Source organism: Leucobacter sp. WKLB1, assembly GCF_059696215.1.
The window spans coordinates 1,826,936-1,884,241 of record NZ_AP046115.1 but is presented as its reverse complement, the minus strand read 5'-3'; the positions used below and the strand labels follow the sequence as shown (position 1 = coordinate 1,884,241).

Here is a 57,306-nt window from a genome sequence, read left to right as displayed (position 1 = left end):
GCTGCGATCCGCGGCGTCTCGGAGTCCGAGATCCGTGGCCTGCGTCACGGGCTCGGCCTCCGCCCCGTCTTCAAGACGGTCGACACCTGCGCGGGCGAGTTCCCGGCGCTCACGCCTTACCACTACTCGTCGTACGACTTCGAGACCGAGGTCGCGCCGAGCGACCGCAAGAAGGTCGTCATTCTCGGCTCCGGCCCGAACCGCATCGGCCAGGGCGTCGAGTTCGACTACTCTTGCGTGCACGCGTCGTTCGCGCTGTCGGACGCGGGCTACGAGACGATCATGATCAACTGCAACCCCGAGACGGTGTCGACGGACTACGACACGTCGGATCGCCTGTACTTCGAGCCGCTGACGCTCGAGGACGTACTCGAGGTCATCCACGCCGAGCAGGCGTCGGGCGAACTGCTGGGCGTCGTCGTGCAGCTCGGCGGGCAGACGGCCCTCGGGCTCGCGCAGCCGCTGAAGGATGCCGGGATCCCGATTCTGGGCACCACGCCCGAGGCGATCGACCTGGCCGAGGAGCGCGGAGCATTCTCGCGCATCCTGGAGCGCGCGGGCCTGCTCGCGCCGCGCAACGGCACGGCGATCGACGAAGAGGGTGCGATTCGCATCGCCGAAGAGATCGGCTACCCCGTGCTCGTGCGCCCGTCGTTCGTGCTCGGCGGCCGCGGCATGGAGATCGTCTACGACACCGAGTCGCTGCACGGCTACTTCGGTCGCATCGAGGGCCACGCTCTCGTGGGCCCCGGCCACCCGCTGCTCGTCGACCGCTTCCTCGATGACGCGATCGAGATCGATGTCGATGCGCTCTACGATGGCGAGCAGCTGTACGTCGGCGGCGTGATGGAGCACATCGAGGAGGCCGGTGTGCACTCGGGCGACTCGAGCTGCACCCTGCCGCCCGTCACGCTCGGCCACGACCAGATCGCCCAGGTGCGCGAGGCCACGCTCGGCATCGCCGAGGGCATCGGGGTGCGCGGGCTGCTCAACGTGCAGTTCGCGATTGGCCAGGGCGTGCTCTATGTGCTCGAGGCCAACCCGCGCGCGTCGCGCACGGTGCCGTTCGTGTCGAAGGCGCTCGGGATTCCGCTCGCCAAGGCCGCCTCGCGCATCATGGCGGGCGAGAGCATCGCCGAGCTCATCGCCGCGGGCCTGCTGCCCGAGCGCGACGGCTCACGCGCCCCGATCGACGCACCGATCGCGGTGAAGGAGGCCGTGCTGCCGTTCAAGCGCTTCCGCACGAACGAGGGCCTCGTGGTCGACTCGCTGCTCGGGCCCGAGATGCGCTCCACCGGCGAGGTCATGGGCATGGACCGCGACTTCCCGACCGCGTTCGCGAAGAGCCAGTCGGCCGCCGGCAGCGAGCTGCCGCAGAGCGGAACCGTGTTCCTGTCGGTTGCGGATCGCGACAAGCGCTCCATCGTGCTCCCCGCGCTGCGGTTGCAGGAGCTCGGCTACCGCATTCTCGCGACGCAGGGCACCCAGGTGGTGCTCGGCCGCAACGGCATCGATTCCGAGGTCGTGCGCAAGCACAGTGCCGGCGCCGACGGCGACACGATCGTCGACCTGATCAACCGAGGCGAGATCGACATGATCATCAATACGCCGTCGGGCAGCTCGGCGCGTGCCGATGGCTACGAGATCCGCGCCGCAGCCGTGGCCGCGGACAAGCCGATCTTCACGACGGTGTCTGAGCTGTCGGCCGCGGTCGGGGCGATCTCGGCCCAGCGCGTCGGGTTCGACGTGAAGTCGCTGCAGGAGTACCAGGCCGACCGTGACGCGGCACTCGTCCGCTGATGACGTCGACGACATTCGGTGACCGGCTCGCGGCGGAGTTCGCTGCGGGCCGGCACCTGTGCGCCGGCATCGACCCGCATGGGCCGTTGCTCAACGCCTGGGGCGTGTCGGATGATGCGGCGGGAGCCGAGCGCATGGGGCGCGACGTGGTCGCTGCCGCTGCCGGGGTCGCGGCCTGTGTGAAACCGCAGATCGCGTTCTTCGAGCGTTTCGGTTCGGCGGGTTTTGCGGCGCTCGAGCGGGTGTTCGCCGATGCGCGCGACGCCGGCGTGCTGGTCGTCGCCGATGTGAAGCGTGGCGATATCGGGTCGAGTTTCGGTGCGTACGCCGACACCTGGTTGGCGCCGGGATCTCCGCTCGAGGCCGACGCCATGACGGTGGTCGCGTATCAGGGCTTCGGCACACTCGAGGGCGCGCTTCGTCACGTGACCGCGCACGGCAAGGGTCTGTTCGTGCTCGCAGCGACCTCGAACCCTGAGGCGGTCGACGTGCAGCGTGCGCGCCGCGCCGACGGCCGTACGGTCGCTGCGGCGATGGTGGCCGATGCGGAGGCCTGGAACGCCGAACACTCGGTGTCTGGCGCAGCTTTGATCGGCTCCGTCGGCGTCGTGCTCGGAGCGACGCTGGACCTCTCGGGTTTCGAGATCGAGACCGCTGAGCGGCCAGCTGGGCCGGCGCTGCCGGTGCTGGCTCCGGGGTTCGGACACCAGGGTGCGCGTATCGAGGAGGCGGCAGAAATTTTCGGCGGTATCGGGCACGCGCTGCTCGCGAACGAGTCCCGAAGCATTCTGCAGGGCGGCCCAGACGGGCTCCGTGACCGCATCCTGGAGCGCGCTGGGGCGATCCGCTTCGCGTTGAGCGGCGAAGCGGCCTAGGCTGTAACCCGACTACGCAACGAATGCGCACAGGGATATCAGGGGAGTGGACTGTTGACGACGAGTGAACGGACGATGCCGGAGGTGGATCGCGTTGCGGCCAATCGAGCCGCCATCGCGGCACGCCAGGCCCGTGCCGAGTTGAAGCGCCGTCTCCGCTCCGGCGAGGTGTCCCCGTTCCGCGTGATGGAGCAGTCGCGTGTGCCGGGCACCCCGGCTTCGTCCCTGCGCATTACCGATTTCCTCCTCTCGTTTCCGGCGATCGGGGCGGTGAAAGCGGAGCGCGTGCGCGACGATCTCGGTATCTCCGAGCGCAAGCGTCTCGGCGGTCTCGGCAAGCTGCAGCGCGACCGCCTCGAGTCGTTCGTGCGGGATCGCACCGGCACCGTTCGCGTCGGCCCTCGTCCGCCGCTGACGGTGTTGGCCGGTCCGACGGCTGTCGGCAAGGGCACGGTCGCGACGTATATCCGCGAGCACTTCCCAGAAGTGAAGCTCTCGGTCTCGGCGACGACCCGCGCCCCGCGACCCGGTGAGGAGCACGGCCGCCACTACTACTTCGTCGACGATGAAGGTTTCGACCGGATGCTCGCTGCGGATGACCTCCTGGAGTGGGCGACGGTGCACAACCGGTCCCGGTACGGCACTCCGCGTCGCCCGGTCGTCGAGGCTGCAGAGCGCGGCGAGCTGATGCTCCTCGAGATCGATTTGCAGGGTGCGCGTCAAGTGCGCGCGAGTATGCCGGAAGCCCGCCTGGTGTTCCTTGCTCCGCCGAGCTGGGACGAGCTGGTTGATCGTCTGGTCGGTCGCGGCACCGAGGACGAGGAAGAGCGTGCACGTCGTTTGGAAACGGCGAAGGTCGAACTCGCGGCGGCCGATGAGTTCGACGAGATCATCGTGAACGACGAGGTGCCGCGCGCTGCAGCGCGGCTCGTGGAACTGATGCGCGGGGACGAGGGCGACCGGTAACGGCGCCCCTGCGGCCAGCCGCAGTGTCACCGCGACCACCACCCGCTAGGGTGATGGTGTGCATTCGAGCCTGATCATCGCCGCCTCGCACGTCGCGAGCATCGGTCTCGCCGACGCGATGGCTGAGGTGACGACGCTCGACCCCAAGCAGTTCTTGGGTATTCCGCTCGCGCTGGTGGGGGCGGCGCTGCTCGCGTTCGGCGCGCAGTATCAGTCGCGCGGACTCAACAAGGTCGAGCGTATCACCGGAGAGAGTGCCGGCTCGGGACTCTCGTTCCGCCATGTCGCAAACCTGCTGCGTCGCCCCTCGTGGGTCGTCGGCACGCTGTTCCTGGGGCTCGCGGTGGTGTTCCAGATCGGATCGCTGTCGTTGTCGCCGTTGATCATTGTGCAGCCGATCGGCGTCGTGGGGCTCGTGATCACATCGATCCTGAACTCTCGCGTCAGCGGCGTGCAACTGGGCAAGCGCGTGCGGTGGTCGATCGGCCTCGCCGTGCTTGGCATCGTGGTCTTCGTCTCCATCGCGGCGTTCACGGCCTCCGATCAGACCGTGACCGATACGAAATTGATCGAGATTCTGATCACGTTCGGCGTCGTCTTCGCACTGATTCTCGCGCTCTTCATCGGGTTCCGTCATCGCAGTGTCGCATTGATCTACATCGTCGGTGCCGGCGTGCTCTACGGCTTCGTCGCCACCTTTGCGAAGGCCGTCATCGGTCGGCTGCAGCAGGGGGAGTTTGAGTGGCTCACCTGGGTCTGCGTCGCGGCGCTGCTCGCGGGCGCACTCATGGGCATGGTCTTCGTGCAGAACGCCTATTCCTCCGGTCCGCCAGATCTCGTGGTCGCGGGGCTGACCGTGATCGACCCCATCATTGCCGTGTTGATCGGCATCGTCGTGCTCGATGAGGCGGCGGGCGCCCCCGCCTGGGCCAGTGTCGCCTTCGTCGTCTCGGGCGCGGTTGCGGTCATCGGAGTCGTCGGCCTCGCGAAGTTCCATCCGCAAAGCGGCGCGTCCGCGCTCGAGACGGACGAAAGCAATTCTACGAACGCGTAATGTCGCGAATGCGTCCGTGTTCGAGGCGCAACCGGCGCTTCGCTCGCTTCGCGACCGCCGAGTCATGGGTGACCGCGATGATCGTGAGTCCCTCGGCGTTCAGCTGCTCAAGCAAGCCGAGAACTTCGTCGCGCATCGACTCGTCGAGATTTCCCGTGGGCTCGTCGGCGAGCAGCACGTGCGGTTGCGCGACCAGCGCGCGAGCAATCGCAACCCGCTGCTGTTGACCTCCCGAAAGTTCCATCGGCCGGTGCTCGCCGCGCTCGGCGAGGCCGACTCTCGCGAGGGCGGCGCCAACGCGCGCAGCGCGGTCTGCGGTTGAGATGCCCCGACCCTCGAGCGCGGTGTCTACATTCTCGCTTGCGGTCAACGTGGGAAGCAGATTGAACGACTGGAAGACGAATCCGATGCGTTCTTTGCGCACTCTCGTGAGCTCAGCATCCGAGAGATGCGAGAGGTCGGTGCCATCCAGGGTGATCGTGCCGGAGGTGGGGCGATCCAGCGCCCCCAAGAGCTGGAGCAGCGTCGACTTGCCGCCGCCGGTCGGGCCCTGAATGGTGGCGAACTCGCCGGTGGCGATGTCGAGGTCGAGACCGCTCACGGGGGTGATTCGCTGACCTTTCTTCTCGTACTGCCGGGTGATGCCCGAAAGCCGGTAGATGGGGGCGCGATTCGAATCCGGTGATGCGGACACGGCTGTCTCCGTGGTGGTGAGTGACATGGTGCTCCTCAGATGTGCAAGTGGTGTGGTCGGTGGGTCACGCTACGGCGCGGAGCGCCTCGACGGGGCTGAGTCGGGCTGCGCGCCACGACGCGAAGGCGCCGGCGAGCAAGCCGCCGAGCAGACTCAGGCCGAGCGCAGCGAGCACGACCCAGAGGGTGACCGGCGCGTGCAGCACGATGTCCGCCGTGTTCGAAGCGGTCTCGCCGAACCCGCCTCCTCCGCCACCGAAGCCGCCCATGGCGCCGGCGGCATCGCCGCTCGAGGCGCTCCCCGCTGCGTCGGATCCGGGCATGCCGCCGCCTTGCATGCCACCACCCTGCATGCCGCCTCCGGTGCCGGGGCCACCGGTCGAGCCCGACCCCGTCGTTGCCGCCTGCAGCGTGGGGGAGATCAGGTTGATGACGCCGATCGCTCCCAGGCCGAGCACGAGTCCTGCTGCGCCGCCGATGAGCGCCTGAATGCCGGATTCTCCGGCGAGCTGGCCGATGATGCGTCCGTTCGACCAGCCGATGGCCTTCAGCGTGCCGAACTCGCGCGTGCGTCGTGCGACGCCGGCACCGGTGAGCAGCACGGCGATCGCCAGGGCGACGGCCAGCACGATGATCGAAAGCCACGTGCCGAGGCTGCCGATGAGCGATGACGCGCTCGCCAGCGAACCCGAAACCTGTGCTGCAAGGTCGGCCTGCGAGTTCACCGTCGCGTCGGGCAGGGCGCTCTCGATTTCCGCCTGCACGCCGTCGATCGACGAGGAGTCATTCGCGACGACGTACACCGTCGACACGACATCGTCGGAGTCAGAGAGGGTGCGGGCGGTGCCGAGCGGCAGAAAGACGTTGGCCGCGGCATCGGCGTCAGTGCTGGTCGATGCCAGCACGCCGACGATCTCGACGGAGTCCGAACCGACCTCCAGGGTGTCGCCGACCGCGAGATCTTGGGCGGTCGCGTAGCTCGCATCGACGACGGCGACGAGAGCGTTGGCGTCATCCGCGGTGAGTGCCCGCCCGTCGGTGATTTCGGTCGCCGAGAGGGGCCCGACATCGGTCGCTGCGGGATCGACGCCGAGCACGCTGAAGCTGTCGACGCCGAACGAACCGCCGCCGAAGCCGCCCCCGCCCCCGCCTCCGCCGAAGCCGCCGGGTGCGCCCTCCGCTGCATCACCGGTCGCGGCTTCACCGGCGGCCTGCCCGCTCGTCTGCGACATGTCGGGGAGTTCGCCCGAGAACGAGGTGTTGGTCAGGCTGAGCGTGCCCGTCGCGACCGAAACGTCATCCAGTTCGGTGATGGTGCTCACCGCCGAGGCATCGAGCGTGCCGCGACCCGGCTGCGTCATGAGGTTCGACTGCGCGACCCGCGTCGTGCCATCCTCATCGGTGTCTCCCGACTCGGAGCCGAAGTCGAAGCGCGGACCGCCGCCTCCCTGGCCGGGCTCCGCCGCTGCACCCGTAACGGTGAGGTCGGTGCCCACGCCGGTCACCCCCTCGAGTGCTTGCGTCTGCGCCTGCTTGATGCCGGTGGAGAGAGAAGACACGACGATCACGAGAGCGATCGCGATGGCCAGGCCGACGGCGACGACGATCGTTTGACGGCGTCGGCCGAGCAGCTCGCTGCGGAGCATGGTCCAGTACATGGAGGTCCTTTCAGTTGCTGCTGCGAGTCTCGCGGCTGTCAGACTCATGCGCGTCACCCCGTAGGGTGCACCTGGGTACTGCATCTGCGGTATGCGGATCTGCCGCGCCAGGTGGATGCCTCCCATAGGAATCACGGGCACACTGGTGCTCGTGTCGGTTCTCCCTGTTTCCTCTGCGCCCGCCTCGCACGATGCTCGGGCGCTCCGTGGTGGTGATGCGAACTGGCGGATCGAAGTAGCCGTCGTCGGTGTGGTCGTGATCGCAGGGGTGCTCTCCGCACTCCCCGCGCTGCGCGGGTTCGCCGGGAGTACTGGATTCTTCGGTTTCCCCGGTGCCATGGGAACTGCAGGGTCGCCGAGCGGGTTCGGACCACCCGGGGGCGGTCGGGGGATCGAGCTTCCCGTGTGGTGGGATCTCGCGCTGGTCGCACTCATCTGTGTGTCGGCAGGAATTCTTGCGTTGCGCCTCCGCTGGCCAGTGTTTGTGCTCGGCGCAGCACTCATCCTGTTCTTCGTCGCCAGTGGGCTCGGATGGCCGACGCTCGGGCCCATGCTCGCGCTCGCGATCGCCGCCTACAGTCTTGCCTCGCACTCGGAGCGGATCGTCACGGCGGTCACGGTCGGGGTGAGCGCGGGGTGGATTCTGGTGATCAGCTTCGCGGTCATGGACTGGCAGTCGTCGGATCCGCGGCTGCTGCAGGCCGCCGCGGCAGCTGCGATCGCCGGTGCGCTCGGCGACAGCGCGCGGTCGCGCCGCGAACTGTTCGAAGCCGCAACGGAACGCGCACGGCGCGCAGAGGAGACCCGTGAAGCCGAAGCCTCGCGTCGCGTCTCCGAAGAACGACTCAGAATCGCGCGTGACCTGCACGACACGGTGGCCCACCAAATCTCGGTCATCAGTCTGAACGCCGGCGTCGCATCGAGCGCACTCCGCACACGACCGGAGCGCGCAGAGTCGGCGCTGGGCACGATCCGCAGTTCAGCGCGCGGAGCGCTCTCAGAAATCGGCGAGTTGCTCAGGCATCTTCGCTCAGAGGAGATCGCAGCGTCGGGTGAGGCGGCTGACCGTGGTATCGAAGCGGTGCCAGACGCGCCGCAACCCGGGATCGCGCGCATCCCGGCGCTCGTGAGCGACCTTCGTGTCGGCGGCTGTGAGGTGCACTCGGCGATCACCGGTGCAGCATCGTCGGTACCGGATGCGGTCGGAGTGGCCACCTATCGGATCGTGCAGGAGGGGCTCGCGAACGCGCAGAAGCATGGCGCAGACGGGCCGGTCGAGTGCTCCATCGGCATCTCCACATCGCACGTGTCGGTGCGCATCACGAACGCCGTGCCGACCGAACCGCGCCGGGACGTACACAGCGCCCCCGCGTGGAGCGGTTACGGACTCGTCGGCATTCGCGAGCGGGCAGCGGCGCTCGGCGGCAGCGTTTCAGCGGGGCCCGTCAACGGAGGGATCACCGACGAAGCCGGTGGCGAGCGTTACGTGCTTGAGGTGCGTCTCCCCGTGCAGGGGGCACGCGCATGACCGCGGGCCCGACGATTCGCGTTGTCGTGGTCGACGACCAGATGCTCATTCGTCAAGCCGTAAGCGACATTCTCGATGGGCACCCCGATATCGCGGTGGTGGGCGTGGCTGCCAACGGGGCCGAAGCTGTGGAACGCACGGCGATCCTGCGCCCCGATGTCGTGCTCATGGATATTCGGATGCCTGTCGTCGACGGGATCGCCGCGACCGAGCAGATCTGCGCTGACCATCTGAACGCAGCGACGCACGTGCTGGTGCTGACCACCTTTGAAGAAGACGCCTACGTGGTCGCCGCACTTCGCGCCGGTGCGAGCGGGTTCATCGGCAAGGGGTCGGAGCCCGATGACATTGTGCGCGCGGTGCGATCGGTGCACGCGGGGGAGGCGCTGCTCTCACCGGTTGCGACGCGAAGCCTCATCACGCGGTACGTGATGCCCGCGGCCCCGCGCGCCGACGTTGCGGCTGCCCCTGAACTCGCGCTGTTGACGGAGCGCGAACGTGAGGTGCTATTGCTCGTCGCGCGCGGTCGCTCGAATCAGGAGATTGCCACGTCGCTGGTCATCTCGCCGCACACGGCGAAGACGCATGTCAACCGCATCATGTCGAAAGTGCACGCACACGACCGCGCGCAGCTCGTCATTCTCGCCTATGAGACCGGACTGCTGAGCCCCGGAGGCTAGGCGAACGGTCAGTGGGTCTGCGGGTCGAACGGGTGGTCGGCGACGTTCGGGCGTGGAGCACCTCGACCCGGGCGAAAGGCCGACACCGTCGGGTCGCCGGGAATCCAGAATCGCCAGGGGAACTCTGGCCCGCCCGCCGCACCAGCAACACCGACGCGCGGACCGTGAGCGATGCACGGCGCCATGGATTCGGGGAGTACCAGGCTGAACGGCGCGGCGAACAGCGAGCGTCCGTCGTGCACGTCGCGGCGGATGCCGAGTGCCTGGGCGACATTGCCCGGGCCCCGCGCGAGCTGCTGTGCCTGGATGGTCGCTTCAGGCCGACGGGCGCTGCGCCGTCGCCGCGCCAGATCGGCGCCCGCCCGCACCTCGCCGGCGCGCAGCAGCACCCCGGAGGCCGCGCCCTCGGGCGAGCACACGACATTGATCGCGAAGTGCATGCCGTAGGAGAAGTAGACGTAGGCGTGGCCGGGTGGGCCGAACATCGATGCGTTGCGGTCAGTCCTGCCGTTTCGTGCGTGCGACCCGAGGTCTGGTGGTCCTGGCGATCCGACACCGTGGTATGCCTCGACCTCGGTGATGCGGAGCGAGACTGCGCCCTCGGGAGCCTCGACTGTCAGGAGTGCGTCGAGCAGCATCGGCGCAACCTCGAGCGCCGGTCGTGAGAAATCATCAGGGGTCATCGCCCACCATTGTGGCAAACCGTGTGCTGCGCTGGGAGGCGACCCGTACGCTGCTGGCGATCAGCCTGCTGATTCGAGGCGTCTGCTCGACCTCGACGCATACCATGGGGCCAACGCCGCACCCGCAGCGTTGAACCGATCCACCGAATCGCTCCGTCGATCCGCACTGCCCGGAGGTCGCTGTGTCCCAGTATCCGATGCCGTTCCCGTCTCCCCGTGACGCAGGCGCTTCGGGCGAACCCGGACGCCGCTTTCCGAAAGCGACGGTGATGGCCATCGGCGTGGTCGTCGCGCTGATCGGTGTCGGTCTGGTGGTGTGGCCGTTCTTCTCGGCGAGCTGGATTCTGGTCGTGCTCTTCGGTACGGCGCTCATCGCCAACGGCATCGCCGTACTGGTGCGCGGCCGCGGTTCGATCACCGCTGGAATCGGTGGCGCACTGCTGATCGTCGCGGGGCTGATCGCGATGGCGTTCACCGGGGCGACGGCACGTGCGCTCGTGAGTTTCGCCGGCTTCGGGCTCATCACGATCGGCGCCCTGTGGCTCGCGGTCGGCATGCGATTCGCGCGGGTGCGACCCGGTGTGGCGATCGTGCCCGGCGCTGTGCTGGTGGTGGCGGGCGTGCTCGCCCAGGTCTGGCCGGGGGTCGCGCTCGCGATCGCCGCGGTCGTGGGCGGCATCGTGCTCGTGCTCATCGGCATCGCGATCGCCTGGGGTGCGACGCGGGCTCGGCCGGGCGTCGGCCCCGATGACGCATCGCGCACGACGATCATCATCTGAAACGATGCCGCGACCGGCCTACTCGCGTTTCGATGCCGGCTACGAGCGACGGCGGATCGCCAGCACGGCAGTCACCAGGCCAAGTGCCGCACCCGCGCCGATTCCGACCGCCATCGTGCGGGCGGAGCCGAGCGCTGCCGGGCCGCCTGCCGCTACGAGCACGCCGACAACCGCTGAAGACACGGCGTTCGCGATGAGCTGGGTCGTGCTCACGCCGGCGGCGGCTTTCGCGCCTTCGACGGGATCGTCAGTGCTGCGCATCGCGGCGACGCTCAAGTGCGGGAATGCCATACCGATGCCGCAGCCGGCCGCGAACAGCGCGATCGCCCAAGCTGCCACGCGCCACGCGTCTGCGTCGGGCGCCACCAATGCCGAATAGGTGCCGAGGCCGGCTGCGAGGAGCGCCGGCCCCAGCACGATGACGGTGCTTCGGCTGCGGTTCGAGGTGAGATTCACGCTGCTGAGCTGCGCCACCGTCCAGCCGACCGAGAGCGCCGCACCGAGAAAACCGGCGGTGATGGGGGAGAGCCCCGCCAACTGCTGCCCGAAGAGCGGAATGAATGCCTCGGTCATCGCTCCGGCGCTCAACAGGCCCAGGGTCAGGTACACCCACTTCAGCGGATTGCCGGAACGGTACGTCGACTGGGGGAGCACGGTTGCCGCTGCCCGGCGCTCGCGGAGCACGAATGCGACGAGCAGCGCAGTTGCGATGACGAGGCCGATGACCGTGCTCGCACCGCGAGGGAGCACCGCGGTCACGCTGAATGCGGCGGCGGCCAGCGCGAGCAAGACGAGCGCGAACACCGGCACAGGCGGTACCGAGGCGCTTTCGTGTCCTGCGGCGTGCGCGCCCGGCACGGCGCGCCGCGACACCCAGGCAAGCGCGAGCGCGATGACGGCGAGCAGCACGAACGCGCCGCGCCACCACCCCAGCTGTGCGAAGACCCCGCCGAGCGTCGGGCCGAGCAGGTTGCCGACGCCCCACATCGCGGAGACGAGCCCGGCCGCGCGCGTCCAGAGCCGATCGGGGAGGGCGGAGCGAATGACCGCGTAGCCGAGCCCGGCGAGCAGGCCACCGCCGAGGCCCTGGATCGCCCGACCGAGGAGCAGCACCTCCATCCCCGGCGATACGGCGTTCACGAGCGTGCCGGCGGCGAACACGAGAAACGCCGCGACGTAGGCGACGGCTGGGCCGAATCGCGCAATGGTGCGCGTGACGAGCATCGACGTGATCACCGACGCGGTGAGAAACGCGGTCGCCGCCCAGGCGAAGTACTGGGCTCCGCCGAACTCCTGGACGGCTGACGGGAGCAGCGCTGCGGTCACGTACACGTTCGTCGCGTACATCGCGACGCCACCGGCGAGCACGAGTGCGGCCGGCAGATACTGCGGGCTGAAGAGTTCGCCCCAGCTTCCCGGAGAGGGGGTGCGGCGCGCCTCGGGGCGCCGGGCGTCTGAAGCGATCGGGATCTCTGAGGTGTCACGTGGCATGATAGCTACGGTAAAACCTCAAGTTACGTTGAGGTCAAGTGGAGAGGAGCCGGCCGTGTCGCGAGCGCCCACCGACCTGCTCACCGTCGGTGAAGTTGCCAGACGCACCGGCGTCGCGGTGTCTGCACTGCACTTCTACGAGCGCGAGGGGCTCATCGCGAGTACGCGCACCGCGGGCAATCAGCGTCGGTATGCGCGACACGTGCTCCGCCGGGTCTCGATCATTCGCCTCGCCGCGCGCATGGGCATCCCACTTTCGGAGGTGGCGGCTGAGTTCGGTCGGTTGCCCGAAGACCGAATGCCGAGCAAGCGCGACTGGGAGCGCATCAGCGCGCACTGGCGCGGCCGCCTCGAAGCCCGTCGGCGCGAGATCGAACGGATGGAACGCGAGCTCACCGGCTGCATCGGCTGCGGATGCCTCTCGTTGCGGACGTGCCGCGTCTTCAACCCCGAGGATGCGCTCGGGGCCGAGGGAGCTGGGCCGCGCCTGCTGCCGGAGATCGACCCCGAGTGAACGGGCTATCGGGCGTCACTGATCCGATGCTCGTCGACCGTGCCCGAGATTGTAGTGCCGTTGAGGTCGAGGTACACCTGACCCTCGGTGCGCGACACGGTGAGGGTGTTGCGACGCGCCAGTGCTGAGACGGTGCCGTCGAGGAGCGTGGAATCGAGGGCGAAGAGGGCAACATCGTCGGCTCGGTGGATCGTCTTGCCCGACCAGGCCGCGAGTACTTTCGCCGGATCGCGATGCGTGTAGACGACGGCTCGCTCGGCGAGCTTGCTCCCGGAATGCACCCGCGCCGCATCGGGTGCACCGACCTCGATCCAGGCGGTCATCGCGCCGGTGAGGTCGCGGACGAGCACAGCGGGCTCGTCGGTCGTGGAAACGCCACCGCCGAAGGCGATGCCCTCGACATACTCGAAGCAGTACGCCAAGATGCGCGTCGCCATGAACGCCTCGGTCTCGGAGGGGTGCTTCGCGACCCGAAGCGTGAACTGCTCGTACACGCCGCGGTCCACGTCGGCCAGGTCCACCTCGAAGGTGTGCATCGTCGATCCGATCGCCATAACTCCCGAGTCTACGGGCTCACGGCGGCGAGGATTCTGGCAGCGGGCTCCCATGTATCGCTCAGCATGTCGGTTTATGTTGCTGAGTATCGTTCGAACGAGCATCGGAGGCGGTCATGCATCAGTCATTCGGAAGTTTCGGATTCACCCCGGGAGCTGCCGGGGAGTCGCTCTGGGAAGCTGTAGACCAGTTGCGCAGCGGCTTCGAGAAGCGCGCCGGTTCTCGGGTCGCTCGCGGAGACGTGCGGGCCGCCGTGCTTTCGCTGCTCGCCGAGGAGCCAATGCACGGCTACCAGATCATTCGTGAGATCGAGCAGCGCAGCGGAGGGTCGTGGAAGCCGAGCGCCGGTTCCGTGTACCCGACGCTGCAGCTGCTCGCCGACGAAGGCCTGATCAGCGCTGAAGAGTCGAACGGGCGCAAGACCTATGCGCTGACGGACGCTGGGAGTGACGCCGTCGCCGAGGGCGAGGGCGAAGCGCCGTGGAAGAGTGCTGCGACTTCGGGGGAATCCCCGAAGCGCCACGGCGCACTGGCCCAGGCCGGCTTCGATCTTGCCCAGGCGGCGACGCAGGTCGGTCGCACCGGCACAGCCGAGCAGGTCGCCGAAGCGGTCGCCGTGCTCGAGCGCGCGCGCCGTGAGCTGTACGGCATCTTGGCGCAGGACTAAGGGGTGCCGGTCGGAAGTCTGACTGAGTCGCGCTCGGACGCTGCTGCAGTCGCCGAGATCGACCGGGCCCGGTACCGCCGAATACTGCGATTCGCATCGCGGCACCTCGTGGTGGCGTGGTGGTTCGAATTGGTGCTGCCGCGGTTCGGTCTCGGGTTCATCGCGGAGCGCACGCGGTCGCGGCGCATGCAGCGGTTCGCGCGATCGTTTCACGCGTTCGCGATTGAGCTCCGCGGCCTCATGATCAAGGTCGGGCAGTTCATGTCGTCGCGACTCGACGTGCTGCCCCCGGAGGTGACGGCCGAGCTCGAAGGTCTGCAAGATGAAGTGCCGGCGGAGTCGTTTGCCGAAATCGCGCGTCTCGCGGAACGCGAGCTCCGGGTCTCGCTCGGCTCGGTGTTCACCGAGATCAACCCGGAGCCCGTCGCTGCGGCTTCACTGGGCCAGGCGCACCGCGCGGTGCTCAGCGGCGCACTAGCAGCGGACGCCGGGTTCGAGCGTGCGGTACTCAAAGTGCAGCGTCCCGGCATCGACGGGGTCGTTGCCGTCGACCTGGCAGCGCTGCGCCGGGTGGGGCGCTGGCTGAGCCATGTGCGCCTCGTTTCGCGACGCGTCGACATGCCGGCGCTCGTCGAAGAGTTCGCGGCAACGAGTCTCGAAGAGATCGATTACCTGCACGAGGCCGCGAATGCGGAACGTTTCCGCGAGCATTTCGCGGACGACCCAGGAGTCGGGGTACCCGAGATCGTCTGGGAGCGCAGCAGTACGCGGGTACTCACGCTCGAAGACGTCACGGCGATCAAGATCACCGACGTTGACGCGCTGCGCGCTGCCGGCATCGACCCCCATGAGGTCGCGCTGCGCTTCGCGCGCGTCATGTTCGATCAACTCTTCACCCACGGCTTCTTCCACGCCGACCCGCACCCCGGCAACGTCTTCGTCACGCCGACCGATGGCGATTGGCGGCTCACGTTCATCGACTTCGGCATGATGGGGGAGGTGCCGTCAGGCACGCGCTCCGCTCTGCGATCGCTGCTCGTCGCCGCGGCATCGCGCGACGGGCGCGGTTTGGTCAATGCCATGCAAGAGGTCGGTGTGCTGCTGCCCAGCGCCGACACCGCCGAGCTCGAACGGGCGATGACACAGCTCTTCGCCCGCTTCGGCGGCATGGGCTTCGCGGAGCTCCGCGATGTGGACCCGCGCGAGTTCCGCGACTTCGGCCGCCAGTTCAGTGATGTCATCCGTACTCTCCCGTTCCAGCTCCCCGAAAACTTCTTGCTCATCGTTCGCGCGATCTCGTTGACGTCAGGCGTATGCAGCGCGCTCGACCCCCGATTCAATTTGTGGGACGCCGTCGAACCCTACGCGCAACAACTCATTCGCGAGGAGCGCGGCAACCTCGTTCGCGACTTCGCGGGGCGGGCCCTGCGGACGGTGCAGGCAGCTGCGCGTGTGCCCGGTCGGCTCGACGCGATCCTTGGCCGCATCGACGATGATGATCTCGAGGTGCGGCTGCCGCGTCTCGAGCGGCGTCTGCAGCGACTCGAAACAGCGCAGCGCCGGATCATCGCCGCGGTGACCGGCACAGGCCTGTTGATTGCCGGCGCCGTGGTGGTCAGTGCGGTGCCGGTGCTCGGCACCGTGCTCATGATCGCGGCGGCGGTGCCGTTCATCGCGGTGTTGGTGGGATTCTTGCGGCGCTGATGCGCGCCTTGGCGAACCGAGGAGTAGGGCGTGCGGGGCTTGAATCCGCGACCGTCGGATTACGAGTTTGGCGCCCGGTCGAGGTACTTTCCGTATGGCGTGATGAGCGCGAATTGCGCGCGCTCGCAGCGGTGTGACACTTCCGAACGACGCGAAACTTCTCCAGGAGTACCGGCTTCACCTGCTCCGTCAAGGCCGATCGCCAGGGACACTCGAACAGCGTCTTGGTGACGTGCGGCGCTTACTCGAGGCGATCGGCCCCGCAGATGCGATCAGCCGGCAAACTCTCGAATCGTTCATTGATGAGCGCACCAAACATTGGTCCGCGGCGTGCCGCAAGAAGGTGTACGCGTCGTATCGGATCTTCTTCTACTGGGCACGCAAACGACAGCTCATCCAGAACAACCCTGCGAAGCACCTCGCCGTCGTGAGAGTCCCCAGGTACCTCCCGAGGCCGGCGCCAGAAGATGTCGTGATCGAAGCATTGGCGGAGCGCGACTTATCGAGTCCGCAATGCTGAGCCTCGCAGCAGCGCAGGGGTTACGCCGGGCGGAGATCGCGACCGCTCACCCCATGAATCGTGACGGAGACCTGCTGCGGGTGACCGGCAAAGGATCAAAAGAACGTGTGGCTCCGCTAGATGTGCTGACGTTGAGTTTGCTCGAGCAGTTCGAAGCGATGCAGGGGCGTCAAGAGTTCTACTTCCGGGGAAGGTTCGGGGGACACCTGCACCGAGCCACCGTGTACAAGTGGTTGAAGCGCTATCTGGGCGATGACTGGAGTACCCATAATCTGCGACATCGGGCTGCGAGTCTCGGGCTCCGTGTGACGGGGGATCTTCGAGGAGTACAGGAGCTGTTAGGTCACGCGTCGCTCGCGACAACTCAGGTGTACACGCTCGTGGACACGCATCAGCTAGCGGCGATTGTCGAGGCGACATCGCTGCAACGCAAAGTAATCGAGCACCGGCTCAACAAGGTGCTCCTGAAGTCACCGACTCAGGACGTCCAGACCGAGGATGTCCTCGCGGCGATGAATGTGCTCGCGACACATTTGCGCGACATTGAGAGCGACACGACACTCGCGGCTTGAAGTCGTGTCGCGCTAGGCCGACGACAGAATGCTGAGTGGCGCGACATCGTTGACGTCCTGGTAGATGTCGCGGATCGCGCGCAGAGCAGACATGTCGCAAGTCGATGTCGCGTCATATGGCGTGTCGCAAAGTATGTCGCTGGGTGAGTGGCGACCGTGTCGCTGTCGCTGTCGCTGTCGCTGTCGCTGTCGCTGTCGCTGTCGCTGTCGCTGTCGCTGTCGCTGTCGCTGAACGTGAATGTGCAGTGTCGCGGAAGTAGTTTGCCGCGTTTCGGCCCGGCCGTCTTCCTGAAGTGATCCTCACTAGAACCCGTCTAGGTGTACTGACCCGGATCGTTGTTGACATAAGAGAAGCCCCCGGTGTCGAGTTGGAGCTGTCTAGTTCTACATCTCGAACCACGGAGGCTTCTCATGTCCCACGCTAACGCCCGACTGGCTCCCGCGGGCCGTTTGATCATGATTCAGCGCATCCAGTCCGGGCGTGCGGTCGCGCATGTCGCCGCTGAGATGGGGGTCTCTCGCACGACTGCGTGGCGGTGGTGGCGCCGATTCCGTGAGTTGGGGATCGTGGGCTTGAAAGATCGATCCAGCGTCGCGCACACGCATCCCAACCGCACCAATGCGTGCGCGGAGACTCGTGTGCGGATCATGCGTGAGTTGACCCGCCGCGGCCCGGTCTTCATTGCGGGCAAGCTCGGCATGCACGCCTCGACGGTCGGACGGGTGCTGCGCCGCCACCGGGAACCATTGCTGCGCGATATCGATCCCGTCACGGGAACTCGGATCCGCGCAGAACGACGATCCGCGAACCGATACGAGCACGATCATCCAGGCTCGTTGATCCATATCGATGTCAAGAAACTCGGCCGCATCCCCGACGGTGGCGGTTGGCGGCTACACGGTCGTCGCGAACGACCGAACCGGAAACGGGGACACGGGTACGACTATGTCCATACCGTGATCGATGATCATTCGCGTGTCGCGTACGCCGAGATCCACGATGATGAGAAAGGTGTTACCGCGGCTGGGGTCTTGGAGCGTGCGATCGCGTTCTATGCGTTGCTTGGGGTGCGGGTCGAGCGTGTCATCAGCGATAACGCTTTCGCATACCGGCACTCCGCAGTGTTTCGTGGTGTTCTTGACGCTCACAACATCGCGCAACGGTTCATTCGTCCGCATTGCCCGTGGACGAATGGGAAAGTCGAACGCTTGAATCGCACACTCGCGACGGAGTGGGCGTACGCGCGGCCGTGGGCGTCGAACGAGGATCGCCGGGCAGGGTTGACTGCCTGGCTCGATTATTACAACCTGGACAGGCCCCATCTCGGTATCGGGGGCCAATCTCCGATCGATCGCGTCAACAACGGTCGAGGTCAGTACAGCTAGCCGGCTTGGGATTGGTCAGCGTGGGAGTGGCTCAGATGAAAGAGGCGAACAATCGTTTCGTGAGTGTCATCGCGTTGTCTGTCATCCTGGTTCTATGGGGTATTTGATTCACGGGACGCACGAGTATCAGTTTGAAGATCGCTTGCTCGGGCATCTGAAATTCGTCATCGGACAGAAACTGTTGAAGCAGGAGAGCTTCTTCTTGAGCTGGACGAAGTCGGCGGATGAAGGCAGCGGACGAGTGTCTCTCTGGATGTCGTCGTACGTCACCCTCGCGTTCAGGTTTCATGACAATGCGAACACTGAGTTGAACGCGACGTGGATCAAAGTGTTGTCAGCCCTCTCCCATTCAAGTCGTGGTCTTGTCGTGCTCACGGAAGAAGAAGCCGAGAAGTACGCGAAGACTAATCCAGCGATGCTCTGAGCCGGGCGCTGGATTTTCCGGCGTTATGAGGTGCTGCGCGGTGCCTGATCAAGGTAGTCGGGGAATTCGGCTGTGACTGTGATGACGATGTCTTGCATCTTCCAGTCGAGTCGATGCAGCTCGTCTCTGAGATGCTCAGCGCGTTCAACAGTGAGGCCTTCCTCGCCGGGTACGAGGAACGCTTCGAGATGGAACACCTGACCCTCATCGCGGAGTCGTATACCGGCCTCTTTCACCCACCGTTTGGAGCGAAGCACCCTGAGTATGTCGTCCGCGAGCGGGTGGGCATCCTGGTCATCGACTGTGCGGGAGCGCTGGTCCATGAGATCGAGCAGCGCGGCTTTCGTGTTGCGCAGGCCATCCCAGATGATGCCGAGCGAGATGAAGATGGCTGCTGCTCCATCGAGCCACCACCAGCCGATGCCGACACCGAGCACGCCCACGATCGAGGCCACGTTTGTTTGCCAGTCGGCCTGTGCCATGTCGGCGTCGGCGTGCAGCAACTTGTTGTGCAGCACCGGGGCGAGTTTCGCTTTCGCTGGTCCGTAGAAGAAGACGGGCCCGACCACGACGATGACCATCACGATGACCATGAGCCATCCGAGCCACACGGTGTGACCGAAGAGGTTCACGGTGCCGATTGTCGGGTGCTCGGTAGCGAACAGTCCGAGCGCGGACTCGACGGCCAAGCTTCCACCTACGGCGATCAACGCGACGCCGGCTACGAGGTGTCCGATGCTCATCGACCGGTGCTGACCGAATGGTCGATTCTTCGTCGGGCGACGGTGAATGAAAAACAATGCGACAAAGAAGGATAGCTGTGGCAGGAGCGACAGCATGTCTTCGATCCACGCCGTTTTCATGGCCTGCGAGCTCCCGAGCACGAACGCCACCAGCACAATAGTGATCGAGGTGTAGCAAACGGTAAAGATTTGCCAGCGCACGGCTTTGCGCAGCGCCTCGACCTGTTCTTCGGGCAGATGCTCGGCCAGCCTCACGCGCAGTTTTGGGCTCATCGTGAAATTCCGCGCGCATCGATGAATGCTTCGAAATTCGCGAGTAGCGCGTTCTCGCCGAGCGGTACGAAAGCGACGAGTTCGTTCGATTCGGACTCGCTCACTGAGAAGGGGCGTGAGAGGCCCGCGCGATCCAGCCACGGCGACTCCTCAGAAAAGTTGCCAAAGGCGATGTCGAGTCGTCCGTCCTCAAGTTGCCGCACGAGGCTCTCTTCGCCTGCGACCACCCACTCTGGGGTTGCATTTATCGAGTCTGCATATGCGCGTGCGAGTTGAGGGAGTGGCCCTGCCGGGGGAGAGCCGGGCTCGGCGAGCCCGGCTTCGACGGTAATGCCGATCCTGAGCTGTGCGCCGGCCGCATGGGACAGCGAACCATTTGGATCGGAGGGGATAGTGACGCCGCACCCGCTCAGTGCCACCAGAGCGAGGGCGACGAGCCCGACGCGCAGTCTGTGCAACATACGAGAATGGGGCATTGCTTTCCTTCCTCGACTCTTGTTCTTGATGGATCAGCTGATTCACCTTTGTCTGTCGGCAACCCACTGCGCAATCCCCTTGTCGGTGCCTTCGTCTTCGTCCAGGATTCGTTTTGGAGGACGGTACTACTCGTTCACACGTTTTAGGAGGAGGGCGAGCATGGAGAACCGGGCACCGTGCACCGTTTCCGAAGCGTTCGAGCATGCGAAGCACATCGCACGTGAATTTCCCTCGCCCGGCCTCGGAGCGACGCGGAAGCTCTGGGATCGTTTGGTGGCGCTCGCGTCCGATGACCTCGGGATTGCGCGAGCGATCGAGCCGCACCTCGACGCGTGTGCGATCTTCGAACAGGCAAGCCTGCCGCGACCCGAGGGGGTGTGGGGCGTGTTTGCTTCTGAGGGCGGCGCGCACCCCGTTCGCGCAACACAGGCTGATGATAGATGGACGATCTCTGGCGAGAAACAATGGTGCTCGCTCGCGGCTGAGCTCGACGGTGCGCTGGTCACCGCCGCCACTGACGCGGGCCCGGGCCTTTTCGCGATCGACCTGCGCGGTTCGGGGGTGCATGTGCGTGAGGGCGCGTGGGCGGCGCGCGGGCTCGTCGAGATTCCCAGCGGGCCGGTCGCATTCGACAACGTGCGGGCGACGCCCGTGGGTGGGCCCAGCTGGTATCTCGAACGCGATGGGTTCTGGTGGGGCGGTATCGGCGTTGCGGCCTGCTGGTTCGGCGGAGCGATCGGCCTGATACGTGCGTTGCAGCGTGCCGCGGCCGCGAAGCCCGATCCGTATCGCACGGCGCATCTCGGTGCCCTCGACACTCTGCTGCATGCGTGCCGATTGGCGCTGCACGACGCTGCCGACGCGATCGACGATCGCCGTGAGGTGAACGGCCCGCTGCTGGCGCATCGTGTGCGCTCCCTCGTCGCTCGCACCTGCGAGGAAGCAATTTGGCGTGTCGGGCATGCACTCGGGCCGGCCCCGCTGGCGATGGATCGGGATCATGCCAAGCGCGTGAGCGACCTGCAGTTGTACATCCGTCAGCACCATGCCGAGCGTGATGACGCTGCGCAGGGCACGCTGCTGCTGCAATCGGAGACCCTGCAGTGGTGACCTTCGACGCGGCAGAACCGGGCACGTCGCGAGAAATCTGGGAGCAGGACGCGCGATTCGCCGCACTCCCGGAGTTCGACCCGACGCAGTACCCAGCGGTGCTCGTGTTCGCCGCGCACCCCGATGATGAGACGCTTGGAGCCGGTGGGCTGATTGCCCGGTGCGCCGACGCGGGGATTCCGGTGCACGTGATCTGCGTCACCGACGGCGCGGCCTCGCATGCAGACGTGCACGACCTCGCTGCGATTAGACAGCGGGAGCTGCAGGAGGCGCTGCGGATCCTGCACCCCGACATCGTGCTGAGCTGGCTCGCCTTCTCCGACGGTCGCGCTGAAGCGCAGGCTGCCGAGGTATCACTGGCGATCGCTGAAATCTTGGACGCGGCACCCTCCGGGGCGCTCCTGGTGGCACCCTGGCGTGGCGACGCGCACCCCGATCATCGGGTAACGGGACAGCTCGCCGTGCGGCACTCGGGTGGGCGCACCGTGCTCGAATACCCGATCTGGATGTGGCACTGGGCATCGCCCCATCACGATGCAACCCCCTGGCAAAACCTCGTCCAGGTTGAGATCGACGCCGGCATCAAACAGCGGGCAATCGAGGCCTTCGCCTCGCAGGTCCGCGTGCCGACAACCGCGCAGGGAGAGCCACTGCTGCGAGCCGACTTCCTCGAGCACTTCCGCCGGCCGGTCGAATCCTTCGTTGCATCGACCGAAGCGTTCGGTGTCGACTACTTCGAATCGTTGTACGCGAACTCCGCCGATCCGTGGAGTTTTCGCACCCGCTGGTACGAGTCGCGCAAGCGCGCCATCACCCTGGCGTCGCTGACTCGCGAGCGCTTCGCGAACGCGTTGGAGATCGGATGCTCGGTGGGGCACCTGACTGAGATGCTCGCCGAGCGCTGCGATGCCGTGCTCGCGGTTGATATCGCGAAACGCGCGATCGCCGAGGCGAGCACGTCTGCGCTAGCACACGTGCGCTTCGAGGTGCGTGATGCGCTCGCAGATTTTCCCGAGGGCCCATTCGACCTGATCGTGCTGTCAGAGGTCGGCTACTACTGGGGCGAGCCCGAGCTGCGTGAGATCCGCGCGCAAATTCGGGATCATCTCACCACCGACGGGCTCCTGGTCGCGTGTCACTGGCGGCACCCGGTGGCGGGTCATCGACTCAGCGGTGACCGTGTGAACGCGATCTTGCGCGAAGAGCGCTGGCACCGATTGGTCACGCACACCGAGGAAGACTTCGTGCTCGAGGTCTTCGGCTGCGACGACCGATCGGTCGCGGCGCGCGAGGGGCTGACATGATCACGCACATCGCTGTGGTGGTTCCGGCGAAGAACGAGGAGGACCGCATCGAGGCGTGCCTGTCAGCCGTGCGTGTTGCGGCATCGCGATGCCCGGTTTCCGTGTCGATCACGCTCGTTGCCGACACCTGCACAGACCGCACGGTCGAGCGAGCTCTGACGTTTCGCGGGGTGCGCGTCATCGAGGTCAGCGTCTCGAACGTGGGAATCGGCCGAGCCACCGGAGTGCGGAACGCGCTGGGGCGCTGTGGCACGGACGTTCGCGGGGTGTGGATCGCCAATACGGACGCCGACTCGGTCGTGCCGGCGGACTGGCTCGTGCAGCAGCTCTCGCTCGCCAACGCAGGGGCGGATCTGGTTCTGGGGGATGTGGTGCCGCACACCGATGAGTACCCGCGCACGCTGCAAGAGGAGTGGGCGTACGCGCACCCACCGGGACGCGTGCGCACCGAGATCTACGGCGCGAACCTCGGCCTGCGCGCCGCGGCCTATCTGCGCGTCGGAGGGTTCGCCCCGCTCTCCGAGCACGAGGACGTCGATCTGGTGCGGCGGCTCGAACACTCGCGCGGAGTGCGGGTGCGGTACTCCGAAGCGGCCCCGGTGCAGACGTCGGCACGACTCGAGGGGCGAACACAGGGCGGCTTCGCGGGGTACCTCCGCGCGGAGCGAGCGGCGATGTCGGTGGGTGCTGCGGCGGTGTGATCAACGACAGATCGGCTGAAATCACCGCATTCCTGCCGCTACGGCGTCTCAGCGGAGCGGAGCCTCGCAAGCACTGCTTCAAGCGCGGCTTCAACGGTTTGGAGCATGACTTCGATCGGTGAGCCTCGAAACGCATGTGTTGCGACATTGGATGATCCGCCGGCGCTCACGACGGCCAATACGACGGTACCGGCTGGCTTTCCCTCATCCGGCTCCGGACCTCCAACGCCGGTGACGGCTACCGCAATGTCGGCGAGGAGATGACGCCGCGAAGACTCAGCCATCCCGATCGCCGTCTCTTCCGTTACCACCGGACCGCGCGGTGTCCCGAGCAGCGTGTACTTGACTTCCGGGTGATACGCGATGATGCCGCCTCGGAACCATGAACTGGAATCGGGGGCGGCAGCAAGCGCCGCTGCCAGCTGCCCTCCCGTAAGTGATTCGGCAACGGCAATTGTGCGGCTCTGCTGCGACGCCTGCTCAGCGACCTCGCGCGCGAGTTCATCTACTCGCCCTCCGAACACGGATTCAATCACGGTCGCTTTCTCCCTCACTGTTCGTCGCACGTGTGCACTGGCGAATCTGACGTTACGGGCTACCGGAAGCGAGCACATGGGGCTTGACCCGATACACTGCTGCGCGCAACCCCCTGTAACCGCCAGCGAAGTCACAGCAGCGTAGACCTCATACTGGCCAAGGTTCACGAACGAGGAGGAATTTGATGTCCGAATCGCAGTCTGCAACGTCCAACGATCTAGACCATCGGCTGCTCCGTGTCGCCATTGTTGGGGCTACCGGTAATTCCGGGACAGCGCTCGTACGCGCGTTAACGAATTCCTCGAAGGTGGAGTCAGTTGTCGGCATCGCACGTCGAAAGCCGGACATTTCTGTCGAACCGTTCTCCGCCTGTAAGTGGGAATCGATAGACATCGGCGCTGCGTCGGGCGAGGCCGAGGTCTCACACGAGCTCGCGCGAGCATTCGCGGGCGTCGACACCGTGGTCCATCTTGCCTGGCTCATTCAACCCATTGCTGAACGAGAACTCTTACGTCGAGCAAACGTCGAGGGAACGCGTCGAGTCCTGCATGCCGCCGCTGCAGCGGGCGTCGCGCATGTTGTGGTGGCCTCCTCGGTCGGCGCGTACGCAGCTGATCCGTCCAGCGTGCTGCGCACCGAGGAATGGGACCGGAGTGGTATCGAGTCGTCTCAATACAGTGTTGACAAAGTGGCACAGGAGGAGTTGCTTGATGACTTCGCCACTCAGTGTCCCGATGTCATTCTGTCTCGGGTTCGGCCCGCGCTCGTGTTCCAACGAGACGCTGCATCATCGATTCAACGGTACTTCCTGAGCCCCGCAGTGCCCGTTCAGGCACTGCGGCATGCTCGATTGCCTGCGTTGCCGCTGCCGTCCGGGCTGCGTGGTGTCCAGGCCGTCCACGCTGACGACCTTGCGGATGCGTATGCTCGCATCGTCGTGCAGCGGGCGGCTGGAGCGTTCAATGTGTGTGCGGATGATGTTCTTGGCGCTCAGGAGCTGGCCGAGATCGTGGATCACGGCCGTTACTTCGAACTCCCCATACCGATCATGCGCGGGTTTGTCACAGCAGCTCATCGATCAGGGCTCATTTCCGTTGATGCCGGCTGGTTTGACCTCGCGCTGGGTGCGCCACATATGGATGCGTCGCATGCCAAAGCGACGCTCGGCTGGGAGCCGAATCATACGGCCAAAGACGCTCTTCGCGAGCTCCTGCAGGGCATGGTCGACGGGGCGGGTGCCGACTCGATCCCGTTGCGTGCCCGATCCCTGGACGAGGCGCGACTCGCATCGCTGAACAGCACGCCGACGGAAGGTGCCGAATCTGCAGGTGCTCCCGAAGCGCTGGGATCGCTGGGCGAGTCACCCGACATCGATTGGGAACTGCTCGGACTGTACCTTTCCGACCATCTAACTGGTGCCACGGCAGGAGCTGAGCGCATCGGGCGCATGTGTGACACCTATGTGGATACTCCGGTCTACACCGAGCTCTCCGAGCTCGCCGAGGAATTGCGAGTCGAACGCGGGTTTCTCTCACATTTGATCGACGATCTTGGAGTACGCAGTCGACCGTATCGCCAAGCCGCGGCATGGGTGGGTGAGCGCGTGGGGCGCTTGAAGCTCAACGGGCGCGTGTTCTCACGGTCGCCGTTGTCACTCGTGCTGGAAGTCGAGTTGCTGCGCAGCGCCGTGGTCGGCAAATTGGGTCTCTGGCAAACTCTGGCCGAGCACGCGATCGAGCTCGGCCTCGACGCTGATGTCTTCGTAGCGCTTGGCCAGCGCGCACTCGAGCAGGCAGAAATGCTGAGCAAGGCTCACGAATTCGCCCGCGAGCGAGCGTTCCGAAAGAACCGCACGACGTTCGGCGTGGACGATTCGACGGGTAGCGCTGAGCCTTCGGAAACGCCGAGGGGCACAACGCGATTCGGGGCAACTCAATAAGGTCAGTACGTCAACAATGACCGTTTCGGTGTATTCAGCGCTTAGCGCGCCCGTATGCGCTGAGAGAGACTGAAAGTACTCACACTCTACGTTTGTCAATGGGATGGAGTACGCGACGGTGGGTTGTTAGGTTCAAGCACATGATGACCCCAAATCCTCGCAGCCTTGGCGATAGCTTCCCCGACGATCCTCGTTCGCTGGAACCCCATAGCGAAGCGGCCACAGAAAGCGAAGGTGGCGACAACGGTGGGGACCTGCAACGATCTGAATCTGAAGATGAGCAGAGCTTTCAAGATCCGATGACGGAAGAGGATGTCGCCTCAGGTGGCCCGGCTGATCCGCCGAAGAGCTAGACGATTTTGAGCCGTAGACCCCATCACTTATCCATCTGAATCTTGTGGCACGCGACCCGATCCCAGATGGTGTGGAGAAGGAATATGGAAACGAGCGTGCTTTCGGTCTAGCAGTAACCTTTGCGATCCTAACGTTAGCCATGAAGGAGCGGAACGTTCGCTCCGATCATCCCGTATTCATGATTTCCTTTAGGATCAACTCCCGAGCGTGCCGGTTCGCATTCATCTTCCCAAGGGGAGCGAGCATCATGTGTCAATGCTTCGTATGCCTTCGGCTCTGACTGAAGAGCATCTGACAACCGTTTCGAATCGGATGTGGAGCCGTACGGCTCCGACGTTCTAATCTTCATGTTGGCACCAATCCCACAGGCTTGCCGTGCCGAGCCGTCAATTTACTCGAGCGCGTGTGCACTATCGTCCTGCTCTCGAAAAAGGTTCGCACTGGGGTGGAGAAATCCCGTGTGGAGCGTAAAATCTAGAGACCTAGCGGCGGCGACCTTGGGCACGAGAAGCGTCGATCGACTCCTCGCGTACAAGTTCGCCTTCTCCTTATGTGCATTTCTCGAGGAAACGCCACCCGCGAGTTGCAGACACGATCCGTGTATGTGACCGAGCAAAATCCAGACCTCCGCCGGAATCGTTCTCCTGCGGCCGCTAACCTCACAGCTCAATGAGATAAATCTCTCACCTCAGATAGTGAGGCCAGACATATGTAGCGGCTCAAATCTGACTGCACCGCTGTGCGAGTTTTCGTCGTAGGGCGTGAGGGGCTTGAACCCTCGACCGACGGATTACGAGTTTGGCGCCGAGTCGAGGTCCTTTCCGTATGGCGTGATGAGCGCGATTTGCGCTCGCTCGGAGCGGTGTGACACCTCCGAACGACGCCAAACTCCTGCAGGAGTACCGGCTTCACCTGCTCCGTCAAGGCCGATCGCCTGGGACACTCGAACAGCGTCTTGGTGACGTGCGGCGCTTACTCGAGGCGATCGGCCCCGCAGATGCGATCAGCCGACAAACTCTCGAATCGTTCATTGATGAGCGCACCGAGCATTGGTCCGCGGCGTACCGCAAGAAGGTGTACACGTCGTACCGGATCTTCTTCTACTGGGCCCGCAAGCGACAATTCATCACGTCGAATCCCGCGAAGCATCTCGCAACGGTCAGAGTCCCGCGGTATCTGCCGCGGCCAGCACCAGAAGACGTCGTGATCGAAGCATTCGACGGAGTACCACTTATCGAGTCGGCAATGTTGAGCCTCGCCGCGGCACAGGGGTTACGCCGGGCGGAGATCGCGAGCGCTCACCCAATGAACCGTGATGGGGACCTGTTGTGGGTGACCGGTAAAGGTTCCAAGGAGCGTGTTGTTCCGCTCGACGTTCTTACGCTGAGTCTGCTCAAGCAACTTGAAGCGATGCAGGGCCGTCAGGAGTTCTACTTCCGAGGCCGGTTCGGGGGACACCTGCACCCCGCCACCGTGTACAAGTGGTTGAAGCGATACCTCGGCGATGACTGGAGCACCCATAACCTGCGACACCGGGCTGCGAGTCTCGGGCTGCGTGTGACGGGGGACCTTCGAGGTGTGCAGGAGCTGTTGGGTCATGCGTCGCTGGCGACAACTCAGGTGTACACGCTCGTGGACACGCATCAGCTTGTTGCGATCGTCGAGGCGACATCGTTGCAGCGAAAGGTGATCGAGTACCGTCTCAATAAGGTGCTGTTGAAGTCGCCAACGCAGGGTGTCCAGACCGAGGATGTCCTCGCGGCGATGAGTGTGCTGGCGACACATTTGCGCGACATTGATCGCGACACGACACTCGCGGCGTGAAGTCGCTGCGCTACTTGTCGACGGCAGGCTGCCGAAGACAGTGCCATCGTTGACGTCTAGGTGCATGTCTCGAGTCGCGAATAATGGAAAGGTCGCGAATCGATGTCGCGACAATCGGGGTGTCGTTCCATGTGTCGCCGGGGGGAGTGGCGACCGTGTCGCTGTCGCTGTCGCTGTCGCTGTCGCTGTCGCTGTCGCCTTTCTCTCAGTCGCCAGCGAATGCGGACCGAAGTTCTGAAGCGCGCACGATGTCACCTTCAATCGCGCGAACCTCTTCTGGTCGGGCGGTCGGATTCCGGTTGAGTTGCTCGAGGATTGCGAACCCAGCAGTGATTTCTTGATCAAGACCGGCGAGTACGGACTGCTGTACGCTCTTAGGCAGGCGTAAAAAAGGCGTCAAGTTCTTTGTCATACTTTCAAACTTACTGACGAAGTGTGGCTGGGTCACGAGGGTCCACTAATGAAGGTCTTTCGAGCGCGATAGGCCGTGCGTGTGCTTCTGGCGCTCTTTGGGACCTTGGGGATGGAATGGCAATCGTCCCCGTTCAGGACTCCGAGATCCCGGGCTTGGTGCGGAACTGCCCCGAGGTCCAAAGTTGGGAAACAGGGACCACGGGGCAGTTATCCCATCATGCCTGCGGGTTCTGGCAAGCGCAAGCACCCCATCTTCTTAACGTGAGGGTCGGAAGACGGGGCGCTTCCTGCGTTTATCGCGCAGGGTTTGCCGACTCCGGCTGGGCATCGGGGGATGAGCATCGGGCGACAAGCCACGGTCCCACACCGCATGCACATTTAGCGATTTGTCTAACTTTGAATCGCAGATTCTTCGTCACTTGCACAAAGACCCCCTCACTTTGCCGGGGCTTCGTGAGGGGGTCGTGCTGTGTATGCAATGCAAGCGCTGGCCTCGAACTATCAGCATTGGGGATGTATCAAGGACTCGAGGCCAGCAAGATAATCATGGCACATGCTCCGCAAAGATAAAGCGGCCGTCTTCATAACTTCACCAGAGAAGACGGCCGCCTGTCGTCGCGAATCTGAGTGGCTATGGGGCTACACGCGCGACGACGGGATTAATCGTTTCACGGGGCTGTGTGCCGCGACACTCGGTTGCGCGAGAGGCGGAAGTCCGACATCCTTCCCCAGACATGAGCTGCCCCCTCGCCCGGGTGTGGAAACGAGGGGGCAGAGTGTCTCATCTGTGCGAATCAACGTGTCCCGAGCCTCGACGGTGTATGGGGTACACAAGGACGATCAAGGCCGGTCGAAAGACGAGCTTGCCATGTTTCCCAAGATTATGGAAGTCACAGCAACTAACCCAACTGATGAATTGCTTTCTGGATTGCACAACTTATGACATACTTTTCGGCATGGGGTACATTACACACGGAGACCGTGAATACGAATTCGAAGACCGCACGCTTGCACACCTCAAGGTGGTGATCGGGCAAAAGCTCAGCCGGCGTGAGGCCTTCTTCCTCAGCTGGGCGCTTCCGACGGTTAAGGGCAGCGGGCGATACGATCTCTGGATCTCGGGATATTCGCCGATCTCGTTCCGGTTCTCAGGTGGAAAGCAGCCCGACCTTAACCAAGACTGGCTCCGAGCCATGCTCGCGATCTCGCACAGTTCACGCGGCCTCGTCGTGCTCTCCGAGCTGGACGCCCTGAAATGGGCCGAACGCAATCCCGTACTCGCCGCTTAGGAAGACGTCATGACGGAAACGACAACACAGGACGGCTCTGAACAGCTCCGTGAAAAGTTGCGTGGGGCCTTGGAGTACGAGCTGCAGAATCATCCCTTTGCGTGCGGACCTTTCGAGAACCCATACGGTGGTGACGAGCCTTCGTTCGATGAGCTCATCCAACCGCGCCTGCTTGTACTTGACCGCTCAGACGATAGGCCCGTGCGATACGCGGACCGGCTTTTCGCCAGCACATAGCTCGTTGCTACCTCGATAAGACGTGTACCGGTTCGGGTACGGGATTTGGAGAGCTAACACTAGCCGTCGATAACGGCTGCTAATGACGATCTCGCCACCCCGCCAACCAACGTAAAGTGACGACGCCGCAGATCGCGCACACCCTCACCGGTCACCGCGGAGGCGCTTGTCCCGCAGATGGGGCGCCACTGAAGGGCTCGCGGTTTGGTGTGAGCACGCACTGCTTACGTTTCGCCCTTCCGGCACGCTGGTGATGGTGTGCTCAGGCCCGTTGCCAGGCCTTCCCGTTAAGTAGCCCTGGACTTCGTCGAATCCCTCGTCCCGGAGTACAGCGAGCTGGTGCGCGGTCTCGACGCCCTCGACGAGCACGGTGGCTGTGAGGGCGTGGCCGAGCGCAAGAATCGCTCGGAGGACGCCGCGAGTTCGTGAAGTTTGCAGCGATTCGTGAAGGACCGATCGGTCGATCTTGACGCGATCGAACGCGAAAGTGAGGAGGGTGTCGAGGGATGAAAAACCAGTGCCGAAGTCGTCCAATGCGATCAACACCCCAAGCTCTTGAAGTGACTCGAAGGTGGACACGACTTCTCTGCGATGCGAAATGAGGATCGACTCCGTAATTTCAAGTTCGAGTCGATGAGGCGCAAGCCCAGTGTTCTGAAGCGCGGTCTTGACGGTTCCGGCAAAGTCGGGGCCTTGCAGCTGCGCAGCAGACACATTCACCGCAATGCGGGCATGCTCACGCCATTGCGATGCCTCTTGGCAAGCGCGGGTCAGAACCCACTCTCCAAGCTCAACGATGCTGCCGTTCGCTTCGGCGAGCGGGATGAATTCGCCGGGGTGAATGACGCCAAGAATAGGGTGCTGCCACCGAATAAGTGCTTCGTATCCCACAACCGACCCATCACTGAGGGAGGCTTGGGGTTGATATTGCAGTTCGAATTCGCCGCGGTGTATTGCCCCGATGATCTGCCGATCAAGCGCGCGTCTCGAGGCGGAGGTCTGGTGAAGTCCTTCCCGGTAGCGTACTGGTGACTTCGCGCTGATTTCTTTTGCTTGATACATCGCTGTATCAGCGCAGACCAGAAGCTCTGACACCTCGATTGCGTCTTGGGGGAACGTGGCCACGCCGATGCTGGCATCGATGACACGTGCATCCTCGTCGACGGTGAGTCTTGAAGCCAGCGATTGAGTGATCGCGCTCGCGAAATGCGTGATGTCCGACGGTAGAGGAGTCAGTGCGGCGGCCGCGAACTCATCGCCGCCGAGCCTGGCGGCGATGATGCCGAGGTGTTCATTCGCTCGTAGCTGATCGGCGGCAGTCTTGAGTAAGGTGTCGCCAACGGCATGTCCGTAGGTGTCATTGACGAGCTTGAAGTCATTCAGATCTATGACGCTCACGGAAAATGACTTCTGCTCGCTGGCCCAGGCATCGAGCTGCTTCAGGAAGCTTGATCGATTCCACATTCCGGTGAGTGGGTCCGTGGAGGCCGCTAGGTGCAGGGCTCTTGCATTGTCGCGCGCGACGGTAACATCTCGGGTGATTTTGGCAAAGCCGATCAGGATGCCTGCGTCGTCGGTGACGGTGTTCATCGTGACGTGCGCCCAGAATTTGGAGCCGTCTTTTCGGACACGCCAACCTTCAGTTTCGAAACGACCCGCGTTTTTTGCCTCCGCGAGATTTCGTTCGGGAACTCCGGCTATTCGGTCTTCGCCAGTGAAAAATGTGGCAAAGGGTTTACCAATGATTTCGTCGTTCTCATAACCCTTAATGCGCTTCGCGCCAGCATTCCAGCTGCCCACGATTCCGTCGGGTGTCAGATAGTAGATCGAGTAGTCCTGGACTGCCTCGACAAGAAATCGAAACATCTGTGCGTCATTGTGCATTGCAAGCTTTCGACTGGTGGGCGGCAGCCGAACCCTGTAGTGAGCATTTAGTGAGGAATACCCCCATGTGTTCTTCGATGAGCGTTTCGCTGCGTGCATAAGCAACCTAACAGTGCGGCAAACAGCTACTGAACCCATTGTCAAAATGCAACCGGTGGAGTAGGACCCCGATGCTATCTACTGTGGATCGGAGGCGAGTAGGGGAATGCTCGTTTTCATAAGGTGCAACATTAGGGGGCTAAGTAATGAAGTATCCGATGAGTCCAGAGCAACTGGCAATCGAATTGGGGCACCGCGAGGGAATTCATGCTGGAAGTCGAGTGCGTAAGTTCTTACGACTACGGTATCCGGAGCATGTGAAGTACGAGCCGTGGCAGATCGACGAGGCAATGGCGGATGTCGTCCGCTCTCACTTTAAGATTCGCGCTCACTATGATCGTCGAGCGGGCCGTCGCCCGAGAATTCTTGACCGGGATAGGTGATCGCAGCGACACCCGTGAATGATCGATCTACTGATGTGAACGGCGCGCAGCCTTTTCGGCATACATTGCTGCGTCTGCGACATCGATGGCAAGTTGCATCATTTCGTCATGGGGCATGCCTAAGGAGTATCCAATCGAGGCTGGGACGCTTGCCTGCGACAAGGCATCACCGAACCTCTCAAAGTGGGCTGAGATGGTTTTGCTACTGACCCCATGCGCGAGAATCGCGAATTCGTCCCCGCCAATGCGGGCTACTCGATCTTTCGTGCCGGCTGCTTCCTGCAGCGCGTGAGCGGCGCGTATCAGGAGCGCGTCGCCGGCCCCGTGACCTTGAGTGTCGTTGACCGATTTGAGGTTGTCGAGATCGACGATTGCGACCGCGATCGGGTCGCCGAAGGCGGATATTCGTTGTTGTGCGTTTTCAACGTTCTGCATCCATCCGCGGCGATTCAGTAGACCGGTGAGCGGGTCGGTGTGGGCCCGCGCTTCTGCTAAAGCTGCGCGTTGCTTTTCCCTGTCGACGTCTCTTGCTAGTCGAAGCTGAGAGGCAAGCAACCCACTCAACATTTTTAGGAGGTCCTCGTCTACGTGCTCGCGTCCTTTCAGCGGTTCTCTACGTCCGCCGCAAAGCACGCCGAAGACGTTGCCGTTTTCATCGGGGATCATGTATCCGGCGTAGGAACCAATTTGGTGCGAGATTTCGAGTCCGGAGTAGTCCGGATCCTGTCGAGTGTTTGGAACGACATGCGCGGCGCCAGCCACCATGCGTTTACAGAACGTCTGGTTCCAATCCATGCGCGCATTATCGTCAAAGAACTGCTCGTGATACACGTGCACGAACACTTGCTCGTCATCAAATATTCGTGCCACCGACCAGTCTGTGAGCGGGGTGTGCTCATTGAGATAAGCGATAACCGATCTTGCCGAGTCCGTAAACGCCGTCGCGCCAGGCACTGAAGCAGAACCAGAACCGTCGTGAACGGCGAGATTTTCCGGATGGCGGGGGACAATCATCGTCACAGCATAACTTTTCTCTTTGGCCGCCACGAGGCCCTAGTCATCTATCAACCGCGCGCTTCCGTCCAAGCGCAGCTTGCGACTGGCCCTGGAACGACGTCCCTCTCCAGGGCGGATGTCAAAAGCCAGCGATGGCACCAGGCGATCATGTGAGTGAGACTGTCTGGCGGGTGATTCACGCGCCGATAAATGCGCGCTCAACCGGTCGCAGCAGACGTCTCGCACAGTGCGCAAGGCGAGATCACAAGTCGCGCGATGTCGCCTGCGAGCCTTGCCTTCATAAGGTCAGTCGAACCCAATTGTGCGAGGCTGATGGCTTGTCTCCGGATAGGACGTGGTGCAGGGGTCTCCTGCCGGAGAGGCGGTCAAAGAACTACCTGTCGTTTTAGCGCGGGAAGGCTACGCCATCTTTCTCCTAGCGCTTCTTATCGTCATCAGCGCCGCCGGCGACGTCAGTGCTCCCACTGGATGCAATGCAATGTCAATCGTGGTGAGAGAGCCTGCACCGATATTTGGGTTCCCCAAATACATCGGTACCCAGTTAGGAGGGCGACGATCCGCAAGGCACCAACGCCGCCGAAGGACCTTTCGGGCCGATACGACCGCGCGTAGAGAATGCGCGGTCGTAATCTGAGCCGGTGCCGAAGAACGTCGGAACGATGATCTACATGGGAACTCCGATGCGCCACATTGCTGAGGATCTTGGTGGTTGACGCGGTTGTGCCGCCGGCATCGCTGCGCGTGCAAATGGCGGCGCAAGACGTGGTGGCTGCCAGAATTAGGCGTGTGAATCGTCGCCGGTTGTCTCTCGTGTGCTCTTCGATAGTGGGGATGCTGTTTTGCATGACGGCGTGTTCGCCGCAGATTGAGGTGCAGCGGGCTTCTGGGCCGGATATAGCCGTTGCGCACTTGTCAGCCGAGGATGCACGGGAATGGTTGGACGATCTGGTGCCGGCGGCGTTGGAGCGGGAGGGAGTTGTCGGTGCGACTGTTTCGGTTGTTGCCGACGGAGAGATTATCGCCGCTCAAGGTTACGGGTATGTTGACGGGTCAGAGGATGCTGCGCACGCCGTGGATCCGGAGTCTTCTCTCTTCCGGATCGGGTCGATTTCGAAGGTGTTCACAGCGACGATCGTGATGCAGCTGGTCGAAGAGGGAGTGCTGGATCTGGACGCCCCGGTGCAGGAGGTGCTCGATTTCACTCTGCCGACGAGCTTCGAAAAGCCCATCACGTTGCGGCACCTGCTGAGCCACACCGCCGGGCTTGAAGACGAGCTCGCTGGCCTCATCACCGCGCCCGGGGGTGAGATCATGTCGTTGCATGATGCGGTGGTAATCGACCCGCCCGCGCAGATTTTCGAGCCCGGGTCGACGCCGGCGTATTCGAACTACTCCAATGGGCTCGCGGCCTACGTTGTTGAGCGTGTCACGGGTGTGCCGTTTGAGGAGTTGGTGCAGCAGCGCATCTTCGATCGGATCGGGATGGCCACGGCGACGATGGCTCAGCCGCTTCCCGCCGACCGGCAGATCGACATGTCGAACGGATACCGTTTCGAGGGGTCCGCGGAGGTCCCATTTGAGGTGGTGTCGCCCGCCCCGGCTGGTGCGATCTCGGCGACCGCGGCCGACATGGGCGAGTTCATGCTCGCGCAACTCGGAGACTCCGAGACACCGTTGATGAGCCCGGAAACGCTCGCGCTCATGCACGAGCCCGCCCTGACGAGCGCTGAACTCGGGGGCCTTGCGGCGGGCCCGGTGATGACACTGGGGTTCTTCGAGCGCGACCGCAACGGGCATCGGATCCTCAGCCATGCCGGCGACCTGACGGCATTCCATGCGCAGATGGAGATCTACCCGGATGATAGGGCCGGCATCTTCATCTCACTGAACAGTTCCGGCATCCACCCTGATTCCTCCACCGTCATCCGCGACGCCCTCACTACGGGTTTCGCTGATCGTTACTTCCCCGACGAGCGTCCGGCCCGGACTGCCACGACCACTGCCGCCGAACATGCAGAGGCGATCGCAGGGACGTATCAGCTGTCACGGCGCGGTGAGACGACTTTCATCCGCGCGTTCTTCATCCTTTCCAGCATCACCATTGCCGCCGACAGCTCTGGCGACGTGACGGTCTCGGCCATCGTCGGCCCGGACGGGCAACCCGTCCGTTTCGTCGAGACCGAGCCCTGGGTGTGGTCGGAGGTCGACGGTCAACGGATCATCGCCGTCGATCAGCATGATGGTGAGGTCGTCGCGATCGGATTCGACCCGGCGTTCACGCTGCAGCCGATGCCGGGGGAGCGGGCAGCGCTCCCGATCGTCGCCGCGCTCGCCTTGCTGATCCTGCTCACGCACCTGATCGCGCATCCTGTGGCCGCTCTCGTCCGCCGGCTTCGCACGCGGAACGATGGTCGCTCACGTGCCTGGCGTCGTGCGGGCTGGTTGACGTGGTTGGCCGTGGTAAGTCTGGCGGTGTCGGTGCTGCCGTGGTCTGCGGTGGCGAATGCCCTGCTGACGGATGGTCCGGCACCAGATTCTCTTGTCATCCGTGCAGGTCAGGTTCTGCTCGTCATAGCTGCTCTCGGCATCATCCCTGCCATGTGGCGGCTGGTGATGTCATTCCGCCCATCCCCACGCCGATGGATCACCGTGGCCTGGTCGATCTTGCTCACCGCAGCGTTCGGAGGACTGATCTTCACGCTCCTCGTCGGTGGGATCCTGCAACCGAGCCTCAGCTACTAAGACCACCAACGGCGCCCGCGCGAGGGAAGCGTTGCTCTGTGCGGGTGCGCTCACACTGTGCAGGGCGGCGCGTACACGGTCGAGAACAGCAGAAAACTAGCAGTTCGACAGCGTCTTGCTTCACGCTCCTGCTCCTGCTCCTGCTCCTGCTCCTGCACCCGCGTCGGGGCTGATCCTGGATCGTGTAGCCGCACGCGGGCGAGACTGTGATGCGTGACGCGTGTCAGAGCTCTGGTTGCGGGAGAGGAAGGGGCGCGGCCACGCGCCGAGCGCGAGCAAACCGAGAATGACCTGCGCCAGGCCGACGCCAAAGAAGACGGCATGGAGCGGTGACCATTGCGGGACGATGGCGAGTTCCACAAAGATCCAGATCAGCAGTGTCAGCCCTGCGGCAGCGTGCAGCCCACACCCGATCTGAATTCGGCGGGCCCGGGCTAAGAGAGCAAACACTTGACTCCCACCGACGAGAACGCCTAGAAGGACTCCCGGCATCACCCAGGTGGAGAAAGGCGTCGCATCAAGCTACTCAGTGGGGATGCCCATACCGCCCGCGAAGATGAGCCCACACATGCCAACTACCGCGGAGATCATGGTGAACGAAGCGAGTGCGGTGAGGCCCACACGGATCGCACGGAGAGGAAGAGTATGCGCGGTCATATGCTCAAAGATAGTGTTTGTCATGGGCTTGGTCGATGAACAATGAAGTCGACTAGGTTGCGCCGCTGCGGGAGTTGCCCCCCCCCCGAATGGTCCGACTTCCTTTCGGCGCATTCGGGAGGGGGCACCACGAGCGGCCTGCAATTCCTTGGCGACACCGACATCGCATCACCCAGATGTATCGCGAGCAAATGGGCTAACGACCCTGATCCGCTCGTGCAGCGTGCAGCAGTAGTAGCACTCTGCGAACCCTGTCTGCGCCGTGACCAGGCCACCGACCACAATCGAGATTTATAAAGACGGTATACAGCGCCAAGACTCAACATGATCACTTGTCGTGCAAACGGCCTTCTAGGAGAGAAGGCTTAACGGACAATGAGGCCGCCCACGATGACGTAGAGAACGGCACCCGTAACGGAAGCTATGGGGACTATTAGCAGAGCTTTTCGCGCCACACGCCAGCCTGACCGTTGAAGTTTCCGCGCGACGTACGCGCCCGCGCAGATGCCTCCCCAACCGGCTATGTGCAGCTGTAACGACCCATTGGTTGGGTTCGACATCCAGCGAAACAGTAATTCGGAGACAAGTCCGAGGACTGCAAGTCCCAGCATCACAGAGCTGAAAGTTATCCACCACGTGGGCGCACCAGTCGGGTCGGTGCCGTCGAGCGGTTCATCGGCCATGCATCCCACCGTATCTGCATCGAAAGCACCTGTCGCTAGCTGCGGTTTGTGACTTGTGGGCGCACTCTGCGTATGTTGGGCGCATGCCTGACAAGCCAACAACCACATCGACCCGATCGTTACATTTCGGCTTGATGGGGCCATGGTGGATATGGACTATGGTGTTCTTCGGTTGCTCTGGGGGAGTAGCCCGGCAGTTCCCACAAGCCGGGGAGCCTGCTAACGGCTGGTGGGTGGCCTTATTGCATCCGGGATATTGCTCTCGATCGCGAACATCTTCATTGGTGTGCGACGGTTAATGCGGGGAAGAAATGACCGTGGCAAGCCGGATTCAATGACCAAGATTCAATAAGCAAAATGATCATTTACGGTATGACCCCCACTGTTTGCATGGGTCTCGCTTATCGGTGGCGTTGTCTGCTCGGTTGCATCGATCAGGCGCGAAGTGATGGCAGCTCTCGACTGGTGCTGACGCCTCGCCCGAATCGTTCTAGAAGGCGTGAAAACGGTGCGGATGGGTCTGATGCACGTTGAGGTGACAGTTTGGTTAGGCAGCGAGTGCGACCTGTTTGTTCATGATGGTCTCGTATTCGATCGGCGTCAATCGGCCCAATCTGGCCTGTCTGCGGCGTCGATGGTAGGTGCGCTCGATCCATGCCACGATTGCTGACCGGAGCTCGTCCCGGGTGGCCCAGGTTTTGCGGTTCAGGACGTTCTTCTGGAGCAGGCTGAAGAACGGTTCCATCGCAGCGTTGTCGCCAGCAGCGCCCACCCGTCCCATCGAACCGGCCATGCCATGACCGGTGAGCGCGCGCTGTAGTGTCCGGCTTCGAAACTGCGATCCACGATCCGTGTGCAGCACACACCCTGCGACGTCACCGCGGCGACGCACGGCGTTGTTCAACGCGGTCACCGCAAGCGCGGACGTCATATGCGCGTCCATGGAGTAGCCGACAATCCGGTTGGAGAAGACGTCTTTCACCGCACAGAGGTAGAGCTTGCTTTCACTCGTCCAATGCTCAGTGATGTCTGAAAGCCACAACTCGTTCGGGGCAGCGGCCACGAACTCGCGCTGCACGAGATCGTCATGAACGGGCGGGCCAGGCTTCCTGCCTTTTCCACGGGCTTTCTTCTTCCCAAACGCTGACCACCACTGCTGGTCCCGGCAGAGCCGCCACGCAGTCCGGTCAGCCATCGGCTCGCCGAGTGTCTGTGCTTCGTCTGCGAGGAACCGGTACCCGAACTCGGGATCCTCAAGGTGGGCGTCGTGTAGCGCGTTCGCGCGATACGCCTGCGTAAGCTCTCGTTCAGTGACGGGGTTGCGTAACCAGCGGTAGTACGGCTGGCGGGAAAGCTTCAATACCCGGCACGACACCACGACGGGAATCCCGTCGCCGGCGAGCTCTGCTACGAGCGGGTAGAGCCTTTTCCCGGTAGGTGCGCCTGCGAGAGATACGCGGCCGCGCGACGGAGCACTTCCACCTCTTGTTCAAGGAGCTTGTTGCGTTTGCGAAGCTCACGCAGCTCAGCGTTCTCAGAACGCGTGACGCCAGATTTCTGGCCCTGTTCGACACGTTCTTCTCGCAACCATTTATCGAGGGTTCCGACGTGGATGCCGAAGTCTCTCGCGATCTGCGCGAGTGTCACTTCCGGGCCGCGATCCAACGCGATCCGGATGACGTCGTCGCGGAACTCTTTGGGATAGCGAGGGGGCATAGGTTCATCCTTCCAGGCCAGCCGAAACTAGCCAGGTTGAATGTCACCTAAACGTGCATCAGCCCCATCAGACCCTATGGACCATTTGAAAGTACGCAGCACGTGTATGCCGGCTCGAAACACGAACCCGGCCCGCAGGCGCGACCGCGGCGTCGGTTCAACGCTGGCGTGTAGCACCTACTCGGAATGCTGCCGTGACGGCATGATCCGGGGGCGTCAGCCCGGACGCGGATCAAAGTCCGCAGGTACTTTCACAGCCCGCAAGCGCAAGCGTTATATGGCAGCACGCCCAGGCCGGAAGTAATCTTTCGCAGCGTGGAGAATTCTCGATGAGGTCTCGTTAATAGACTGGCAACATGGGTTTGTTTACAAGACGTTCCGCCGCTCGCCCCGCATCGTCTTTTACCTTTGTGATTAATGAAATCTTTACCATCACTGGGTCTGGGCCCATTCTGGTTGGAACGGTAACCAGCGGTTGGATGACGAAGGGCCAAGATGCGTCGTTGTTGCTTCCTCATGAACACAGAGATGTGACTATTCGGCGCATCGAGTCATCGAGACGTCGACCGCTTCAATTCGACGCCGGGGCAGAAGCAGGAGTCGTTCTGGACGGACTCAAAGAAGGCGACATCCCTACTAAGCCGGGCGGCGCTCATCTCGTATTAGACTCTGCTGGTCTTCGTGGAGTTGAACTTGTGAGTCGGTAGCTGGGACAACGAGACCGGGTCACGTGCATTCCACTCACACTTGCGCATTGTGCGCCTCGGGCCGACGACGATCGTTTTCAGTGTGGCCGATAGTAGGCTCGTCCCGTGCCCCATAAAACCTCCACGGCAACCCAGTCGAAAGCGGGACGCTATTTTGTTGTGGCCCTCTATGCCTTCGCTGTCTTCGGATGGGAACTGGTCATCAGTCTTCTGTTAGACCCAGTGTGGGCCCGCGAGGAAGCCTCCGTGGGTTCGCTCTTGCACTGGGGGATCACTGCCGCGGGATGGCTTTTAGGTGCAGTCGTGATCTATCGAGCAACCCGTAAGCCTGCCCGCGGATTCATTGATGTGTTCTCACGACCGCTCCGCGGCTTTGCAGTGGCGCGAGGTCTCGGCGTGGTTCTGGCTGTGCTGCTCGCCATCGGCATTCGCGCTCTGCTTCTCCAAGAATGGAAGCTGCCCAGCGAATACGAGCGACTCACCGCCACTCACGGCGAGGCCGCACCATTCGCGCTCGCACTCTTGGTGCTCTATTACCTTTGTGAAGCAATGGTCATCGTGCTCGTTATTGCGCTAGGGCAGCGGGCGGGAGAGCTGCGATTCGGTCGACCCGCTTTCCCCTGGGGCGGATTCGTGCTTGCGTGCACCTGGGGAGCAACGCATATCTTGCTTCAAGGACCGGCAACTGGGCTTTATGCGATGTGTGCTGCGGTGCTCTATGGCTGCATTCACTCGTTCGGTCCGCGCAGCGCTCTGGCGACCTACTTGCTTGTGGCGGTCGCATTCATGCTGTGAATGCCGTCAAAAATGATCGGTTTGGTTCATCAGGAACCGAGCGTTAATGCTGGTGTGCACAACCCACTATCGCAAAGTGGGTGCTGGCCTTTGACTGGTCGCAGCGCTCGGAGCGAGCGCGTACGATCCAGTTCGATCAGGAGGCTGGCATGAGCAGTACGGATGTGAAGAAGAAGTCGAAAGAGGTTGCACGGTTCAACCCGCTTCGTTTGGTGGGGTCGTGGGGTGTTCGAAGTAACCATCTCTACCTGGCGGGATTCGCGTCGGTGGCGCTTTCGTTCTTGACCTGGTTGGGATCTCGCGGGAAAAACGATTCACGTCCGCAGTCAGACCGCTGGGGGCTGTTTATTGGTGAGTGGGCACCGACGTTCTTCGCGCTTGGAGTCGCTTTGAAACTTCAGGAAGACGAGAACTAAACCTCGTGAGTCCCCCGGCAGGCCACCTAGTGGCAGCCGCGGGACTCACGGTTATTGACACGAGTCGTCATAGCCGGATTCGCTCGGACTGAGGCTGTGCTTGTGGGATGTTGAACGGATCAAATCTGGGCCCGGACGGTGGGTGCGTGGGTGAGGAATCCTTGCATCTCGTCGAATCCTTCGGCGGCGAGGACCTGCCGTTGGTCTTCCGTTTCGACGCCTTCGACCAGCACCGATGCCGTGAGAGCGTGTCCGAGATCCAGAATGGCGCGCAGCACGTCCCGGGCATGGGAAGGCTGCAAGCTCGCGTGCAGCACCGAGCGATCGATTTTGATCCGGTCGAACGCAAACGCGAGCAGGGTGTCAAGAGATGAAAACCCGCTCCCGAAATCGTCAAGCGCCACCTGAACACCTAGGCCCTTCAAGCGCGCGAATACTTCCACGTTGTGTTCTTTCTCATGCATGAGCGCGTGTTCAGTGAACTCGAGTTTCAACAATTGCGGCGTTAGCCCCGAAGATTCAAGGGCCAAAGTCACCACCTGCGCGAGATCTGCGTCATGCAGCGATGCCGCACAAACGTTCACGGCCACCCTGGAAGGAGTATCCCACGACGCTGCTTCGATACATGCTCTTCGAATCACCCACGCGTCAAGCTCACGAAGCATATTGGTGCGTTCAGCGATCGCGAGGAACTCACCGGGATGCAGCACACCAAGGACCGGGTGTCGCCATCGCACGAGCGCTTCCCATCCCACGATCTCGGAACTCCGCAGCGACGTCTGAGCTTGGTATTCGAGGAAGAACTCGTCTCGATGAATCGCCCCGGCGATATCGTGGCCGAGCATGCGACGTGATACTGAACGCATCATCAACCCGTCTCGATACGTCACTGGCACTTGCGAGCGTGTCTCTTTAGCCTCATACATGGCGGCGTCAGCGCGGGAAAGCAACTCAGTGACACCTGCAGCATCGTTTGGGAAGTAAGAAAGCCCACGCTGGCGGTGATCCTCACATCGTCAAGGCCTTCGCCTACTGGTGTATCGAACAACACCTGAATCGCTGCAGCAAACTCGGCAACGCTGCCCGCACCCGGGGTAAGGGCTGCCGCGGCAAACTCGTCTCCTCAAAGCCGAGCAGTCACGATCCAGCGACTTTTATCGGATGCGAGTTGATGTGCAGCGGTTTTCAGAAGCACGTCACCCGCGGCGTGCCCGAGGGTGTCGTTGACCCGTTTGAAATCGTTGAGATCAATGATCGCGACAGAGAACGCGAGCTGGTCGTGTTCCCATTTCTCGAGTTGCTTCAAAAACTCCGTACGGTTCCAAGTCCCGGTCAGAGGATCCGTGGTAGCTGCGCGGGTGAGCGCTTGAGCAGTTTCACGCGCGACCGCGATATTCCGGGTGATTTTCGCGAATCCGAGCAGAGTGCCGGCACTGTCAGTGACGGCGTTGACGACAACGTTTGCCCAAAAGCGTGACCCATCTTTACGAACACGCCATCCCTCGATCTCGTAACGCCCTGTTGTGCGAGCTTCCCGCAGTATGAGTTCCGGGGTGCCGTTGTCATGGCCTTCTGCAGTGAAGAAGCGCACGAAAGATGAGCCGATAATCTCGTCAGCTGTGTATCCCTTGATGCGCTGTGCGCCACGGTTCCAAGACGCCACCACACCTTCAGGCGACAGCAGATGGATCGAGTAGTCCTCGACTGCGTCGACGAGCAGCTTGAACATTTCCTATCGTTCAACATCACACCCCCATACTCCACCAGCGATGACTGGAGAAGCTGTCTCGACGTGCGGAATCAAAATTTTAGATTCCCATTCCCAGTAGCACGAAGTGAAGTTTTCTGAATCAGTAAACTGCGAGGATGAGCTTCCCCGGCCCCAATCGCGCCACGCACCTTGTCGCTTTGGCAGTCGGCGTGGTCGCTCACCTGGTTCTTTTCTTTACGAGGCCTGGAGTAGCTGGCTACCTCATTAATGTCGCTGCCTGCGTGGTAGCTCTCATCGTCACTCACCGCGCCGTTAGCAGGCGTGGTCCTTTCTTATGGGCTGCAATCGTGGGCTTGGGTCTGTCGTACTTAGCGGCGATTCTTGCTGTTGCCCTATTGGTGGTCCGCCTTACGCGGATCCTTATCTCGTACTAGGGGTCGCTCGACGCGTGCGGCAGGTTTATAGCGTCGGTAGATGAGTACTGTGCATCGAGGAGCGATCATGTAGACGCCCGCGTCGCCGAACCCGAGGCCTCCTGATTCGGAACTCACGGCAGTGGGACGAAGGAGCGTCGGAAAGCTCACGATCTGGCGTGCAGGGCATGAACCCCGCTTAAGAGCTGCCTCTCCCGACCGGTTGGCGGGGCGAGGTGGTCTAGTTTGAACAGGGAAGTCTGCATCGCATTCTTTTTTCACGTTCTGTGTTTGATTCAGAAGGAGTGCCATCATGAAGTCTCGGTTTATCGGTGTCGCCGCAGGTGCGCTTTGCACCGCCACGGCTCTGTCCGGATGCGTGAGTGCGGGGGCCGATAAGTCAGCGGAACCTGATGCTAAGGCTCTAAATCGGGCTAGTTCTTGCGAGACTGTCGTTTCTGACCTGTCGGAGTACACCGTCGCGTTAGAGAAGAGCGTCGATGGAATGAGTACTTACAATCCGTCGACGATGGTCTCTTTTCACCAGGGAGTGGTGAAAAAGTTCACTACTGTTGCTGCGAATTTAGAGCACGATGGTGTCAAGGAAGCTGTACTCGGGGTGCGTGATGCCTCCGTCGGGCTTGTGTCTGTATGGGAAGACGTTGCCAAGAATCCCGATACTTGGACGGATGGCTCCCTAGACACTGAAATAACCGCAGCCAACATTGTCAGCTCCACAGCGCTCAGTAAACTCGACAAAATGTGCCCGGAAACCGATGAGTAAGCCCCGGGCATTTTCTCTTCGCCGCAGGGATAAGTGGGCCTGAAGTATCGGGCATTACCTCGTATTTGTGGATGCCGCGAGGTGAATCTGAGAGTGGAGACTGTAAACGATGCAGCGCAGTTCAACCGAACGTATGTGGGCGAAGACCGGTTCGCAGGCGCCGGTGCTCGGTTATCGTGAGGGCATGCGACCTCTTGTTGTCACCGGTGTCGTTGCTGCAGGTCTATTCATAACCGGATGCGCTCCCAGCATTCATTCTGAGGGCATGCAATCTACTGCAGCACCGGCGTCGAAACTTGGCTCTCCGGTCACTGTCGGCGATTGGACGGTGACGATTCATTCTTGGTACGTAGGTGAAGCTGCCGAAGCCGCAGGTGGTTTACCCAAGTACATTGCGCCCGAAGCATCGGGGAAAGAGGGAGCAGTTATGAACGTAACCCTCACTTACGACGGCACGGGGTCGGGGCACACCTCAGACCTCAGCATTCTTTACGTTCCGGAATCGGGAGGAGTACCAAGTGGACGGCAGATACCCCTCACTGCCGATCCATCAGCTACAGCACTACCAGAGGGGACAATCGCTGCGGGCGAATCACTGTCGGGAGACGCGTATTTCGCGATCGATTCCGACTCTGCGGGTACTTTCCGGATTTCTGTACCCGGTACGTCAGAGCCAATCACGGTGACGCCGTAATGGTGGGGCGCGCGAGTGCAGTGTGCTGGACTGTCCACCACGAGCGCCCGTAGTCGCGGTAAAGCTAGAGTGCGAGCGGGAGAACAAAAACGGCTTCCGGCGTTAAGCTGTCGCGGGTCGATGAACAATGGGGAGAGTTACAGTGTCAGTTTCACGCACAAAGCGGACGTGGTCGGTAGTGGGCGCCAGCGCAGCGATTCTCGGTTCCATGGCGCTGACCGGATGCGGCCTACTCCCGAGTTTCCTTATGGATGAAAGCTCGTCGGGTGCTCCCGCAAAGCCGAGTACATCGGAGACTCGTAAGGATTCGGCAGCTCAGCATCAGTTTTTTGACAACGCAATACTCATGATCCCGATGGTCGCGAGCCTTGACCCCTTGTCATCGTGGGCCTCCGTCGAGCAGTTAGCGTGGGAAGACGCGGACGCGTCAGTGCGAGAGACGATTGTGGGCATGGGGCTTGACGCATGCTCGCGAGCTGATAGCGCGGCTGATGCAACCGAGCTCACGGACCCGGCGATGACGTGGCTTGCTGCGCGGTTCCTGTGCGCTGAGCATCAGGACGTCGCCGATGAATTTCTCTCGAATGATGCGAGCATTTCGCCAACGCACACGATGTCAGATCTTTTTGAACTGGCTCTCGTGCAAGAAGACGCCACTGCCTCGGAATTGCTTGATGCCAATACTGTCTGCATTGGGGCACTCGCTCTCGCGTGGGAAGTGCATGCGGGATTCACCCCAGACGCAACTTGCTGGCTCATTCGCGTGCAATCTGTCGAGGAAATCGAAGGCAATGCAGAGTTTCTATCACTGTTCACGGGTGGGGACGCCGCAGCGAACGCGGCGGCAGATGCCCGCTTCGCTGAACTCGCGGAGGCCTCGGGAGCGACCCCGAACTCTCTTTCGGACCTACTCGATGGCATGGAGTAGCGGACCTCAAACGCGCACGAAGGAAGAGATCACTATGCAGTGTCTCGCCGGTGCCGCCGAAGGAGCCCTGAGAATTGCGCCACCGGATATTGCATTCAACTCCAACATGCACGGTACAGCTCTTTTCGGCACTCTTGTTGCAACAAACTGATAGCCCCCCTTGGGGTTCAAAAGATGAAGCTACTTGGCCTCGCGGATCGCCACCGATGACGTTGCTGGAATAGAGATCGCAATTAGAACTGTTCGATCTGAACCCAGCGGTCGACACGCAAAGCCGGAGAGGGCGGGGTCCGATGAATAGTTCCTGACGCTCACCGTAAACGATTGATTTCGCCAGGATCACACATAACAATGAAGGATGCGCCTCGCAGTTTAGACACGGTGGGTACGCTTCAGATATGGCGTTCTCACTGTTCGGGTTGCTCGTCGCAGCAGCTGTGCTCGCCCCCAACTTCCTGCTGCTGATATTCCCCGTGCGCGGCGGGATTCCATCATCGACGGTGCCCAGACTGCTGACGTGGGTGGAACGAGCCGGACAGGCGCTGTGCCTCGTGATCCCGGTCATCACGGCTCCGGGAACGCTGTCTTGGTGGTGGTTACCCGCAGTCGTCCTCGCGGTGGCGGGCTACTATGCGCTCTGGATCAGGTACCTGGTCGAGAGACGTCGGTTCGCAGATCTCTACCGGCCGCTGTGGAAGCTGCCCGTTCCTATGGCGGTCCTCCCTGTCGTGGCGTTCCTCACGACGAGTGCGTGGTTAGGCAACCTGTGGATCGCGGGTGCCGCCTTCGTTCTTGCTGTAGGGCATATCCCTGCTTCTACGATCATCGCCCGCCAGTGCACAACGCGCCACTGAACGGTGGTGCATGGCGCCGAGACTCACATATGGTCGAGACATGTCTGACAGCGACTGGACTTCTCAACTCCGGGAACAAGCACCGAAGGACTGGCCGGCCTTCCTCGCGGAGAGGTCGGGCCTTCCCGGGCCACGAGCGAATCTCGCACTCGTTGCTGCCGCCGCGATCACGGCAGGGCCCGATACGGCCGCCATTCTGTGGGCGGACGGCGGCGAGTACACCGCAATGTGCTCCGCAGCCGCTTTCGCATACCGTGCGGGTGAACTCGCGGCGGAGGTTCGAGCCCGCATGTGTGCAACCGATACGCGCTGGAGAGTGAGAGAAGGCGTTGCGCTCGGCCTCCAACTCCTGGGAGACGCGAATCCCGACGCCCTCGTACAGATCGTGAGGACGTGGGCCGACGACGACCTCCCGTTCGTGCAGCGAGCCGCAGTCGCTGCAATCTGCGAACCCCGACTTCTCCGCGACGCTGACATCGCTGCCGCCGCGCTAGACACCTGCCAGCGCGTCACCGAGAGCTATGCCAAACTGTCGGCGACCCGGCGGAAAGAAGACGACGCACGATCGCTGCGCCAAGCGCTGGCATACTGCTGGAGCATCGCGGTCGCAGCGGGCCCGCTCGAAGGTCTGCAAGCTTTCTCCGCTCTCGACGCTGCTGATCGAGATCTCGCGTGGATCGTCGGTCAGAACCGCCGCAAGAAACGCCTGGCCAGACTGCTCTGACCTGACCGGTCTCTTACCCCTCAGTTGACGATCTCGCTCTGCGAGAATCAATCGTCTCATCGTCACGGGTTACGGAACTTACACATGAAGTATGCCGGTGCTGCTACATATACGACTTCTACGCGACCATAGGTATCGAGAGCGCCGTGCCTGAGGATGAGGAAGACATGACTTGGCGATGCAAGAGCAGGAAAAAGCGAGAAATCGTCGACCCGCACTTCACATGGCAATCGCGGTTATCGTGCTCACCACGCTCGGCGGGTGCGCCGGACAGGAGCGAGGACATGAACCTGACGCTGTGGACATCTCGGCAGCGGCGCGAAAGATATTGATCGAGTGGCCTATAATGGCGGCGTAATGTGTGTGAAGCGGGATAGTCGTGGGGTGGCCCCTCGCTCGGGAGTACGCCTAACACTTCGAGGGTCAGGTGTTTTCGGCGGGCGGCCACGCTTTGATAATTGGGGGGGGGCAAAGGTCCGTGCGGGCGAGAAAGGCTTGCACGGACTGGTCCTAGAGCGCTTCTATGAGCCATAGCGACCCGCTCGAGCCTCATTAGTTGCGCGATCCTCGCGGTGATTCTTCTATCCTCCGGGCATGAGCGATCAATCCGTTGATCCGGCCGACTGGTACCCGAATCAGCAGTGGCAGCTGCAATGGTGGGACCGGAAAGGGACGTTGACGTAGGTGACGCACGAGCACGAGGTTGATTAAAAGGGGCCTGGGCGAAGACTCGACTCTCCGCGGGCTCAGAGGCCGGGAGCGTTGTTCCAGGCGTCGATAAACCCCCGCACGTCACCATCGGCTGTTCCGGCCGACACCGTCACCAGGTTCTCGTGGAGCTTCCCGAGCACATCGAACGAGAAGAGTGTCCGGTCGGTAACGGGACCCCAGCTCGTTGAGCCGAAGACCTCTGCCTCCTGATCACGAAGCGCCGCCGCCTTGATCGCAGGGGCGACACTCGCAGCATCAGCACCGTGGTCGAGCACGACGCCGAGTTCGAGCGGACCGAGCGCGACCGAGCGCACGCCGTCTGTCTCCGCAAGTGCGAGCGCACGGTCGAAGTTACCGACGTAACCCTCGTCACTCATGGTCTTTACGGTGATGCGATTGCCGGGCTCCTCTTGCTGCAGCACGAAGAGCTGCAGTGAGTTGAACGCGCGCAGATCCACTGATGCGAGGAGTGTTTGTTGCACGGTCGCGGCAGTCTCAGCATCCGTCGTCGTTACCGACAGGTGCAGAGCCTTTGGGCCGTGAGTATCGATCGACGCGCCGACCACACCCTCGATCGGCGTGAGGATCGCGCCGAGGCGCGCAGCCAGATCGTCCTGCAGCGCGGGAGCGGTCATGATGCCGCTGCTCAGATTGACGTCGATCGGCAGCCCGGCGGCCGCCAATGTGTCGACAGCGGGTCCCACTGCCTTCACGCCTTCGGCCGTGCGCATCCGTAGCGAGAGCGAGCTGTCCTCGAGCGTGTACCTCTGGATTGAGCTGACGGCGGCCGCGGCTGCAATTGCCTTTAACGCTGGCTTCAGCATCCGCGGGTCCTGCGTCTCGACCGATGAGCGCTCGTGCACGTCGGAGACCTTTAGCCGCACCCCGTCGTGGATCGGGCCTCCCGCTGCTGCATCAGCCAGCGGAGTGATCACAGCAGCAGGGTCGATCCCCGCCTCGGCGATGGCCTCGATCCCGAGAGTGCCATTGTCGGACCAGACCTTTCCCTGAAGGATGCCGTCGATGCCAGACAGCGCTCCGGCCGCCTGTGCAAGGTCTGCCACTTCATCGCCGTCGCCCGTAATCGTCCATTGCCAAGCACCGACGCGCAGTCTCAGGAGCGCGTCGTTGTCGGTGACCGGCTCGGCGAGGTCACCTAGTCGCTGGGCGACTTCCGCGAGGTCTGCGGGATCGACTGAGTCATCGAGCGTGATCTGGTAGCCGCCGTCCGCAGCCTCCTCAACGAAGGAGACGGCCGCATCCCTGGCGACTTGCGCTTTGAGGTTCTCCGGCTTCCGCTCGGTGCACCCCGAGAGCGCCGTTACAGCGATCACCCCTCCGAGCAGCAGAGCAGCACCACGAACAATTCCTCGATTCTCACGCATTCCTCAAGAGTATGCGGAAATCTGTCTGCGCCTGTGTGAGTGAGCACTACCCGTATGCTCGTGTGGCGTGAACGGACATTGCATGGTCCTCTGCCCAGAACGATCTTTTTCGGAGCGACTGGCCTGCATTGACTAGCCGCAGGCCGCTCTCCTTTGGCCGTCCGATCGACCAAGGGCGGAACACCGCCAAAACGCTCCCAGGCATCAGGAACGCGCTTCACTCTCCCGCACGGAAAGCTCGCGGGGGCATCTCTTGTAGCCGGGTATTCGCTTCGGCCGCGGCGTCGGTCATGCGATCAAGAAATGCGTGGATGATGCGGAGCTCCGCCTCGGGCGTGTTCCGTGTAGCGGCGAACACCTCTGTCCCGGCAAGGCTGAGGAACCCTTCCGTTCCGTCCAACGCCGTCGCGGTCGGATGCAGCGCGACTTTGCGACGATCACTATCGTCGCGACGGCGCGACACGTACCCAGCGCGCTCGAGCCGGTCGATCAACACTGACACCGCCCCTGAAGTCATCCCGATCTGACGCGCTAATTGGGCCGGCGCCAGCGGCTCACCTGACTGGGCAGCCCACACAATTTGGCCGAGCGCCTCGGCGTCCGAGAGCGGAAGGCCCATCGATGTTGAGAAATGACGCGCCAGTTCTCCGGAGGCCATCTTCCAGTCGCGAAGGCGATGCATGACGGCGACCTCGAGCTCGGACCAGTCGTTGGAAAGCAAATTTAAGGCAGCCATGCGCTTTACTTTATAGTCAAGTAACTCTACTGTAAAGCTTAATTCATTGGTCTCGAGGAGCCCCCATGAATACGCCGCACGCTCTCATCTCTGGAGCAAGTAGCGCCTGCTTTTCCGCAGCCTGGTGGCTACGACGCATCGGGTGGGAGGTCACCATCATCGAATGCGCGCCCGAGTTCCGCGATGGGGGGCATAGTGTCGATATTCGCAGGGTCGCACGCGACGTACTTGACCGCATGGCGCTCACGGAAGCTGTGCGCGCGAGGAACACGACCGAGACGGGCACGGTGATTGTCGACAAGGACGGTGAGGTCATCGCGGAGATGCCTTCTGACGGGCCGGGCGAAGCGACTGCTGAACTTGAGGTACTTCGAGGTGCCTTCACCCGAGCGATGCTTGACGCGCTTCCGGACGGCGTCCGTTTAATTTATGGCGTCAGCATAACTGCAGCCGATGAATCCGGTGAAGACCTCGGCTCAGTGAGAACGGCTGGCGGCCACACTATTGAGGCGGACCTGTTCGTGGTCGCGGAGGGTGTGCGAACTTCTACGCGCGACATGTTGTTCGCATCGTCCGAAATAGAGAGGTGATCGCTCGGGGTCGTCATGGCCTTCGGCACGATCCCGCACACTGCCGACGATGACGACCGGTGGCGCTGGAACAACGCGGTCGGGGGCCGTCAGGTGCATCTGCGACACGATCCCTACGGGACCACGCGAGCAATCCTGGCCCATGCCGGTGACGACAACCTCGTCTCCCGGGACCGCGACGAGGCGCTCCGGATCCTGCGCGAACGAAATACGGATGCTGGGTGGGAATCCGATCGAGTGCTCGACGGGTTTGCGGCGTCTAACGACGTCTATATCGACGATCTCACACAGATTCGGATGCCGAAGTGGCACCGCGACCGCCTCAGCGTGATTGAGGATTCCGCCTGGTGCGTTACGCCGATGGGCGGCGGTGGGACGTCGCTACCCCTCACCGCCAGGTACGTTCTAGCGGCATCGGGTCTGATGCACGTTGAGGTGACAGTTTGGTTAGGCAGCGAGTGCGACCTGTTTGTTCATGATGGTCTCGTATTCGATCGGCGTCAATCGGCCCAATCTGGCCTGTCTGCGGCGTCGATGGTAGGTGCGCTCGATCCATGCCACGATTGCTGACCGGAGCTCGTCCCGGGTGGCCCAGGTTTTGCGGTTCAGGACGTTCTTCTGGAGCAGGCTGAAGAACGGTTCCATCGCAGCGTTGTCGCCAGCAGCGCCCACCCGTCCCATCGAACCGGCCATGCCATGACCGGTGAGCGCGCGCTGTAGTGTCCGGCTTCGAAACTGCGATCCACGATCCGTGTGCAGCACACACCCTGCGACGTCACCGCGGCGACGCACGGCGTTGTTCAACGCGGTCACCGCAAGCGCGGACGTCATATGCGCGTCCATGGAGTAGCCGACAATCCGGTTGGAGAAGACGTCTTTCACCGCACAGAGGTAGAGCTTGCTTTCACTCGTCCAATGCTCAGTGATGTCTGAAAGCCACAACTCGTTCGGGGCAGCGGCCACGAACTCGCGCTGCACGAGATCGTCATGAACGGGCGGGCCAGGCTTCCTGCCTTTTCCACGGGCTTTCTTCTTCCCAAACGCTGACCACCACTGCTGGTCCCGGCAGAGCCGCCACGCAGTCCGGTCAGCCATCGGCTCGCCGAGTGTCTGTGCTTCGTCTGCGAGGAACCGGTACCCGAACTCGGGATCCTCAAGGTGGGCGTCGTGTAGCGCGTTCGCGCGATACGCCTGCGTAAGCTCTCGTTCAGTGACGGGGTTGCGTAACCAGCGGTAGTACGGCTGGCGGGAAAGCTTCAATACCCGGCACGACACCACGACGGGAATCCCGTCGCCGGCGAGCTCTGCTACGAGCGGGTAGAGCCTTTTCCCGGTAGGTGCGCCTGCGAGAGATACGCGGCCGCGCGACGGAGCACTTCCACCTCTTGTTCAAGGAGCTTGTTGCGTTTGCGAAGCTCACGCAGCTCAGCGTTCTCAGAACGCGTGACGCCAGATTTCTGGCCCTGTTCGACACGTTCTTCTCGCAACCATTTATCGAGGGTTCCGACGTGGATGCCGAAGTCTCTCGCGATCTGCGCGAGTGTCACTTCCGGGCCGCGATCCAACGCGATCCGGATGACGTCGTCGCGGAACTCTTTGGGATAGCGAGGGGGCATAGGTTCATCCTTCCAGGCCAGCCGAAACTAGCCAGGTTGAATGTCACCTAAACGTGCATCAGACCCCCTCACTCCACGCGAGTTTCGTCTTGTACTTGAAGCTATCGGGCGAAAACGTGCAGTAATCGTGGAGTGATTTCGGCTTGCATTTGGCAGCCGTCCAGATCACGCAGTAAACGTAGTTCGAGGGAACCGAAATGAACGAGCTTGGCCGTTTATAACCACCCAGCGGCGTTACGGCATCGAGGGCCGGAGCAGTGGGGTAAAGAAACTCATTAGTTCCAGGGGCGTAGCTGTCGCCGAGCTCACTGGAGGGCGCTTCTCCTTCATATTGTTGCCCTTCCTCCCACTCTCCGGTCGGCTCTTCATCCTCGTCGAGGGGGGGGTCTCGCCCTCATCAATGACTCCAGCGGCCGGCCTGGCCTCTTCCGCAAGCATCGAAGCGAGCGTCGCGGGAGCTTCCGCAACTTCTTCCTTCCCGCTCTCTCCCGCAAGATACAGAGCGAAGACCTCAGCGTCCCCGAATGCTGTGACTTCGATCCGTTCATCGGTCATAGATGTGGCGTAGTCGACGAGCTCTCCGTTGAGCGTGAGAACTGCAGGAACGGCTGTGTACTGGCCTTCGGCGCACGTGAGGGTTCCTGGCTCCTCGGCAGTAGTGCAACCTCTAGGAAGCGGAAATGACGCGATGCGGTTCTGGGCACCTGATGCTTCCGCGGTGCGCACGTCAAACAGGGCAATCTGCGATCGAGAACCCTGTTCACTTAACTCAGTCAGATCGTCCGCGACTCTTGCGGACTCTGCGCTCGGCGAGGTGAGCGCTGGTACCTCCTCGTGTGAAGACAACCCAGCAGCTGGTGCTGCGACGGTCGTTGCAAGAGCGATCGTTGCGATAATCGTGCCGCCAATTCGGGGAATTGGCGATTGCTTAAGGGGATTCATTAAGTTCCTTTATTTTTTGGGCTATCCAAAAAAGTAACGGATTTTGGCGTCTCCATTCCTGCCCTGAGGGTGAACCGAGGGGTGAATTTGGCAGAGGTGAACTGGGGTCCTCGTTGTCTACATTGGCTTTTCGGCGCTGCGCGCCTTTTCAAACAGCAGGGCTGGGTTGCGCCGGAGCGGCCATGCGCGTTGCTCGAGGTGGTACGGAGGGCCCGGCCCGTCATTCCCGGCGTGATGGGGTGCGCAAAGCAGGACTTCTAGAGGGCGGGACCGGAGTTTCGTGCGTGATTTGCGTGCGGGGGTGTTCGGTTCGGGTTCCTCGCGCTCAGGAGTATCTCCGCCGCAGATCGGTGAGGGGAACCGTGACTCGGAGGTAATATTGCCCACACGACTGAACTCCTATGACAGCGGCGACTGGCTGGAACCAAAACCCTTGCCGACCGGCCCGGACGTCCCCGTCGATCATTTCGGCCGCGTCGACTTCGACAACGACGAGAGCGCCACGGTGTTCACTGTCCGTATCCAGAAGACCGAGGCCGCCTACATCGTCCGCATCGACGAGCACAGCGACATCCCGCTCACGATCGACACTTCGACGCAGCGGCAGGAACGCGAGACGGCGAGGCAGTACTTCGATTTGGAGCTCAACGTGATCTCGCGGCAGCACTTTGACAGCCCCCTTGATTACGAAGACCCGGATACGTTCGGTGCCGGCCACTTTGTCATTGAGAATGAGGGTGGCGATCGCCGCGTCGTGATCACGGAGCAGTACATCGGCTCAGATTCCTCTGACCCTGACCGCCCCCCAACTTGTGGACTCTCGAAGTCGACACCCACGACCGCCACAAGGGGTGAGTACAGCGGGAAACCGGTGCGTATCAGCCGGCGGAGGTGCAGCAGCTCGTCGACCGCGTGCAGACGTGGGCGCAAGAACAGGCACGCGAGTGGAACACTCGTGCGGCACTGCATGCGCAGAAGCGGCAGCAGATGCATCACATGCAACCGCCGGCGCTCGGGATCACGATGTAGCAGTACCGGGGAATGGCCTGTTGGGCGGGTGTGGACACGAACTCGCACTCACCCGATCGCCGTCACCCATACCGTGCATCTCAACTGAGAAGGCGACGTCGGTCCGGTAATTGCCGGGTCGACGTCGCCTTCCGTTTATGGGTGGTACGAGAGGAGCAGTGAGCTCCAGCTACTGCCGCCCATGCTCCTTACTGGTTCGCCACCAAGCTCGTGGGTCAAGCATGACCCAGAGCACAGTAAACCCGAACAACACCCACGATACAGCTGGGGAAATCGCTCCGTTAAGCGCGAATGGCAAAAGAACAAGAGAGCCGATCACCAGCACGGCCAGGCCTGCGAAGTACGTCGTCTTTGAAACGATTTGCTTGTGCGTAGTCATGCTTCATTCTCCCGCTTCTATGGTGTTCTTTCTAGCAATGAGCAGTGCCCCTGGGCTCGACGAACGGGCCCCAACCGTTCAGTGTAGTTCCTGGAATTCCGTACCCGATAACTCCGACACAATTGCCATTGGCATCTGCAGCGAGAGCGGTCGCAGCCACCGCGCCGAAGATTACGGCGCAGGCCCCTCCTGCGAGTGGGCCCCCGACTCCAGCGCAGCCAGCCGTAAGAGCCGTGGCTCCCACAGGACCTCCGGCGGCAATAGCCTTCGTTTCCTCGCGGTTAAAGTACACCGAGCACCAGCCAACTCCGCAGCCACTTGTGGGATCCGCGGTAACTGGGAAGGCTGCACCAGAAGTGTCTATGTGCTGCGTGAGGATGTTCTCGTGAACAGCGTAATGAGTTTCAAGCTCTGCGCCGTTAGCATCCTTTGCCCACGGGGCCAGAATATAGTTCACGGTCGTGCCGTTCTCATCCACAACGTGCACGGACCCATCATCCTGAAGAGCTAGATTCGTCCCCTTCTCGCCTACTACGAACTGATGTTCTGTGGGCGCCGAAGCGCCGGCGAGCACGATGAAGCTTGCATTCGTTCCGCTGGTGCCCTTGGCTGTCACGTATCCGAAGTTTGCTTCTGAAATGACGCTTGCACCGGTAGCTGGATCGACTGCACCTTCGGATTCACTCAGAGGGGTGAGGCTGACTTCACTGACCTCAAGGTTCTTTCCACCATCAACGCTCATCTCCACACTCCCGATCTGGGCGCCGAGACTGTCTTGAGGGGTTCCTAGGAGGTTTTGGGCTTCGACGACTTGCAGTGGATCGAAACCATCTTCCGCATTTGCCGGAGCTGCACTGCCAGTGAAAAGAAGAGCCGCCGCGATAGCGCCAACGATCGGCTTCGAAAAGCGGAACTCTTTTTCAAACTTGCCCTCAAACATATTTCCCCTTCTGTTCGAGATTTATATTTCCTTGGGAGTGGACCCAATTCCACGGTATTTTTGACGGTGTTTTTATGCAATCTTGAAGAATAATCTGGGGCGATGTATCACGCGCGTGAGTCAGTTCAGCGCGCCTGCCGCCACGGGCTGAGGCCGCGCCCAACGCGCGCCCTCAGCAGCGGACATCCGCTTCGCGAGCGGCTCAGCAGGCTACGTCTGAATTCATTTGCCGGGAAGCAAGCGACAGGGTAGCGACATTCCGTCTCCACACCAGGTGGCCGGCGACATCCTGCGCTGCGCTCCGGGATGTCTCCGGCCGTCACCGCCTCGCTCGTCGCAGCAGAGCTGCGCCGTGCGGGGCGGCTCCTCCATCTGCTGTTGCAGCTCCGTGACGCTGTCGGCGATTCTCGCCTCCCCGGAGATAGAAATGAGGGGGAGGGAACGACGATCAGGAGGAGACCATGACCGAGACCCAGACCGCACCCCAGGGCACCCTCGAGTACCACGACCCCAACACGATCGTCATCGACGACAACGTGCGCCGCGAGGTCGACCTCCCGGACGAGTTTGTGGAGTCGATCCGTCAGCACGGCGTCTTCAAACCGATCCCTGCATTCCGGGACCCGGATGGTGTGATCCGAGTGCGTACCTGGCAGCGCCGCACGTGCGATGCTCGCAAGGCCGAGCGAGCCCTGGTGCCGGTGTACGTCACCGATGTTCCCTCGACCACGGCCGCACGGATCGTGGAGCAGTTGATCGAGAACGGCCAGCGCCAGGAACTCAAAGAGTCCGACCGCATCGAGGCGTGGAAGCAACTCAAGTTCGAGGGGCTGAGCGTGAACGAGATCGCCAAGCACACCGGCGCGAAGCACGACCGGGTGAAAACCGGCGTGCGGGTCGCGACGGCGGAGCGCGGCGTCGAGTTCGTGGCCCAGGGTGTGACGCTCGACCAGGCCGCTGACATACTTGAATTCGCGGACGACCCCGCAGTGATCGACCACCTGACCGAGGTCGCGACCAAGTATCCCGCGAACTTCCGCCACCAACTGGAGCGAGAACGTCAGCGCCGCGAGCATCTCGCGGCGTGTGCGCCGATGGTCGAAGCAGCCGAGAATGACGGCTTCGAGGTCACCACGGCCTATGCGGACGCCAATGACGGATACCTGCTCTCATCACTCCTCGCCGAGTCGGGTGAACGTCCCACTGTCGAGGATGTGCGTGGCAGGGAGGGTGTGCTCGCATTCGTGCAGTACGCCTTCGATGGGCCCCGCACGGGCTACTACGTCAGCGACCCCGAAGCGCTTGGCTTCACCATCAACTCCTATGTCAGCCAGCAGGCGCAGTCGGGTCCGATGACAGACGAGCAGAAAGCTGCCCGTAAAGAACTGATCGCCAACAACAAAGACTGGGATGCCGCCGAAATCGTGCGCCGCGAATGGCTCACCGAACTCATCAACTGCAAGACCCACCCGAAAGACGCATCACTCGTGATCGCCGAAGCGATCGCGAAAGGTCACTGGCAACTCAGCGCAACGATGGGCCGAGGGAACAGCCTTGCGAAGAAGATGCTCGGCATCGGGCCACGAACCGTGAGGGCATGGCCATGTACCTCGTGAATCACCCGAACTGGGCACAGAACGTCACCGTCGCAGTCGTTCTCGGCGGTATCGAGGAGACTGCTGAACGCGATGTTTGGTGTCGCCCGCGTGACGAGTATGCGCACTACCTGCAAGCGATTGCGGCGTGGGGATGCCACCTCAGCGATGTCGAGAAGATCGCCACGAAACTCGGCGGCGACACCGTCTAATTCCTACACGCGACAGTGGCCCCGCCCAGCTGCAATGGGGGCCAAGGGAGTAGGGCGTGCGGGGCTTGAACCCGCGACCGACGGATTATGAGGCCGTCAGGACCACCATACGGCCTCTCACAGTTCCTCGCGATCCCTCGCACCGCTTACCATTCAGCGCTACTCGCTCACATTGGGGGCGCGGTGATTCTCACCCGGCACCGACCACCTGCC

52 protein-coding genes (1 of these 52 running past the window's edge) are annotated in these 57,306 nt (G+C 62.4%); 33 read left to right on the top strand and 19 right to left on the bottom strand.

The genetic code is table 11. The annotated features are described in order from the left end of the window. The 4 genes from carB to ACZF5Y_RS08550 form a co-directional block, all read left to right on the top strand. A protein-coding gene (gene carB, locus ACZF5Y_RS08565; protein ID WP_497532217.1) for a carbamoyl-phosphate synthase large subunit crosses the window boundary here: on the top strand, nt 1–1,800 show its 3' portion. 1,488 nt of this gene lie to the left of the window's left edge; 1,800 of the gene's 3,288 nt are visible here — the last part of the coding sequence; the start codon falls outside the window, past its left edge; it ends in the stop codon at nt 1,798–1,800. Further along, a complete protein-coding gene (gene pyrF / locus ACZF5Y_RS08560) occupies nt 1,800–2,675 on the top strand; it encodes an orotidine-5'-phosphate decarboxylase (protein WP_497532216.1) in 876 nt (291 codons plus the stop codon). Before carB ends, pyrF begins: the two co-directional genes overlap by 1 nt. A 75-nt stretch (nt 2,676–2,750) precedes the next feature. Beyond that, entirely contained in the window at nt 2,751–3,641 is an 891-nt protein-coding gene (gene gmk / locus ACZF5Y_RS08555; protein ID WP_497535318.1) for a guanylate kinase, read from the top strand. Nucleotides 3,642–3,699: 58 nt separating this feature from the next. Further along, nucleotides 3,700–4,695 (top strand): DMT family transporter, encoded by a 996-nt coding sequence (locus ACZF5Y_RS08550; protein ID WP_497532215.1) that lies wholly within the window; start codon nt 3,700–3,702, stop codon nt 4,693–4,695. Here ACZF5Y_RS08550 and ACZF5Y_RS08545 read toward each other — a convergent pair. Beyond that, entirely contained in the window at nt 4,682–5,416 is a 735-nt protein-coding gene (locus ACZF5Y_RS08545) for an ABC transporter ATP-binding protein (protein ID WP_497532214.1), read from the bottom strand. The genes ACZF5Y_RS08550 and ACZF5Y_RS08545 overlap by 14 nt on opposite strands. 37 nt (nt 5,417–5,453) lie before the next feature. Continuing rightward, nucleotides 5,454–7,046, bottom strand: a complete 1,593-nt coding sequence (locus ACZF5Y_RS08540) for an FtsX-like permease family protein (protein ID WP_497532213.1) — start codon at nt 7,044–7,046, stop codon at nt 5,454–5,456. Nucleotides 7,047–7,197: 151 nt separating this feature from the next. On the opposite strand from ACZF5Y_RS08540, the gene ACZF5Y_RS08535 reads away from it, so the two are divergent. Together ACZF5Y_RS08535 and ACZF5Y_RS08530 are read left to right on the top strand one after the other, a co-directional pair. Then, nucleotides 7,198–8,574, top strand: a complete 1,377-nt coding sequence (locus ACZF5Y_RS08535; protein ID WP_497532211.1) for a sensor histidine kinase — start codon at nt 7,198–7,200, stop codon at nt 8,572–8,574. Continuing rightward, nucleotides 8,571–9,254, top strand: coding sequence for a response regulator transcription factor (locus tag ACZF5Y_RS08530; protein ID WP_497532210.1), 684 nt, complete (start codon nt 8,571–8,573; stop codon nt 9,252–9,254). Before ACZF5Y_RS08535 ends, ACZF5Y_RS08530 begins: the two co-directional genes overlap by 4 nt. An 8-nt stretch (nt 9,255–9,262) precedes the next feature. Here the strand turns inward: ACZF5Y_RS08530 and ACZF5Y_RS08525 are convergent, their stop codons facing one another. Further along, nucleotides 9,263–9,937: a DNA-3-methyladenine glycosylase gene (locus ACZF5Y_RS08525; protein WP_497532209.1), complete on the bottom strand. Its 675-nt coding sequence runs from the start codon at nt 9,935–9,937 to the stop codon at nt 9,263–9,265. A gap of 182 nt (nt 9,938–10,119) precedes the next feature. On the opposite strand from ACZF5Y_RS08525, the gene ACZF5Y_RS08520 reads away from it, so the two are divergent. Next, nucleotides 10,120–10,716 (top strand): DUF308 domain-containing protein, encoded by a 597-nt coding sequence (locus tag ACZF5Y_RS08520; protein WP_497532208.1) that lies wholly within the window; start codon nt 10,120–10,122, stop codon nt 10,714–10,716. 39 nt (nt 10,717–10,755) lie between these two features. On the opposite strand, the gene ACZF5Y_RS08515 is transcribed toward ACZF5Y_RS08520, so the two are convergent. Beyond that, nucleotides 10,756–12,207: an MFS transporter gene (locus ACZF5Y_RS08515; RefSeq protein ID WP_497532207.1), complete on the bottom strand. Its 1,452-nt coding sequence runs from the start codon at nt 12,205–12,207 to the stop codon at nt 10,756–10,758. 55 nt (nt 12,208–12,262) lie between these two features. Between ACZF5Y_RS08515 and soxR the strand changes: the two genes are divergently transcribed. Further along, nucleotides 12,263–12,721: a redox-sensitive transcriptional activator SoxR gene (gene soxR, locus ACZF5Y_RS08510; RefSeq protein ID WP_497532206.1), complete on the top strand. Its 459-nt coding sequence runs from the start codon at nt 12,263–12,265 to the stop codon at nt 12,719–12,721. Nucleotides 12,722–12,726: 5 nt separating this feature from the next. Here soxR and ACZF5Y_RS08505 read toward each other — a convergent pair whose 3' ends face one another. Further along, nucleotides 12,727–13,275, bottom strand: a complete 549-nt coding sequence (locus tag ACZF5Y_RS08505) for a YaeQ family protein (protein ID WP_497532205.1) — start codon at nt 13,273–13,275, stop codon at nt 12,727–12,729. A gap of 116 nt (nt 13,276–13,391) precedes the next feature. On the opposite strand from ACZF5Y_RS08505, the gene ACZF5Y_RS08500 reads away from it, so the two are divergent. The 6 genes from ACZF5Y_RS08500 to ACZF5Y_RS08475 all read left to right on the top strand — a co-directional run bounded on the left by ACZF5Y_RS08500 (nt 13,392) and on the right by ACZF5Y_RS08475 (nt 18,549). Then, nucleotides 13,392–13,943 (top strand): PadR family transcriptional regulator, encoded by a 552-nt coding sequence (locus ACZF5Y_RS08500; RefSeq protein ID WP_497532204.1) that lies wholly within the window; start codon nt 13,392–13,394, stop codon nt 13,941–13,943. A 3-nt stretch (nt 13,944–13,946) separates the two neighbouring features. Beyond that, nucleotides 13,947–15,647 (top strand): ABC1 kinase family protein, encoded by a 1,701-nt coding sequence (locus ACZF5Y_RS08495; protein WP_497532202.1) that lies wholly within the window; start codon nt 13,947–13,949, stop codon nt 15,645–15,647. 513 nt (nt 15,648–16,160) lie between these two features. Further along, nucleotides 16,161–16,739 (top strand): tyrosine-type recombinase/integrase, encoded by a 579-nt coding sequence (locus tag ACZF5Y_RS08490; RefSeq protein ID WP_497532201.1) that lies wholly within the window; start codon nt 16,161–16,163, stop codon nt 16,737–16,739. A gap of 147 nt (nt 16,740–16,886) precedes the next feature. After that, nucleotides 16,887–17,036 (top strand): hypothetical protein, encoded by a 150-nt coding sequence (locus ACZF5Y_RS08485; RefSeq protein ID WP_497532200.1) that lies wholly within the window; start codon nt 16,887–16,889, stop codon nt 17,034–17,036. 114 nt (nt 17,037–17,150) lie between these two features. Then, complete coding sequence (locus tag ACZF5Y_RS08480) at nt 17,151–18,125, top strand: IS481 family transposase (RefSeq protein WP_497532199.1); 975 nt, start codon at nt 17,151–17,153, stop codon at nt 18,123–18,125. A 94-nt stretch (nt 18,126–18,219) separates the two neighbouring features. Continuing rightward, on the top strand, nt 18,220–18,549 hold the full coding sequence (locus tag ACZF5Y_RS08475; RefSeq protein ID WP_497532198.1) for a DUF7882 family protein: 330 nt from the start codon (nt 18,220–18,222) through the stop codon (nt 18,547–18,549). Between the two features lie 23 nt (nt 18,550–18,572). On the opposite strand, the gene ACZF5Y_RS08470 is transcribed toward ACZF5Y_RS08475, so the two are convergent. Further along, complete coding sequence (locus ACZF5Y_RS08470) at nt 18,573–19,565, bottom strand: cation efflux transmembrane domain-containing protein (RefSeq protein ID WP_497532197.1); 993 nt, start codon at nt 19,563–19,565, stop codon at nt 18,573–18,575. Beyond that, complete coding sequence (locus tag ACZF5Y_RS08465) at nt 19,562–20,026, bottom strand: hypothetical protein (RefSeq protein ID WP_497532196.1); 465 nt, start codon at nt 20,024–20,026, stop codon at nt 19,562–19,564. The genes ACZF5Y_RS08470 and ACZF5Y_RS08465 overlap by 4 nt, the downstream gene beginning before the upstream one ends. Nucleotides 20,027–20,201: 175 nt before the next feature. Here ACZF5Y_RS08465 and ACZF5Y_RS08460 point away from each other — a divergent pair, with 175 nt between their 5' ends. The 3 genes from ACZF5Y_RS08460 to ACZF5Y_RS08450 are packed head-to-tail and all read left to right on the top strand — an operon-like array spanning nt 20,202 to nt 23,157. Further along, on the top strand, nt 20,202–21,152 hold the full coding sequence (locus tag ACZF5Y_RS08460) for an acyl-CoA dehydrogenase family protein (protein WP_497532195.1): 951 nt from the start codon (nt 20,202–20,204) through the stop codon (nt 21,150–21,152). Beyond that, nucleotides 21,146–22,456, top strand: coding sequence for a PIG-L family deacetylase (locus ACZF5Y_RS08455; RefSeq protein ID WP_497532194.1), 1,311 nt, complete (start codon nt 21,146–21,148; stop codon nt 22,454–22,456). Before ACZF5Y_RS08460 ends, ACZF5Y_RS08455 begins: the two co-directional genes overlap by 7 nt. Next, nucleotides 22,453–23,157, top strand: coding sequence for a glycosyltransferase family 2 protein (locus tag ACZF5Y_RS08450; RefSeq protein ID WP_497532193.1), 705 nt, complete (start codon nt 22,453–22,455; stop codon nt 23,155–23,157). The genes ACZF5Y_RS08455 and ACZF5Y_RS08450 overlap by 4 nt, the downstream gene beginning before the upstream one ends. Before the next feature lie 38 nt (nt 23,158–23,195). Here the strand turns inward: ACZF5Y_RS08450 and ACZF5Y_RS08445 are convergent, their stop codons facing one another. Continuing rightward, nucleotides 23,196–23,693: a CinA family protein gene (locus tag ACZF5Y_RS08445; protein WP_497532192.1), complete on the bottom strand. Its 498-nt coding sequence runs from the start codon at nt 23,691–23,693 to the stop codon at nt 23,196–23,198. Nucleotides 23,694–23,878: 185 nt separating this feature from the next. Between ACZF5Y_RS08445 and ACZF5Y_RS08440 the strand changes: the two genes are divergently transcribed. The 3 genes from ACZF5Y_RS08440 to ACZF5Y_RS08430 all read left to right on the top strand — a co-directional run bounded on the left by ACZF5Y_RS08440 (nt 23,879) and on the right by ACZF5Y_RS08430 (nt 27,811). After that, entirely contained in the window at nt 23,879–25,633 is a 1,755-nt protein-coding gene (locus ACZF5Y_RS08440) for an NAD-dependent epimerase/dehydratase family protein (RefSeq protein WP_497532191.1), read from the top strand. Nucleotides 25,634–25,773: 140 nt separating this feature from the next. After that, nucleotides 25,774–25,986 carry a hypothetical protein gene (locus ACZF5Y_RS08435; RefSeq protein ID WP_497532190.1) on the top strand — a complete coding sequence of 71 codons (213 nt, stop codon included), beginning with the start codon at nt 25,774–25,776 and terminating at the stop codon, nt 25,984–25,986. 1,204 nt (nt 25,987–27,190) lie between these two features. Next, entirely contained in the window at nt 27,191–27,811 is a 621-nt protein-coding gene (locus tag ACZF5Y_RS08430) for a tyrosine-type recombinase/integrase (protein WP_497532189.1), read from the top strand. A gap of 205 nt (nt 27,812–28,016) precedes the next feature. On the opposite strand, the gene ACZF5Y_RS08425 is transcribed toward ACZF5Y_RS08430, so the two are convergent. Continuing rightward, a complete protein-coding gene (locus ACZF5Y_RS08425; RefSeq protein WP_497532188.1) occupies nt 28,017–28,259 on the bottom strand; it encodes a hypothetical protein in 243 nt (80 codons plus the stop codon). 922 nt (nt 28,260–29,181) lie between these two features. Here ACZF5Y_RS08425 and ACZF5Y_RS08420 point away from each other — a divergent pair. After that, on the top strand, nt 29,182–29,514 hold the full coding sequence (locus ACZF5Y_RS08420) for a DUF7882 family protein (protein ID WP_497532187.1): 333 nt from the start codon (nt 29,182–29,184) through the stop codon (nt 29,512–29,514). A 381-nt stretch (nt 29,515–29,895) separates the two neighbouring features. On the opposite strand, the gene ACZF5Y_RS08415 is transcribed toward ACZF5Y_RS08420, so the two are convergent. Then, nucleotides 29,896–31,635, bottom strand: a complete 1,740-nt coding sequence (locus ACZF5Y_RS08415) for a putative bifunctional diguanylate cyclase/phosphodiesterase (protein WP_497532185.1) — start codon at nt 31,633–31,635, stop codon at nt 29,896–29,898. 509 nt (nt 31,636–32,144) lie between these two features. Continuing rightward, a complete protein-coding gene (locus tag ACZF5Y_RS08410) occupies nt 32,145–33,131 on the bottom strand; it encodes a sensor domain-containing diguanylate cyclase (protein ID WP_497535317.1) in 987 nt (328 codons plus the stop codon). Nucleotides 33,132–33,839: 708 nt separating this feature from the next. On the opposite strand from ACZF5Y_RS08410, the gene ACZF5Y_RS08405 reads away from it, so the two are divergent. Further along, a complete protein-coding gene (locus ACZF5Y_RS08405; protein WP_497532184.1) occupies nt 33,840–35,876 on the top strand; it encodes a serine hydrolase domain-containing protein in 2,037 nt (678 codons plus the stop codon). Between the two features lie 1,887 nt (nt 35,877–37,763). On the opposite strand, the gene ACZF5Y_RS08400 is transcribed toward ACZF5Y_RS08405, so the two are convergent. After that, nucleotides 37,764–38,932, bottom strand: a protein-coding gene (locus tag ACZF5Y_RS08400) for an IS3 family transposase (RefSeq protein WP_497532171.1) whose coding sequence is annotated in 2 segments (ribosomal slippage) — nt 37,764–38,645 and nt 38,648–38,932 — 1,167 coding nt in all. Because the reading frame shifts where the segments join, the coding sequence is not laid out codon by codon here. Nucleotides 38,933–39,744: 812 nt separating this feature from the next. Between ACZF5Y_RS08400 and ACZF5Y_RS08395 the strand changes: the two genes are divergently transcribed. Further along, nucleotides 39,745–40,434, top strand: a complete 690-nt coding sequence (locus tag ACZF5Y_RS08395; protein ID WP_497532183.1) for a hypothetical protein — start codon at nt 39,745–39,747, stop codon at nt 40,432–40,434. 149 nt (nt 40,435–40,583) lie between these two features. After that, nucleotides 40,584–40,850, top strand: coding sequence for a hypothetical protein (locus tag ACZF5Y_RS08390; RefSeq protein WP_497532182.1), 267 nt, complete (start codon nt 40,584–40,586; stop codon nt 40,848–40,850). Between the two features lie 119 nt (nt 40,851–40,969). On the opposite strand, the gene ACZF5Y_RS08385 is transcribed toward ACZF5Y_RS08390, so the two are convergent. Both ACZF5Y_RS08385 and ACZF5Y_RS08380 read right to left on the bottom strand, forming a co-directional pair. Continuing rightward, entirely contained in the window at nt 40,970–41,695 is a 726-nt protein-coding gene (locus ACZF5Y_RS08385) for an EAL domain-containing protein (RefSeq protein WP_497532181.1), read from the bottom strand. Between the two features lie 278 nt (nt 41,696–41,973). Continuing rightward, nucleotides 41,974–42,579, bottom strand: a complete 606-nt coding sequence (locus ACZF5Y_RS08380) for a GGDEF domain-containing protein (protein ID WP_497532180.1) — start codon at nt 42,577–42,579, stop codon at nt 41,974–41,976. A 708-nt stretch (nt 42,580–43,287) separates the two neighbouring features. Here ACZF5Y_RS08380 and ACZF5Y_RS08375 point away from each other — a divergent pair. The 5 genes from ACZF5Y_RS08375 to ACZF5Y_RS08355 all read left to right on the top strand — a co-directional run bounded on the left by ACZF5Y_RS08375 (nt 43,288) and on the right by ACZF5Y_RS08355 (nt 46,958). Then, the gene (locus ACZF5Y_RS08375; RefSeq protein WP_497532179.1) at nt 43,288–43,758 is read left to right on the top strand and encodes a hypothetical protein; all 471 of its coding nucleotides are present in this window, start codon (nt 43,288–43,290) and stop codon (nt 43,756–43,758) included. 109 nt (nt 43,759–43,867) lie between these two features. Then, on the top strand, nt 43,868–44,452 hold the full coding sequence (locus ACZF5Y_RS08370; protein ID WP_497532178.1) for a DUF4352 domain-containing protein: 585 nt from the start codon (nt 43,868–43,870) through the stop codon (nt 44,450–44,452). Between the two features lie 208 nt (nt 44,453–44,660). Next, nucleotides 44,661–45,380: a hypothetical protein gene (locus ACZF5Y_RS08365; RefSeq protein ID WP_497532177.1), complete on the top strand. Its 720-nt coding sequence runs from the start codon at nt 44,661–44,663 to the stop codon at nt 45,378–45,380. Nucleotides 45,381–45,778: 398 nt separating this feature from the next. Continuing rightward, nucleotides 45,779–46,234, top strand: coding sequence for a hypothetical protein (locus ACZF5Y_RS08360; RefSeq protein ID WP_497532176.1), 456 nt, complete (start codon nt 45,779–45,781; stop codon nt 46,232–46,234). Nucleotides 46,235–46,274: 40 nt separating this feature from the next. Then, nucleotides 46,275–46,958 carry a HEAT repeat domain-containing protein gene (locus ACZF5Y_RS08355; RefSeq protein ID WP_497532175.1) on the top strand — a complete coding sequence of 228 codons (684 nt, stop codon included), beginning with the start codon at nt 46,275–46,277 and terminating at the stop codon, nt 46,956–46,958. A 746-nt stretch (nt 46,959–47,704) separates the two neighbouring features. Here ACZF5Y_RS08355 and ACZF5Y_RS08350 read toward each other — a convergent pair. Both ACZF5Y_RS08350 and ACZF5Y_RS08345 read right to left on the bottom strand, forming a co-directional pair. After that, on the bottom strand, nt 47,705–49,054 hold the full coding sequence (locus tag ACZF5Y_RS08350) for a hypothetical protein (RefSeq protein WP_497532174.1): 1,350 nt from the start codon (nt 49,052–49,054) through the stop codon (nt 47,705–47,707). Between the two features lie 217 nt (nt 49,055–49,271). Next, a complete protein-coding gene (locus ACZF5Y_RS08345) occupies nt 49,272–49,790 on the bottom strand; it encodes a MarR family winged helix-turn-helix transcriptional regulator (RefSeq protein WP_497532173.1) in 519 nt (172 codons plus the stop codon). Nucleotides 49,791–49,855: 65 nt separating this feature from the next. On the opposite strand from ACZF5Y_RS08345, the gene ACZF5Y_RS08340 reads away from it, so the two are divergent. Beyond that, nucleotides 49,856–50,380, top strand: coding sequence for an FAD-dependent oxidoreductase (locus tag ACZF5Y_RS08340; protein WP_497532172.1), 525 nt, complete (start codon nt 49,856–49,858; stop codon nt 50,378–50,380). Nucleotides 50,381–50,827: 447 nt separating this feature from the next. Here the strand turns inward: ACZF5Y_RS08340 and ACZF5Y_RS08335 are convergent. Together ACZF5Y_RS08335 and ACZF5Y_RS08330 are read right to left on the bottom strand one after the other, a co-directional pair. After that, nucleotides 50,828–51,996 (bottom strand): IS3 family transposase gene (locus ACZF5Y_RS08335; RefSeq protein ID WP_497532171.1). Its coding sequence is split into 2 segments (ribosomal slippage): nt 50,828–51,709 and nt 51,712–51,996, totalling 1,167 coding nucleotides; the frame shifts between segments, so codons are not numbered across the junction. Nucleotides 51,997–52,230: 234 nt separating this feature from the next. Further along, nucleotides 52,231–52,938, bottom strand: a complete 708-nt coding sequence (locus ACZF5Y_RS08330) for a hypothetical protein (protein WP_497532170.1) — start codon at nt 52,936–52,938, stop codon at nt 52,231–52,233. Nucleotides 52,939–53,317: 379 nt separating this feature from the next. Here ACZF5Y_RS08330 and ACZF5Y_RS08325 point away from each other — a divergent pair, with 379 nt between their 5' ends. Beyond that, a complete protein-coding gene (locus ACZF5Y_RS08325; RefSeq protein WP_497532169.1) occupies nt 53,318–54,055 on the top strand; it encodes a hypothetical protein in 738 nt (245 codons plus the stop codon). 322 nt (nt 54,056–54,377) lie between these two features. Here ACZF5Y_RS08325 and ACZF5Y_RS08320 read toward each other — a convergent pair whose 3' ends face one another. Beyond that, a complete protein-coding gene (locus ACZF5Y_RS08320; RefSeq protein WP_497532167.1) occupies nt 54,378–55,286 on the bottom strand; it encodes a hypothetical protein in 909 nt (302 codons plus the stop codon). 461 nt (nt 55,287–55,747) lie between these two features. Here ACZF5Y_RS08320 and ACZF5Y_RS08315 point away from each other — a divergent pair, with 461 nt between their 5' ends. Continuing rightward, nucleotides 55,748–56,902 carry a ParB/RepB/Spo0J family partition protein gene (locus ACZF5Y_RS08315; RefSeq protein ID WP_497532166.1) on the top strand — a complete coding sequence of 385 codons (1,155 nt, stop codon included), beginning with the start codon at nt 55,748–55,750 and terminating at the stop codon, nt 56,900–56,902. Further along, complete coding sequence (locus ACZF5Y_RS08310) at nt 56,884–57,093, top strand: hypothetical protein (RefSeq protein WP_497532165.1); 210 nt, start codon at nt 56,884–56,886, stop codon at nt 57,091–57,093. Before ACZF5Y_RS08315 ends, ACZF5Y_RS08310 begins: the two co-directional genes overlap by 19 nt. The last annotated feature ends 213 nt before the right edge of the window (nt 57,094–57,306 follow it).

Bases quoted from the DNA above. Each gene is read 5' to 3' on its own strand.
- ACZF5Y_RS08320 (WP_497532167.1), bottom strand. From the start codon at position 55,286: ATGTTTGAGGGCAAGTTTGAAAAAGAGTTCCGCTTTTCGAAGCCGATC.
- ACZF5Y_RS08475 (WP_497532198.1), top strand. From the start codon at position 18,220: ATGGGGTATTTGATTCACGGGACGCACGAGTATCAGTTTGAAGATCGC.
- ACZF5Y_RS08505 (WP_497532205.1), bottom strand. From the start codon at position 13,275: ATGGCGATCGGATCGACGATGCACACCTTCGAGGTGGACCTGGCCGAC.
- ACZF5Y_RS08415 (WP_497532185.1), bottom strand. From the start codon at position 31,635: ATGCACAATGACGCACAGATGTTTCGATTTCTTGTCGAGGCAGTCCAG.
- ACZF5Y_RS08315 (WP_497532166.1), top strand. From the start codon at position 55,748: ATGACCGAGACCCAGACCGCACCCCAGGGCACCCTCGAGTACCACGAC.
- ACZF5Y_RS08350 (WP_497532174.1), bottom strand. From the start codon at position 49,054: ATGCGTGAGAATCGAGGAATTGTTCGTGGTGCTGCTCTGCTGCTCGGA.
- ACZF5Y_RS08545 (WP_497532214.1), bottom strand. From the start codon at position 5,416: ATGTCACTCACCACCACGGAGACAGCCGTGTCCGCATCACCGGATTCG.
- ACZF5Y_RS08460 (WP_497532195.1), top strand. From the start codon at position 20,202: ATGGAGAACCGGGCACCGTGCACCGTTTCCGAAGCGTTCGAGCATGCG.
- ACZF5Y_RS08525 (WP_497532209.1), bottom strand. From the start codon at position 9,937: ATGACCCCTGATGATTTCTCACGACCGGCGCTCGAGGTTGCGCCGATG.
- ACZF5Y_RS08355 (WP_497532175.1), top strand. From the start codon at position 46,275: ATGTCTGACAGCGACTGGACTTCTCAACTCCGGGAACAAGCACCGAAG.
- ACZF5Y_RS08435 (WP_497532190.1), top strand. From the start codon at position 25,774: ATGATGACCCCAAATCCTCGCAGCCTTGGCGATAGCTTCCCCGACGAT.
- ACZF5Y_RS08530 (WP_497532210.1), top strand. From the start codon at position 8,571: ATGACCGCGGGCCCGACGATTCGCGTTGTCGTGGTCGACGACCAGATG.
- ACZF5Y_RS08365 (WP_497532177.1), top strand. From the start codon at position 44,661: ATGGCGCTGACCGGATGCGGCCTACTCCCGAGTTTCCTTATGGATGAA.
- ACZF5Y_RS08310 (WP_497532165.1), top strand. From the start codon at position 56,884: ATGGCCATGTACCTCGTGAATCACCCGAACTGGGCACAGAACGTCACC.
- gmk (WP_497535318.1), top strand. From the start codon at position 2,751: ATGCCGGAGGTGGATCGCGTTGCGGCCAATCGAGCCGCCATCGCGGCA.
- ACZF5Y_RS08370 (WP_497532178.1), top strand. From the start codon at position 43,868: ATGCAGCGCAGTTCAACCGAACGTATGTGGGCGAAGACCGGTTCGCAG.
- ACZF5Y_RS08375 (WP_497532179.1), top strand. From the start codon at position 43,288: ATGAAGTCTCGGTTTATCGGTGTCGCCGCAGGTGCGCTTTGCACCGCC.
- ACZF5Y_RS08420 (WP_497532187.1), top strand. From the start codon at position 29,182: ATGGGGTACATTACACACGGAGACCGTGAATACGAATTCGAAGACCGC.
- ACZF5Y_RS08380 (WP_497532180.1), bottom strand. From the start codon at position 42,579: ATGTTCAAGCTGCTCGTCGACGCAGTCGAGGACTACTCGATCCATCTG.
- ACZF5Y_RS08440 (WP_497532191.1), top strand. From the start codon at position 23,879: ATGTCCGAATCGCAGTCTGCAACGTCCAACGATCTAGACCATCGGCTG.
- ACZF5Y_RS08465 (WP_497532196.1), bottom strand. From the start codon at position 20,026: ATGTTGCACAGACTGCGCGTCGGGCTCGTCGCCCTCGCTCTGGTGGCA.
- ACZF5Y_RS08330 (WP_497532170.1), bottom strand. From the start codon at position 52,938: ATGAATCCCCTTAAGCAATCGCCAATTCCCCGAATTGGCGGCACGATT.
- ACZF5Y_RS08515 (WP_497532207.1), bottom strand. From the start codon at position 12,207: ATGCCACGTGACACCTCAGAGATCCCGATCGCTTCAGACGCCCGGCGC.
- ACZF5Y_RS08450 (WP_497532193.1), top strand. From the start codon at position 22,453: ATGATCACGCACATCGCTGTGGTGGTTCCGGCGAAGAACGAGGAGGAC.
- ACZF5Y_RS08410 (WP_497535317.1), bottom strand. From the start codon at position 33,131: ATGATTGTCCCCCGCCATCCGGAAAATCTCGCCGTTCACGACGGTTCT.
- ACZF5Y_RS08360 (WP_497532176.1), top strand. From the start codon at position 45,779: ATGGCGTTCTCACTGTTCGGGTTGCTCGTCGCAGCAGCTGTGCTCGCC.
- ACZF5Y_RS08540 (WP_497532213.1), bottom strand. From the start codon at position 7,046: ATGTACTGGACCATGCTCCGCAGCGAGCTGCTCGGCCGACGCCGTCAA.
- pyrF (WP_497532216.1), top strand. From the start codon at position 1,800: ATGACGTCGACGACATTCGGTGACCGGCTCGCGGCGGAGTTCGCTGCG.
- ACZF5Y_RS08385 (WP_497532181.1), bottom strand. From the start codon at position 41,695: ATGCTCGGCCACGATATCGCCGGGGCGATTCATCGAGACGAGTTCTTC.
- ACZF5Y_RS08390 (WP_497532182.1), top strand. From the start codon at position 40,584: ATGAGCAGTACGGATGTGAAGAAGAAGTCGAAAGAGGTTGCACGGTTC.
- ACZF5Y_RS08490 (WP_497532201.1), top strand. From the start codon at position 16,161: ATGCTGAGCCTCGCAGCAGCGCAGGGGTTACGCCGGGCGGAGATCGCG.
- ACZF5Y_RS08345 (WP_497532173.1), bottom strand. From the start codon at position 49,790: ATGGCTGCCTTAAATTTGCTTTCCAACGACTGGTCCGAGCTCGAGGTC.
- ACZF5Y_RS08470 (WP_497532197.1), bottom strand. From the start codon at position 19,565: ATGAGCCCAAAACTGCGCGTGAGGCTGGCCGAGCATCTGCCCGAAGAA.
- ACZF5Y_RS08500 (WP_497532204.1), top strand. From the start codon at position 13,392: ATGCATCAGTCATTCGGAAGTTTCGGATTCACCCCGGGAGCTGCCGGG.
- ACZF5Y_RS08480 (WP_497532199.1), top strand. From the start codon at position 17,151: ATGTCCCACGCTAACGCCCGACTGGCTCCCGCGGGCCGTTTGATCATG.
- ACZF5Y_RS08340 (WP_497532172.1), top strand. From the start codon at position 49,856: ATGAATACGCCGCACGCTCTCATCTCTGGAGCAAGTAGCGCCTGCTTT.